Origin of the sequence: Tsukamurella sp. 8F, assembly GCF_029167375.1 — a bacterium.
Taxonomy (GTDB): domain Bacteria; phylum Actinomycetota; class Actinomycetes; order Mycobacteriales; family Mycobacteriaceae; genus Tsukamurella.
The window spans coordinates 1-57,168 of sequence record NZ_JARFTP010000009.1; the positions used below are offsets into that span (position 1 = coordinate 1).

Consider the following 57,168-nt stretch of genomic DNA (forward strand, 5'->3'; position numbering starts at 1 on the left):
CCCCCCCCCTCCCGCGATGCCTGTCTAGGCGTGCGGTCAGTCCCGGGACTGCGCGCCGCCGTCGGCCTGGCCGCTCTGGCCGCGTTCACCGGGCCGGAACACGTTGGTCGCGGGGTCGTCGGCAACGGCATCCTCGGGCGCCGCGCCGCTGGGCGTGGCACCCGACGGTGCGGGTCCCTGTGCCGAACCCGAGGGGCCCGGACCCGACGGGGCCGAACCGTAGGAGGCCGCCGACGGGGACGCGCCGTAGCCCGGCGTCGATCCGTACGAACTCGACGGCGCCTGCGCGCCCTGGCTGTACGACGGGGTGTAGCCGCCGTAGCCCTGCCCGGACTGGCCCGGCTGCCCCGCTTGCCCGGAGCCCGGCTGCCCGGAGCCGGACTGGCCGGCCGAGCCCTGCGAACCGAAGGCCTGCGTCGACGCGCTGCCCTGCGCACCGGGAGCGGAGGACGCGGCCGAGCCGCCCGCGGAACCCGCGCCGTACCCGTAGCCGCCCTGAGTGCTCGGGGCCGAGGGAGCCTGCGCCGTCGGGTTCGGGGCCGGGTTCGATTGTCCGGAAGGGCCCGCACTCGCCGTGGAGCCGGACGCCGCACCGCCGGCGCCGCCCAGCAGGCCAGCGTCGGCGAGCACCAATGCGACCGCCGCGGCAGCGGTGAGCAGCGCGAAGACGACGCCTACCCAGGCGCCCCACTCGACGTCCTGGGTGAACGAGATGACCAGTAGCGACAGGAACGCCGCCACCGCGAGCGCGGCCGCAGGCACCCTGCCCACGCCGCCGCGGGCGATGATGCTCAGGCCCGCGGACACGGCGGCTGCGAGGCTCAGCGCGAGTGGGAAGCACAGGTAGGTCTTGAACGCAGACACGTCGACCGACACGACACCGAGGGCCGTCTGGGCGCTCGCGCTCGCATAGGTGAGGAAGCCGGTCAGGAAGGTGATGACACCCAGAGCCGCCGTCGCGATCGCGAGGATACGGCCCAGGTCGAGCGGCTGCTTCGGCGCGGCCGGGATCTGCTGCGGGTATCCGCCGAACTGTTGCCCCTGCTGGCCGTAGCCCTGCGAACCGTAACCCTGCTGGCCGTAACCGCCTTGGCCGGGCTGTCCGTAGCCGGCCTGCCCGGGCTGTCCATAGCCACCCTGCCCGGACTGGCCCGGCTGGCCGGGCTGCTGCCCGTACCCTTGGCCCTGTTGGCCGTAGCCGGGGTACTGCTGCCCGCCCTGCTGGCCGTACCCCCCGCCGCCTGAATACGTCATGAGATGCTTCTCCGCACGTCGTTGCCGTCGGCCCCTATCGAGCCCTCTCCTCCTCAACCTTATACACGCCGGTACTGACAACCTCCTCCACAGAAACGCCACAGGCCCCGCCACCTTCGTTGAGGTGGCGGGGCCTGCTCGTGGCGTGCGGGCGGGGAGGGCCTAGAGCGACTGCAGGATCTCCCGGGCGAGCGCGGCGGTCTCGGACGGCGTCTTACCGACCTTGACACCGGCCGCCTCCAGCGCGTCCTTCTTGGCCTGAGCGGTACCGGACGAGCCGGACACGATAGCGCCGGCGTGGCCCATGGTCTTGCCCTCGGGCGCGGTGAAGCCGGCGACGTAGCCGACGACCGGCTTGGTCACATTGGCCTTGATGTACTCGGCCGCGCGCTCCTCGGCGTCGCCGCCGATCTCACCGATCATCACGATGACCTTGGTGTCGGGGTCCTTCTCGAACGCCTCGATGGCGTCGATGTGGGTGGTTCCGATGACGGGGTCACCGCCGATGCCGATGGCGGTCGAGAAGCCGAAGTCTCGCAGCTCGAACATCATCTGGTAGGTCAGCGTGCCGGACTTGGAGACCAGACCGACCGGGCCGCTACCCGTGATGTTGGCCGGTGTGATACCGACCAGCGACTCGCCGGGCGTGATGATGCCGGGGCAGTTGGGGCCGATGATCCGGGTCTTCTCGCCCTTCTCGACGTTGTAGGCCCACGCGTACGCGGAGTCCTGGACTGGGATGCCCTCGGTGATGACCACGAGCAGCGGGATCTCGGCGTCGATGGCCTCTACGATCGCGTCCTTCGAGAACTTCGGGGGAACGAACGCGATGGAGACGTCCGCGCCGGTCTTCTCGATGGCCTCGGCGACGGAGCCGAACACGGGCAGCTCGACGGGCTTCCCGTCCGAATCGGTGTGCGACACCGTCGTACCGGCCTTGCGCGCGTTGACGCCGCCGACGACCTGCGTCCCGGCCTTGAGCATGAGCGCGGTGTGCTTGGTGCCCTCGCCGCCCGTGATGCCCTGGACGATCACCTTGGAGTCCTTGGTGAGGAAGATTGCCATTTCTCTCGTTCTCCCTTTACTTGTTCGCCAACTCGGCGGCCTTGTCGGCGCCCTCGTCCATGGTCTTGGCGAGGGTGACGAGCGGATGGCCGAACTCACTGAGGATCCGGCGGCCCTCGTCGACATTGTTGCCGTCCAGGCGCACGACCAGCGGCTTGTTGGCCTCGTCGCCGAGGGTCTCGAGGGCGCCCACGATGCCGTTGGCGACCGCGTCACACGCGGTGATACCGCCGAAGACGTTCACGAACACGCTCTTGACCTGCGAATCGTTCAGGATGACGTCGAGCCCCGCGGCCATGACCTCGGCCGACGCGCCGCCTCCGATGTCGAGGAAGTTGGCGGGCTTCACCGCGCCGTGCTTCTCACCCGCGTACGCGACGACGTCGAGGGTCGACATGACCAGACCCGCGCCGTTGCCGATGATGCCGACAGCACCGTCGAGCTTGACGTAGTTGAGGTCGTTCTCCTTGGCCTTGAGCTCGAGCGGATCGGTCGCGTCCTTGTCCTCGAACTCGGCGTGGCCGGGCTGACGGAAGTCGGCGTTGCCGTCGAGGGTGACTTTGCCGTCGAGGGCGAGGATCTGATCGTCCGGAGTGCGGACGAGGGGGTTCACCTCGACCAGGGTCGCGTCCTCGGCGACGAAGGTCTCCCAGAGCTTCTGGATGGTCACCGCCGCGGCGTCGAGCACCTCGGCGGGCAGGTGGCCCTGCTCGGCGATGGAGCGGGCGGTCGCGAGGTCCACGCCCTTGACGGCGTCGACCGGCACCTTGGCGAGGCGGTCGGGCTTGGTCGCGGCGACCTCCTCGATCTCCATGCCGCCCTCGACGGAGCACATGGCGAGGTAGGTGCGGTTGGCGCGGTCGAGCAGGAAGGAGATGTAGTACTCCTCCGCGATGTCGCTGGCCTCGGCGACGAGGAGCTTCTTGACGATGTGGCCCTTGATATCCAAGCCCAGGATGTTCTCGGCGTGCGTCTGTGCGTCGTCGGGCGTCGCGGCGAACTTGACGCCGCCCGCCTTACCACGTCCACCGACCTTGACCTGCGCCTTGATCATGACCGGCTTGCCGATTTCCTCGGCGATAGCCCGTGCGTCTGCGGCGGTGTCCGTCACCCGACCCGGCGTGGTTGGCACGCCGTGCTTGGCAAACAGTTCCTTCGCCTGGTATTCGAAGAGATCCATCAGCTCACCATCTTTGTGATTACATGTGCGCCCGTTATCGCCACGGGACCGTTCCCGACTCTATGCCTCCACAGAAAGGCGATCGTCTCGACCCGAGACAAGTGTGCTAGCTCACGCGTGATCTCGACGTGCGATCGCGACAATCAGACCAGCGACCAGCAGGAACGCGACCGCGGACGCTACCGCGCAGTAACTTCCGGGCCCGGGCGCGGAGCCGACGGGACCGTGCGCGAGCAGGGCGTACACGATCGCCGTCGCCGCGCCGCCGGCGGCGAGCGCGACCGCCCGGGCCGGGCGCGAGCGCGGCAGCAGCCACGCCACCCCGCCGAGCACGATCGCCGCGAGCAACTGTCCCCACGTCTCGACGGACGGGAGCGCCGAGCGCCCGATCCAGGGGCCGACCGGGTGGATGTATACGGGTGCGAGCAGAGAGGCGACGGCGAGCACCCCCGCCACCGCCGCCGCCGCGCGGACCGCCCCGGACGGTGCCCGATCGTCCCCCGGCATCAGTGAGCGGTCGGCGTCGCGATCGGTGTTCCCGGCGACGAGGCACATCAGCGCCGCGACGGCGGAGCATGCCACCCCCGCGCACAGCAACCAGAAGCCGACGGCGAGACGATAGGGCGGCAGGGCCGTACCGACGAGAAGCATCGACTCGAGGTCCGACGGTGCCGCGGTCGCCGCCAGCGCCGGCGCGAGGACGAACGATGCCGTGAGCGGCACCGTCGCCCACGCCACGGACAGTGTGGGGCGCACGCGCACACCCGCAACCATGACAACGAGACCCAATGCGGCACAGACGGTTCCGGCAACGAGAGCGGCGAGGCGCGCCGGGAGCGCGGGCAGCTGCGGGTCGACCGCCAACATCGATGCCCGCATGGTCAGCGCCGGGGCCGCCGCACCCGCGGCCGTCAGCAACCCCGCGGCCACTCCCGCCGCACCCGCCGCCAGATGCACAGTCCGGTTCCGATTCACGCGGCCACGGTAGCAATCCGGGGCTGTTCCAGCCGGGACGCTGCTACGGTCGGAACGATATCCGTGAAAACGGACGACTCGGCGAAAGGCGATCGGCCACATGCGACACCACACCCTGCAGCGGGCGGCCGCGGCCGCGATCGCGATCGCCCTCCTTCCCCTCGGACTCGTCGGCTGTGCGAAAGCTGGCGCAGACACGACATGCAAGGACTTCCTCGGAATGTCCGCCGACGACCAGAAGGCTCAGGTCTCCAAGCTCTACAAGGACAAGCACGACAGGGACCCGTCGGGCCTCGAACTCAGCGGCCTACAGACCGAGGCCTCCGTCTGGTGCAACACCGCGGGGCACGCCGACAGCAAGATCAAGGAGATCCCGATCTCCTGACGCTTCAGCACTCCGCACGAGGCCGGTAAGCGGCCTCGGAGAGTCTCTCCCGACACACGGCGGCGGCGGAAAGCGCTGTCGCGCAGCGTAGGGAGGGGGAACCGAACCAACGCACGCGCGCCGCGACCGTGGCCGCATCATCCGAGGCGGACGCGAGATTCGTCTTCTCTGGCGGCTACAACCTGGTGTGCGGTTGCAACCGATGCGTCGGACGTTCAGCGCTCGCCAACCGAGCGCCAAACAGACTCTGCGAGGGTCCTTCCAACACAACAAGAGTGAAAGGCCCCAACGATGATCAGCATCCGTACCCGCCGCGCGGCCGCCGGCGCACTCGCCGTCGCGACGATTGCCGCGGGCGTCTCCACCGTCACCGCGCCTGCCGCCGGCGCGGCGCCCGTCGACTACGGCGCGATCGCCGTCTCCCGCAGCGGTTCCGTCGGCAAGTCGTGGGACTACGCGAGCGCCGGTGCCGCGCGCCAGGCCGCCCTTGCGCGGTGCGGCTACGGGACGTGCAAGGTCCTTGCGAGCTTCTCCAACGGCTGCGGCGCGGTCGCCGCGACCCCACGCATGTTCGGCGGCGGCGCAGCCCGCGACCTCCGCACCGCCGAGCGCCGGGCCATCGCCAAGTCGGGCGGCGGCATCGTCCGCACCTGGGTCTGCACCTCGAGGCACCTCTGACCGGTTGTGTCCACATATCCACACGTCGGGTGCACATCTCCACCGCATCGCCCGGATAGCCGCGTGGAGGTGTGCACCCGATGTGTGGATATGCGCATCCGGAGCCGCGGACTACTCGGCCTACCGCCGGCACGCTGACCCGGATTCGACGCCGATGGACGGCACGGGCGATGGAGGCATCGACGTGTGGATCCGGTGACGAGGGCTAGGGCGCGATAGCAGCCGAGTATCTGATCAACAAGGCGGCGGGCGAGAACTGATCCGCAAGCGGGGTTCTCGACCTCGCCAGCGCCGACTCGGCCGCCGACAGCGCAGTCGTGGGCTCGGACGACGAGGTGCGCACCGGGTGCGGCTACCGCGCCGAAGGGCGCCGCCTCACCACGCGTGCGTGGCACCGAGCTCCCGATACCAGTCCAGGGCGGCCGGATCGTCGACCGCCCTGGGGTCGACGTCGACCTCATGGCCGCCGAGCATCCGGGTCACCGGGATCTCGAGTTTCTTCCCGGTGCGGGTGTGCGGAATCGCCGGGGCGAGCAGCACCTCGTCGGGAACGTGGCGCGGCGACAGCCTGCTCCGAACGTCGGCGCGGATGCGTCCGATCAACTCATCGTCGAGCTCGGCGCCGGGTACCAGCGTGACGAACAGTGGCATCCAGTACTTCGCGTCCGGGCCGTCGACGCCGACCAACATCGCCTCGGCGACCTCGTCGATCGCCTCTACCACCTCGTAGACATCCGCCGAGCCCATGCGGATCCCGTTGCGGTTCAACGTCGCATCGCTACGACCGCGGATGATGAGCGACCCGCGCTCGGTCAGTTCGACCCAGTCACCGTGCCGCCAGATATGCGGCGCGGGTCCGGCAGACTCGGGCGAATCTGCACTGCCGAGCCACTCGTGCTCGAAATAGGCGGCACGGTACTTGGCACCGTCGGGGTCGTCCCAGAAGCGCACGGGCATCGACGGCATCGGCGCGATGATCACCATCTCACCTACCTCACCGACCAGTGGAGTGCGGTCCGGCGCCCACGCCTCGAGTGCGCATCCCAGGTAGCGCACTGACAGTTCACCGGGCACCACCGGCACACCTGGCGAGCCGCCCGCGAACGCGGTTACGACATCGGTCCCGCCGCTCACCGACGAAACCGGGATCCCCTGCTGCACATGCTCATCGATCCATACGAAGAGGTCGGATGCGAGCGTCGAGCCCGTGGACCCGACGGTGCGGACCGCGAGTTCGTGCTCCCGTCCCGGATCCAGCCCGGCCTTGCGCGAAGCCTGCAGCTGACCCGGGCTCGTACCGAAATACGTGACGCCTTCGTCCTCGAGCACCTGCCACAGCCGGTCGGCGTCGGGGTACAGCGGATGTCCGCTGAAGCAGACGATGGTGGAACCCACGAGGAGACCGGCCAGCTGGTAGTTCCACATCATCCAGCTCAGCGCGGTCTGCCAGAAGAACACGTCGCCCGGACCGAGGTCACTGTGCAGAGAGGCCACCTTGAGGTGCTCGAGCAGGACGCCGCCGTGGCCGTGCACGATCCCCTTGGGCCGACCCGTGGTACCGGAGCTGAAGAGCACCCACAGCGGATGATCGAAGGTGACTCGAACCGGCTGCGGCACATCGCTCCCCGGCCCCGGAAGCTCCGTCACGACGCGCGCCGCCGGGACCGAGAGTAGTTCGGCGAGCGCTGCGGTGTCGCCGGTCTTGTCGATCCACCTACCGCCGTAACGGTAGCCGTCGCACGCCACCAACACCGTCGGTTCCAACTGAGCCATCCGCCCGGCCGCGCCCTCGGGCGCGTAATCCTGGCCGCAGCCCGACCAGATCGCACCGAGCGATGCGGTCGCGAGGAACGCGATGACCGTATCGGGAACGTCGGGCATGTAGCCGACCACCCGGTCACCCTGCCGCACACCGAGTTCCGAGAACAACTGCGCTGCGGCGGCCACTCGGCCAGGCAGCTCGGACCAAGAGATCTCAGTGCGCTCGCCCTCCTCCCCGACACCCACGATCGCCGCTCCCGGCAACCCGACATGGCCGAGCACCTGATCGACGTAGTTGAGCTCGACCTCCGGGAACCACCGCGCGCCCGGCATCTCAGATGATGCGATCACCGGCCCTCTGCGCGGGCCGAGCTCGAGGTGGTCCCAGAGCGCGCCCCAGAAGGCGGCCGGCTCCGTGACCGACCACTCGTAGAGTGCCGCGTAGTCGCCGGCAGCGAAACCCTGTGCGGTGGCGAAACGGTCGATCTTCGGCATGGTCATAGGTCCAGTCCCAGCAACTTCACCGACTCCTCGCGCATCTGCACCTTGCGAACCTTGCCGGACACCGTCATAGGGAACTCGGCGACGACGTGCACGTACCGCGGGACCTTGTGCCGGGCGATCCGCCCCTCGGCGAACGCGCGGAGGTCGTCCGCCGTGAATCCGGATACCCCGTCGCGCAGCCGGATCCACGCCATGAGCTCCTCGCCGTACCGCTCGTCCGGTACGCCGATCACCTGAGCGTCGAGGATGTCGGGATGGGTGTACAGGAATTCCTCGATCTCGCGCGGGTAGATGTTCTCGCCGCCCCGGATGACCATGTCCTTGATGCGTCCGGTGATCCGTACATAGCCGGCCGCATCCATCGTGGCCAGGTCGCCCGTATGCATCCAGCCGTCGGGGTCGATCGCCTCCGCCGTCTTGCCGGGCTCGTCCCAGTAGCCCAACATCACCGAGTAACCGCGCGTACAGAATTCGCCCACCGCCCCCTTCTGCACCGTGTCACCCGAGAAGGGGTCCACGATCTTGATCTCGAGGTGCGGTCCCACGCGCCCGACGGTGCCCACCCTTCGCTCGAACGAGTCGTCGACGCGGGTCTGCGTGGACACAGGCGACGTCTCGGTCATTCCATAGCAGATGGATACCTCGCGCATCCCCAGGCGGTCTATCACCTTGCGCATCACCTCCTCCGGGCACGGCGAACCGGCCATGATCCCAGTGCGGAGGGTCGACACGTCGTAGTCGACGAATCCGGGCAGGGCCAGCTCGGCGATGAACATCGTCGGCACGCCGTAGAGGCTCGTGCACCCCTCCTGCGCGACGGCGGCGAGAGTCGCGACGGGATCGAACGACGGTGCCGGGATCACCATCGTGGCGCCGCTGCACACGGCGGCGAGGTTCGCCATCACCATGCCGAAGCAGTGGTAGAACGGCACCGGGATGCAGACGACGTCCCGCTCTGTGTAACCGACGAGCTCGCCGACCATGTAGCCGTTGTTCAGAATGTTCCTGTGCGACAGGGTCGCCCCCTTGGGGAAGCCTGTCGTCCCGGAGGTGTACTGGATATTGATGGGGTCGTCCGGCGACAACGCCTCGCCGACGCCCGCCAGCTCGGCGAGCTCGTTCGCCGTCGGTTCCACGTGGATCCGTGCCCACTGATCCGGTACATCGAACAGGATCACCTCGTGCAGCGTCGGCGCCTCAGATCGCGCATCGGCCAGCATCTGCGCGTACTCGCTCGACCTGAACCGGGTCATGGAGACGACCACGGAGATCCCCGACCGGCTCAGCGCGAACTGGAGCTCCCGCTGGCGGTACGACGGGTTGAGGTTCACAAGCGTCACCCCGGCCAGCGCCGTACCGAACTGGACCAGCACCCACTCCGGCGTGTTCGGCGCCCAGATACCCACGCGGTCACCGGGCTCCACCCCGAGGCGACGCAACCCCACTGCGACACGACGGGCGTCGTCGAGCAACTCCGACCAGGTCCAGCGGCGGCCGCTCGGAACATCGACGAGGGCCTCCACGTCACCGTGTGACCGGGCGGTCGCGGTAAGCCGGTCACCGATGGTGATCTCGAGGAGCGCCGGCTCCGCGATCCCTCTGTCGTACGACGCGTCGGTAGTCATAGCCCTCTCCCTATGCGCTTTCTGCGGGTATACGTCGCAGGACCGCGCGCGCCTGGGCGAGGAGCGGCGCGTCGATCATCCGGCCCCGCACGGAGAACACGCCGTGACTGCCGCGCTCCGCGTCCAACACCTCATGCGCCCAATCGACCTCGTCGTCGGTCGGCGCGTAGGCCGCGCGGACGACGGCCACCTGTGAGGGATGGATGCACGCCGTCCCGTCGTAGCCGAGGGCCATCGCGTCGAGCGCCTCCTCGCGGAGGCCATCGAGGTCTGCTATGTCGATATGCACCGCGTCGAATGCGAGCCGCCCGTGCGCCGCGGCCGCGAGGCGCACCGTGGAACGCACGTGCAGGGCCACGTCGCGGTACGTCCCGTCCGGGGACCGGCTCGACCGGCCGCCCATCGCAGCGACGAGATCCTCGGCGCCCCACATCAGACCCACGCAGCGTGCATGCGCCGCGACATCGGCGGCACGCAGGGCACCCATCGGCGTCTCGATGAGGGCGATCACCTCGTGGTCGAGCTCATCGAGCTGGTCCGGATGCTCGGTTTTGGCGAGCATGATCGCACGGTAGTCCGTATCCGCCAACGCGCGTACGTCCTCGGCGAAATCTGCACTGCCAGTGGCATTCACACGTACGATGGTGCGAGAGGGATCTAGCGGATGCTCCACCATCGCACGGCGCGCCGCGGCCTTGTCGGGAGGCGCGACCGCGTCCTCGAGATCCACGATGACGGCGTCTGCCCGGTCGGCCGCCTTCGGATAGCGCTCAGGCCGGTCGGCGGGGCAGAACAGGATTGCGGGGCCCGGTGGTATCCAGCTCATCGCGGCGCCTTCCGCACCAGGGTTGCACGCTCAGCGACGGCGACGACGGTTCCGTCCTGGTTCCGCGCGACGTGACGCAGGGTGACCACACCCTCCCCGGGCCGCGTCCTCGACTCCCGCTTGCCCGTGCACAGCGTCTCGGCGTACAGCGTGTCGCCGGCGTAGACGGGATGTGGGAAGGCGATCTCGGAGAAGCCGAGGTTCGCGACCAACGTGCCCTGCGTCAGTTGCGCGACCGAGAGTCCGACCAACGTCGACAGCGTGAACATCGAGTTGACGAGCCGCTGGCCGCCGAAGCCCGGCTGACTTGCAGCCCACGCGGCGTCCAGATGCAGGGCCTGCGTATTCATGGTCAGGGTCGTGAAGAGGACGTTGTCGGCCTCGGTCACCGTGCGCCCCGGGCGATGCTCGTACAGAACGCCGTCCTCGAACTCCTCGAACCACAGGCCCCGCTGCGTCACCGTCTTGGTCGGCTCCGTCATGACAGCCCCAGGGACCGCGCGATGAGCATCAGCTGCACCTCCGTTGTGCCCTCGCCGATCTCCAGGATCTTGGAGTCGCGGTAGTGCCGTGCAACGAGGTACTCGTTCATGAAGCCGTACCCGCCGTGGATCTGGGTCGCCATGCGCGCGTTGTCCATCGCCGCCTCGGAGGCGATCATCTTCGCGATCGCTGCCTCCTTCTTGAATGGCTTGCCCGCCAGCATGAGCCGCGCTGCCTCGTAGTACGCCAGGCGCGAGGTGTGTGCCCGCGCCTCCATACGTGCGATGGCGAAAGATATCGACTGGTACTCGCCGATGGCCTTTCCGAACGCCTTGCGCTCACGGGCGTAGCGGACCGACTCGTCGACGCAACCCTGCGCGACACCGGTCGCCACAGCGGCGATCGCGATGCGCCCCTCGTCGAGGATCGACAGGAAGTTGGCATAGCCACGCCCCTCCTCGCCGAGCAGGTTGCCGAGCGGGACGCGGCAGTCGTCGAAGCTCAGCGGATGTGTGTCCGATGCGTTCCAGCCCACCTTGTCGTACGGCGGTTCGACCGTGAACCCCGTTGTGCCGCTGGGCACGATGATCGTCGATATCTGCTTCCGGCCGTCTGCACCGGTGCCCGTGACCGCCGTGACCGTGACCAGGCTCGTGATGTCGGTGCCGGAGTTGGTGATGAACTGCTTGGAGCCGTTGATCACCCAGCTGTCGCCGTCCCGCTTGGCGGTGGTCGCCGTGCCACCGGCATCAGAGCCGCAACCCGGCTCGGTCAGGCCGAATCCGGCGATCGACCTGCCCTCCGCCAACGCCGGAAGATGCTGCTGCTTCTGTTCTTCCGTGCCGAAGCGATAGATCGGCATCGCGCCGAGACCGACACCGGCCTCGAGTGTCATCGCGACGGACTGGTCGACTCTCCCCAGTTCCTCGAGCGCCAGCGACAGGGCGAAATAGTCGCCACCCATGCCGCCGTACTCCTCGGGGAACGGGAGCCCGAACAGTCCGATCCCGCCCATCTGCCGGATCACCTCGTACGGGAACGTATGGTCTCGGTCGTGCTGCGCCGATACCGGCGCCACGACCTGGTCGGCGAAGTCCCGCACGGTCTTCCGCAGGTCCTCGTATTCGGTCGTCAGCTCGGTCATGCCTTCTCCTCGTCCTCGGCGTCGTGCGGGGTCACCGTCGCGAGCACCTGATCGGCTGTCACCTTGTCCCCCTCCGCGGCGGCGAGCGTTACCACGCCCGAATGCGGGGCGGTCAACGGGTGTTCCATCTTCATCGCCTCGACGATCATCACGGTGTCGCCGACGGAGACGGCCGCTCCGTCTTCAACGGCCACCGCGACCACCGAACCCGGCATGGGACTGGCGATCTCGTCGTCGTGCTGGAGATCTCCCGATCTGCTCTCCGGGCGCGCATATCGCAGCAGATGGGCGCCGTCCGGGCCGGCGTACCAGACCTGACCGCCGTCGAGTGCGACGACGACCGGCTCGGCCACACCGTCGACGACAAGCCGCTCACCGTCGATCACGGCCTTCAGCGCGGTCTCGCCCACGGTCACGTCGTCGCCGAGCACGGCTACATCGGCCGCCTCGAAGCGCACCACGGTGGCCTCGGGACCGCCTATGCGCCAGCCCGTCTCACTGCGCCACGGCCCGTAGCCACGTGCGGCCGCGATAGTAGTCAGTGCCGCCGCCGCGTAGGCGCGCGGCGTCGGCACCGGGCGCTCGTACTCCGGCGCGAGACGGTCCAGCAGCGCTGTGTCGAGGCGCCCCGCGGCCACGGCGGGATCAGCCAGCACCGCGCGGCAGAAGTCGACGTTGGTCCGCAGCCCCGCGATCGAGGTCGCGGCCAGTGCGCGATCCAACCTCGCGAGGGCTTCAGCGCGATCACCACCGTGCGCTATCACCTTGGCCAGCATGGGATCGTAATCGCTGCCCACGACGTCGCCCTCCGCGATGCCGGCGTCCACCCGGGCACCCGCAGGCCAACGCAGCGCGAGTACCGTTCCGCCCGTCGGGAGGAATCCGGCGGCCGGGTCCTCCGCGTAGACGCGCGCCTCGATCGCGTGGCCGCGCATCGTGACGTCGTCCTGTGCCATGGGCAGCCGCTCGCCCTCGGCGACCCGGATCTGCTGCTCCACCAGGTCGACTCCCGTCACCAGTTCGGTGACAGGGTGCTCGACCTGCAGGCGCGTGTTCATCTCCATGAAGAAGAACTCGTCCGGCTGCTTCGCCGAGACTATGAACTCGACCGTGCCGACACCGGTGTACCCGACCGACCGCGCCGCATCGCAGGCGGCCTCGCCGATACGTGCCCGCGTGGCGCTGTCCAACAGGGGCGACGGAGCCTCCTCGATCACCTTCTGGTGACGGCGCTGCAGCGAACACTCGCGCTCGCCGAGATGCAGCACACCGCCGTGCGTATCCGCGAGCACCTGCACCTCGATATGCCGCGGTGTGTCGACGAAACGCTCCAGGAACAGCGTGTCGCCGCCGAACGCGGCACCCGCCTCGCGCCGAGCCGCGGCCAGTGCGGCAGGCAGATCCTGCCGATGGTCGACGCGGTGCATGCCCTTGCCGCCGCCGCCCGCGCTCGGCTTGATGAGCACCGGAAACCCGATCTCGGTCGCGGCCGCGATCAGCTCCTGATCCGTGAGCCCGGGGCGCGATACGCCCGGTACCACGGGGACGTGGCGCTCGGAAACCGCGGCGCGAGCGGTGATCTTGTCGCCCATCGTCTCGATGGCCGATGCCGGCGGCCCCAGGAACAGGATCCCCGCCTCGGCGAGAGCCCGGGCGAATGCTGCGTTCTCCGAGAGGAACCCGTATCCCGGGTGCACGGCGTCGGAGCCGGTGCGGCGCGCCGCGTCGACCACGGCGTCGATACGCAGGTAGCTCTCGGTGGCCGCGGCCGGGCCCAGGCGTACGGCCTCGTCGGCCTGCCGCACGTGCGGCGCGTGGGCGTCCGCATCGGAATACACAGCGACGCTGGCGATCCCGAGTCTCCGCAGGGTCGAGATCACGCGGCATGCGATCTCGCCCCGGTTCGCGATCAACACCTTCTGAATGGTCGGCATGTCTCTCACATCCGGAAGACGCCGTAGCCGACGTCGGTTAGCGGGGCGTACTGAGCGGCGTCCAGCGCAAGGCCGAGGACGGTACGGGTGTCGGCAGGGTCGATGACGCCGTCGTCCCACAGTCGCGCCGTCGAATAGTACGCCTGTGACTGGCGGTCGAACTGCTCACGCACCGACTGCTTGAACTCCTCGACGCCCTCCGGGTCGCGACGCACGGATGCGAGCGTGTCGGCGGCCTGAGGTCCGCCCATGACCGAGATGCGCGCGTGCGGCCACATCCACAGGAAGCGCGGCGAGTAGGCGCGTCCACACATGGAGTAGTTGCCGGCTCCGAACGAACCACCCACGATGACGGTGAATTTCGGCACTCGAGCACATGCGACGGCCGTGACCATCTTGGCGCCGTTCTTCGCGATGCCGCCCTGCTCATACTGCTTGCCGACCATGAAGCCGGTGATGTTCTGCAGGAAGACCAACGGAATGCGACGGCGATCGCACAGCTCGATGAAGTGCGCGCCTTTGAGCGCGGCCTCGGAGAACAGGACGCCGTTGTTGCCGACGATCCCGACCGGATGACCGTGGATGTGGGCGAACGCGGTCACCAGCGTCGTCCCGTAGCCGGCCTTGAACTCGTCGTATTCGCCCCCGTCGCAGACGATTTCCAGCACCTTACGTACGTCGTACCCGACTCTGGAGTCGGTGGAGACGACGTCGTAGAGGTCGGTCTGCGGGCGGGGCGCGTCCCTGGCCGGAGCCACGTCCCACTGCGGCGTACCCAGCGGCCCCAGTCGCGCGATGATCTTCCGGACACGCGCGAGAGCCTCGTCATCGGAGTCGACCAGGTGGTCTGTCACCCCGGATACCGTCGAGTGCATGAGACCGCCACCCAGGTCCTCGGCCGTGACGTCCTCCCCTGTCGCCGCCTTCACGAGCGGCGGGCCGGCCAGGAAGATGGTGCCCTGCTCGCGGACTATGACGGTCTCGTCACACATCGCCGGGACGTAGGCGCCACCCGCCGTGGAGCTGCCGAGCACGGCTGCGATCTGCGGAATCCCGGCGGCGCTCATGTTGGCCTGGTTGTAGAAGATGCGGCCGAAGTGCTCTCGGTCCGGGAAGACCTCGTCCTGGTTGAGTAGCATCGCTCCACCCGAGTCGACCAGGTACACGCAGGGGAGCCGATTCTGCTGCGCGATCTCCTGCGCCCGCAGGTGCTTCTTGACGCTGACCGGGTAGTACGTTCCGCCGGAGACCGTGGCGTCGTTGGCGACGATCATCACCTGCCGGCCACTCACCGTCCCGATGCCTGCGACGACACCGGCCGACGGCGCCCGTCCGCCATACATGTCCTCGGCGGCCAGGGGCGCCACCTCCAAGAAGGGACTGCCCAGGTCCAGCAGGCGGCGGATGCGCTCGCGGGCCATGAGCTTGCCCCGAGCGAGGTGCTTCTCCCGAGCGCGCTCCCCCCCGCCCTGCGATACCCGCCGCAGCCGATCGCGCAGTTCCGCGACGCCCGCCTCGTGCTGCTCCCGGAACGACACCGGCACTCCCTCGATTCGAGTTAATGACTGATAACTGAAAGCGTAGGGTGGCGCGCGCCACTTGGCAAGCCCGGACCCGGTCCGGATCAGCCGAACCCGAGTGCCGCGACGGCCATGGACCGGAGCAGTCCGCGCAACTCGTCCTCCGGCATCACAGGCAGGGACGGGGCTGCGTTGAGCAGGCCGAACACGGCGTGCACGCGGGCGCGGTTCGCAGGTAGCTCACCGCCCAGCCGGGTCAGCTCGGCGGCCCAGGTCTCCACGTAGCGCCGTTGGAGGCGACGCACGGTTCTCGCGTCCTCCTCGGTCAGTGACCACAGATCGCGGTACTGCACGCGGATCAGATCCGGCTCCGTCACCGCGAAGTCGACGTGGAAGTCGACGAGCTCCGACAGTGCGGCCGCCGGATCGGAATGCCGCTCGACGACCTCGCGCCCGCCGCCGTAGAGGTGCTCGGAGATCTCGACCAGCAGTGCCGCGAGCACGTCCTGCTTACCCGAGAAGTGGCGGTACATCGCGGGACCCGACACCCCGACGGCGGCGCCGATGTCCTCGAGGCGGACCCCGGCGTATCCGCGCTCCGCCATGAGGCGCGCGGCCGCAGCAAGCAGCTCACGTCGCCGGGCCGCCTTCGCGCGCTCCCGCGGCGTCACGCTGTCCTCGATGCCGGATTCCATGCGGCATCACATTACTCGGGCTTGCGCGTCTCCCGGGAATCGTGCAACTCTTATCCGGCAAGGTGCCGATCGTTCGCTGAGGCTCCTTCGCGGATACAGGCCAGCGACCCCGAACGTCGAGAGACGCCCCGGGTCAGGACAGGGTCATCCGGATTAAGGGTGGCCCCCGATTGGCTCCCGCCACAGGCGGGTTCACGCCGCGAAGTGCCGAAGGTCTGACTTGGAGGAGCACCTGTCCCCTGGAGGGGACTTCCTCCTGCGCACCTGCGCCGAATTCGAAGCCGAGGGATCGGCGACGACGCGAGGAGGTGACGGATGCCCGACGGAAGTCACAGACGCGGTGTCCGCACCGCTCGCCCCGTGACGCGCTAGTCGAGCGCGCCGACGGGACTGCCAGCGCGGAAACCGCCACCGCACATACTCACAGCCGCTGACGCGGCATCGTTCCACTCGCCCTCGCACCGCGCGCCGCAGCGCCGGCGAAGGCGGGCCCAGTCGCGCACGGAGGGCGAGAAGCCATGCACATCAACACTATCGAGATGATTCTCCGGATCGGGGCGGGCGTCGGTGCCGGCACGCTGATCGGACTCGAACGCCAATACCGCGCGCGGATGGCGGGGTTGCGCACCAACGCCCTCGTGGCGCTCGGCGCGACGCTGTTCGTCGTGCTGTCCGCCTACGGCTTCGCCGGCGGCGATCCCACTCGCGTCGCGGCCCAGATCGTCTCGGGCATCGGCTTCCTCGGTGGCGGCGTCATCCTGCGCGATGGCCTCACGGTGCGCGGGCTGAACACCGCTGCGACGCTGTGGTGTTCAGCTGCCGTAGGGGCGCTCGCCGGTTCCGGTCTGTATCTGGCGGTACTGATCGGCACGGCCGCCGTGGTCTCCGTGAACACCGCGCTCCGGAGCGTTGGCCACGCCGTCGACCGCGCACCCGACACCGCGGGGCGCGAGGAGCCGAGCACCTACGAGTTCGTGGCCGTCACCACCGACGATGCCGAGGCCCACGTGCGGATCTCAGTGGTGCAGACGATCACCCGAACCGCGTTCCACCTGCAGTCGATCGCGAGCGAGAACACCGAGGACGGCCGCGTGGAGGTCCGTGCCACTCTCGCATCCGACGATCGCGACGACCGCGCGATGGAGTCGGCCGTCAGCCGCCTCAGCCTCGAGCCGTCGATAACACGCGTCAGCTGGAACGTCCTCGCCCCCGCCGAGAAGGACATGTAGCCATGGCCGTCACACGCTTCGGCCGACGCCGCGCGACAGCCGGTCCGGCCCGCACCGTCCGCGTGCCCGCGGGCGCCCCCGCGCCGCTCCGTGGGCGCTCCGTGGCCGCCGACCTGCTCGTCCTCGTCGGCACCATCACACTGATCTGGGCAGTAGTGCGCGTCGGACAGGGAATGAGCGCGTCCGTGAACATCGCGGATGCCCCCGGCACGATCGACACCGATCCTGTGCATCTCCCCTATTACGCGGCGCGCTCGCTGCTGCGGATGTTCATCGGACTGGCCGCGTCGCTGCTCTTCACGTTCGTCTACGCCACGGCCGCGGCGCGGTGCCGACGCGCCCGGGCGGTGCTGCTCCCGATCCTGGACATACTGCAGTCGGTACCGATCCTCGGCTTCCTCTCGATCACCGTGACGCTGTTCCTGGCGCTGTTCCCCGGCTCGACGCTGGGCCTGGAGTGCGCCGCGATCTTCGCGATCTTCACATCGCAGGCATGGAACATGACCTTCTCCTTCTATCACAGCCTGGTGAGCCAACCTCGCGATCTCAGCGAGGCCGCCGTCGGCCTGAGACTGACTCGCTGGCAGAGGTTCTGGCGACTCGACGTGCCGAGTTCGCTGATACCGCTGGTGTGGAACGCGATGATGAGCTTCGGCGGCGGTTGGTTCTTCCTCACCGCTTCCGAGGCGGTCTCGGTGTCCGGGAAGAACTACGCACTGCCCGGCATCGGGGCCTACGTCGCCTCCGCATCGGACGGCGGGCGGTTGGGCGATGTCTGGTGGGCGATCCTCACGATGGTGGTGGTCGTGATCGCGGTCGACGTCTTCTTCTGGAGCCCGCTCACCGCGTGGGCCGAGCGGTTCCGGATCGAGGACACGGAGTCCGGCCGCGAGCCCCGCTCCGCCGCCCTGGCGATCCTCCGCCGCTCCCATCTGCCCGCGGTCATAGGCCGCCTGGCCGGACCGGTGATCGAACTGTGCGACAGGGTCTTCGGTGCGATAGGAGGGCGAACCACGCCACCCGCGGGCACCATCGGCCGCCGCGCGGGCGACTTGGTGTTCGCCACCGCGGTCACAACGGTCCTGGCGTATACGGTGTTCCGCGTCGCTGACGTCGTGTACCGCGAGGCGGGCTTGCACGAGGTGGGTCACACGCTCCTGCTCGGACTCGCGACCATGTCGCGCGTCATCGTGCTGATGGCGGTATGCACGGTGATCTGGGTACCGATCGGCGTGATGATCGGGCTTCGCCCGCGGCTCTCGCGCCCGCTGCAGCCGATCATCCAGATCTGCGCGAGCTTCCCCGCCAACTTCCTGTTCCCGATGGTCACCGCAGCCTTCCTCGCGGCGCATATCCCCCTGGATCTCGGCGGCATAGTGCTCATGGCACTGGGCACCCAGTGGTACATCCTCTTCAACGTGATCGCTGGCGCGTCGGCGATTCCGGGCGATCTCCTCGAAGCCGCCGACGACATGCGCCTAACCCGAGCGCTCCGATGGCGGAAGGTGTTGCTGCCCGGCGTGTTCGCTTCGTTCGTCACGGGTGGTATCACCGCGGCGGGCGGCGCATGGAACGCCTCGATCGTCGCGGAGATAATGACCTACAACGGCACCACCTACCATGCGCACGGACTCGGGGACTACATCGCGCGGTGGACCGCGTCCACGGCACCGGGCCACGCTGCGCATCTACTGCTGGGCATCGCCGTCATGTGCGCGTTCGTCGTCATCACCAACGCGACCTTCTGGCGTCGCCTCTACTCCCTGGCAGAGCGTCGATACTCCCTCTGACACAGACGATATCCGTTTCGACACGAAGGATCACCATGACCACCCCACTGATCGAACTGCGCGATCTGACGAAGAGCTTCGAGAGCGCGAAAGGAGATACCCTCACCGTCCTCGACGGCATCCAGCTGACGATCGACGCGGGAGAGATAGTCGCCCTGCTCGGTCGTTCCGGATCGGGCAAGTCCACGCTCCTGCGCATAATCGCCGGGTTGATCCCCGCGACTTCCGGCACCGTCGATGCAAACGGCAAACCCCTCCGCGGGGCCAACCCGGGCACCGCGATGGTGTTCCAGTCCTTCGCCCTCATGCCGTGGCTCACCGTGCAGGACAACGTCGAGCTCGGTCTCGCAGCCCGCGGGATACCGCGGTACGAACGCCGCCGGCGCGCCCTCGAAGCCATCGACACCATCGGTCTCGACGGCTTCGAATCCGCGTATCCCCGTGAGCTTTCCGGCGGCATGCGACAGCGCGTCGGGTTCGCTCGTGCGTTGGTTCTGCAGCCCGATCTGCTGCTCATGGACGAGCCCTTCTCGGCGCTGGACGTCCTCACCGCAGAGAACCTGCGCAACGAGATCACGGAGCTGTGGACGCACCGGGACTTCCCCACCAAGAGCGTCTGCATAGTCACGCACAACATCGAGGAGGCGGTGCTCCTCGCCGATCGGGTGGTGGTCCTCGGCAGCAAGCCCGGGCACATCGTGCACGAGACCCACGTCCGGATATCGCGCCCTCGCAACAGGAATGCGCCCCAGTTCGCGGCTCTCGTCGGCGAGCTCTACGGCACACTCACGGGCCGCGACACCACACCCGAGGTCAGCGCGCCCGCTTCCAACGCGACTCCCGTCGGCCGCCCGTTGCCCGACGCCACCGTCGGCGGTCTGGCCGGCCTCGTCGAGATCGTCTCGGCGCGCGGCGGAGACGCGGACCTACCGGAACTCGCGGGCGAGCTCCATCTCGAGATCGACGACCTGCTGCCGCTCGTCGACGCCGCAGCTCTCCTGGGCTTCGTCTCTATGGGCAGCAATGAGATCGAGATCACCGATACCGGAAGGGAATTCGTGGCCGCAAGCATCACCGGAGCCAAGGAGGTGTTCGCGGAGCACGTCCGCAGGCGGGCACCCCTGGTGCGCACGATCGTCCGCGCGCTCGAGTCCAGCTCCGATGGCAGCCTGCGACTCGGCTTCTTCGTCGACCTCCTCCGACGGAGCTTCGCACAGGAGGACGCCGAGCGCCAGATACGCATCGCGATCGACTGGGGACGGTACGCGGAGCTGTACGACTACGACACGGCCGACGACAAGGTGCGCCTCGATCCCGCGCTCACCCGCCCGTAGCCCGGCCCTCCTCCGCCTGCGGCCGGGTGCGCCGCAGTAGCGCCGGGTCCACGCCGAACCGCCGTCGCCCCACCGAGGCGACGGCGTCCACGTATGCCGCGCGCAGCGCGTCCTCGTCCACGAGCGTCGAACATCCGTCGCGCAGCACGACCCGGCCTCCGACCACGACGGTGCGCACGTCCGCCGACGAGCCCAGCGTCACCAACCCTTCGAGCGGCCGGGCGCGCAGCAGGTACCGCCAGTCGTCGGCACGCACGATGACCGCGTCGGCGGCGCGGCCTGCCCCGAGGGTCCCGAGGCGGTCCCCTGCTCCGAGCGCGACGGCACCGGCCGACGTCGCCATCTCCAGGGCGCGCGAGGGCACGACCGCCGTGTTGTCGGACGCAGACTCGTTGTGCATGAGCATCCCCGCTCGCATCGCCTCGATCATCCCGCCCGTCGGCATACCCTCCCCGTCGGTGGACAGGGACACCGACAGCCCGCGCGCGGCCAACTCGCGGATCCGTCCGGTGCCCGACACCGCGGACTCGCCCGAGAGGCCGTACTTCGCGGGCGAATGCGTGACGTGCACGCCGGCGTCGACGAGGAGATCCACCTCGCCGTCGTCGATCCACGCCGTGTGCGCGACCACGGTGCGCGACCCCAACCAGCCGAGCCGGGCCAGCCGCCGCACTGGACTGACGCCGAACGCCTCGGTCGTGCGCGCCACCTCGTCGGGCAGGGCACCCACGTGCGTGGCGAGCGGCACTCCCCATGCCTCGGACCGCTCCACCATGCCGCGTGCGAGCTCGTCGCTGAGATTGGACGGGTAGATCGCGGACAGCATCGTGGTCACGCGCTCGCAGCCGACGGTGCGCTCGCGCAGCGTGTCGAAGTCGGCGAGCACCGCGTCGGCGGGGCGCGTGCGCTCGAAGCCCGGGTTGCAGGCACCGTCGGTCGCCCACACCGAGAGCGCGGCACGAAGACCGATCCGCTCGACGGCGCCGACGAGGGCGTCGGCGGTGTTCATGGAACCGAAGTCGCCGAGCATCGTCGTGCCGCAGCGCAGCTGCACCCACACGGAGTAATCGGCGATCGCTCGCGCCTCGGCGGGTTCCAGGGACGCTCCGAACAGATAGCCCCGATCGAAGTCGGTGGACAGGCGGCACAGGTCACCGCCGTGAGCGAACGGGCCCGGCACGTCGAAGCGGTCGTCGAAGGGCTCGGGCCGCGCACCCCTTCCCGTGAGCGCGGCGGCCCCGCGGCCGAGGACCTCGTGCCAGTGCGGATTCACGAACCCGGGGAGGACGAGGTGCCCGCGGGCATCGATGCGCTCGACGCCGGACCCGAGTCGGGCGGCGGCCTCCTCGACGTCAACGGACGCGCCGACCGCCGCGACGCGGCCGCCTGCGAGGAGGAGGGCACCGTCCTCGTGCGATAGGTGAGGGTTTTCGAAGACCGTTCCGCCGGTAACCAGGAGAGGGATGTCTTGCACGAGCCGACGCTATCCGCGCGGATCGGGCGACCCGGCATGATTCGGGTCACAAATCCTGTGAAAGGATTCACAGACACCCCGACATGCCGGGAACGGGTTGTAGGGCCGCAACCTTTTCGTTATCGTCGGCTGGCGTGCATCACAGATCGGTCACGAATGTGATCATTCAGTGATCCCAAGCATGACTTTACTAGAGTGGATTGGTTGATCGTATGGCATATGGTGACGAGCGCCGCGCCAGCCTCGCTGCCCAGGTGATGGACACCCCGACCGCGATCATCCCGCTCGACGAGCTGGAGCGTCGCCTCGAGGACGCCTACAGCGAGTCCTGGCCGGAGGCCGAAGAGGCGAGCAACGCACTCGTCTATCACCCCGGCACCGCCGAGATCACCCAGGACCTGGTCATCCCGGAGTCGGTCGTCCAGGAGTACCGCACCGCCGCGCCCGAAGCCGAGCCCACCGACCTCGTCGAGGCCACTGAACCGGAGGCCCCCGCCGAGCCCCGCACGCAGCCCGCTCCCGTCCGTACGAGCGGCCGCCACCGCGTACCCCAGGCTCCGCACGTTCTCAAGGGCCGCCTCGCCCTCCTCTCGATCGCGGCGGGTGCCACCGTCGCGGGTCTGGCCGTGGGCGCCCCGTCCAGCAAGGCGCCCGCGGGGGCGCCGGCCGACGCCCCCGTCGTGCAGGATCCGTCGAACGCACGGGCCGCTCAGCTGCCCGCCCCGAACGACATGCAGCAGTTCTCGAATGTGCTGCCCGAGGGCAAGGCCCGAAAAGACGCTTCCGACGCGGCCATCGCGGCGACGCAGCGGCCGCTGTACGTACTCCCCGCGAAGGGCACCTTCACGTCGGTCTTCGGCGGCCGCTGGGGCGCGATGCACGCCGGCGTCGACATCGCGGCGCCCATCGGCACCCCGATCGTCGCGGTCGAGGACGGCACCATCATCGACGCCGGCCCGGCGAGCGGCTTCGGACTCTGGGTCCGCCTGCAGGCCGCCGACGGCACGATCACCGTGTACGGCCACGTCAACACGATGACGGTGAGCAAGGGCCAGAAGGTCATGGCGGGCGACGAGATCGCCACCGTCGGCAACCGTGGCAACTCCACCGGCCCCCACCTCCATTTCGAGGTCTGGAAGGACGGCAAGACCAAGATCGATCCGTTGCCCTGGCTCGCCCAGCGCGGCATCTCGCTCGGCAACTACGCCGGATAGCTCAGACCACCCGTGGCACGGCCTTGCGCCCCGTCACGATCATCAGCAGCTCTGCGGCAGACATGGTCACCGCCCGCCCGGATCCCACCGCCACGTCCGCATCGGATGCCTCCAGCCTGACCCCCGTCAGATCGACGCCGAAATATTTCAGCTGCTTGGGGCGGACCTCGCTCAGCACCGTCCCGGTCACCGCCGGATCCGGCTCCGGCAGGCCGAGGGGCATTGTTATGTCCAGCCCGTGGATCACGTCGTGCGACAGCGCACCGACCTGCCCGCCACCCGGCGGCGTCCACCGACTCTCGGCGTTGTCCGCGTAGTTCTCGAGCAGTTCCGGATCGGACAGGAGCTCTGTATCGCGCAGCGCGGCACGGTTCGAGAAGCGATTGAAATCGCCTCGTGCACGGTCGATTCCGAGCAGAATCGCCGGAATCCGGTAGCGATACGGCATGGTCAGGTGCGCGATGACCTCGCGCACGCGCCAACCCGCGCACAGGGAGTCCGCACCCCAGGCCTCGGGATGCTCCGCCAGTAGCCCGGCAAGCCGCTTCCGCTCGGCCACCGTCGTCACGTACAGGTCCATGACCGCTCCTTTGTCCGTCGGCAGGACGTCCTGCCATAGGTACTACGGAGAAGCGCCGCGAAAACTATCGCTCGAGAACAGCGGGCAGCCCGAATTCGCCGAAGCGTTCCGCCGTGCCGAGGAACGTGGTCATGCGGGACACGTGCGGTCCCCGGATCTCCAGCGCGACCAGCGCGAAGGGCCGCAGGACACCGTCCTGGTCGGGGCGATACTGACCGAAGCCCGGCCCGCCGCTCACCACCGCCGGCGCGAGCTTTGCGCCGTCGCACCCGCCCAGCGCCAGCAGCCGGGCGATCGTGAACCGCCCACGGACCCACCACCGGAACGGAGGCATATCGCTGATCGCGTCGCGCTGCAGCAACGCAGCGAACGCTTCGACATCGTGCCGCTCGAACGCGTCGACGTAGCGCGCCAGCAGATCCGCCTGCACCGGGTCGAGCGGGGCGTATGCATCCGACGGTGCGCCTCGCCGCGCCACGAGCGTGGTGCGCGCCCGCTGCAGCAGGCTCACGACGGCGGCGGTGCTGGTCTCCAGGATCGCCGCCGTCTCGTCGGCCGTGAATGCGAGGACGTCGCGCAGAATCAGCACCGCACGCTGGCGTGGGGGCAGCCACTGCAGCGCGGCGACGAAAGCCAGCCGCACGCCCTCGCGCTCCACGGCGATATCGCCCGGATCGGGCACGGGCTCCACGAACATCGCATCGGGCAGCGGGTCGCCCAGCGGCGCACCGGGTTCCGATTCGAGCCCGAATGACGTGGAGAGCAGCCGACGATGGCGCCCACGCAGCTCGTCGAGGCAGACATTGGTGGCGATGCGGTACAGCCACGGGGCGAGCGGCCGGCCGGGCGTGAAACGGTCCGCCCGCGCCAGGGCGCGCGTGAGCGCCTCGGCGGCCGCGTCCTCCGCATCCGCCACGCCCCCGAGCATGCGGTAACAGTGTCGGACCAGCGCTGGGCGGAACTCCTCGAGGTCGCCGACCGGCAGCGCCGCCGAGTCGGTCACGACTACAGCTTCTCCATGGGCAGCCCGCCCCACGTCATCAACGTGACCGCGTTGCCGGTGCCGAAGTCGAAGGTCGCGCGCTCCATCGGCCCCGTGCCGCTGATCGCGGTGACCACGCCGAGTCCGAAAGAATCGTGCGAGACCCGGTCCCCCACGGCGAGTTTCAGCCTGCTCTGACGTGGTTTGGTGCGGCCCATGGACGGCGCGTCTCCCCGCGAGCGACGGCTCTGCCAGCCCGGGCCGCTCTCGGAGCCGCCGAAAACACCACGCCTACTACCGAACTCGCGCCCGAAGCCACGCTCGATTCCCGAGTCGCGGCGCGGCTCGGTGCGCCGCCAGTCCACGAGGTGCTGCGGGATCTCGGTGAGAAACCGGGATTCCGGGTTCGCCATAGGGTCGCCCCACGTCGATCGCACCATCGCGCGAGATACGTAGAGGCGCTGACGCGCCCGCGTGATCCCGACGTAGGCCAGCCGCCGCTCCTCTGCGAGCTCGCTCTCGTCGCCCAGGGCGCGCATGTGAGGGAACTGTCCGTCCTCCCAGCCGGTCACGAACACGACGGGGAACTCCAGTCCTTTCGCGGTGTGCAGCGTCATGAGCGTGACGAGGCCTTGGCCCTCGTCGGGCACCTGATCGGCATCCGCAACCAGCGAGACCCGCTCGAGGAACGCGGCGAGGGAATCGGGCTCGGGGGCGCCCTCCTCGACCTCGACGTCGGTGAAGTCCTGCGCAGCGAATTCGCGCGCGACGCCGACGAGCTCGTCGATGTTCTCCAGGCGGGCGCCGTCCTGTGGATCGCTCGAGCCCTCGAGCTCCGCGCGGTACCCCGTCTTCTCGCACACCGCTTCGAGCAGGTCGCCGATGTCGGCATCCGGATCCGCGGCGGTCTTCCGCAGGTCCGCGAGCAGCCCGGCGAACGTGGCGATCGCGTTACGTGAGCGCGGGTTCAGCATCGCGACGCCGCCGTCGACAGCATCCAGAATCGCCTGGTAGAAGCTCACCTCCCGATTCTCGGCATGCACCGTCAGGCAGGCCTGCGCGCGGTCCCCGATGCCACGGCGCGGCGTGTTGAGGATGCGCTGCAGACTCACCGTGTCGTTCGGGTTGTCGATCGCGCGCAGGTAGGCGATGAGGTCGCGCACCTCCTTGCGCTCGTAGAATCGGACGCCGCCGACCACCTTGTACGGGATGCCGTGCCGGACCAGCTGATCCTCGAGCGCGCGGGAGGCGGTGTTGGTGCGGTAGAAGACCGCCACGTCGCTGAACGCGTAACCGTGCTGTGCTGTCAGGGTGTCGATCTCCGACACGACGAACCGCGCCTCGTCATGCTCGTTGTCGGCGACGTAGCCCACGATGAGCTCGCCGTCTCCGTGGTCGGTCCACAGCTTCTTCTCGCGACGGCCGGCATTACGGGATATGACAGCGTTGGCCGCCGACAGGATGGTCTGGGTGGACCGGTAGTTCTGCTCGAGCAGGATCGTCTCGGCATCCGGGAAGTCTCGCTCGAACTCCTCGATGTTGCGGATCGTGGCGCCGCGGAAGGCGTAGATCGACTGGTCCGCGTCGCCGACCACACACAGCTCACCGGGCGGCACCTCGTCCGGGGCGCGGTCGGCATCGGCGTAGTCGCTGTGCCCCACCAACTCCCGCACCAGCATGTACTGGGCGTGGTTGGTGTCCTGGTACTCGTCGACCAGCACGTGCCGGAACCGCCGCCGGTAGTACTGCGCCACGTTCGGGTGCGCCTGCAGCAGCGCGACGACCTCACCGATCAGATCGTCGAAATCGAAGGCGTTCGCACCGCGCAGCCGCGCCTGATACGTCGTATAGACGTCGGCGACGATCTTCGCGAACGGTTCCCCCGTCTCGGCGGCGTCGGAACGCGCCTGCTCGGGGTCGATCAGCTCGTTCTTCAGGTTGGAGATGTGCGTGGCGAGGGCTCGGGGCGCGAACTTCTTCGCGTCCAGGCCCGTCTCCTTCACGATCATCGTGAGCAGGCGCCGCGAATCGTCGGCGTCGTAGATCGAGAAGTTCGAGTTCATGCCCGGCAGCAACCCGGCCTGCGCTCGCAGGATCCGCACGCATGTCGAGTGGAAGGTCGACACCCACATCGACGATGCCCGTGGCCCGATCAGCCCGGACACACGCTCGCGCATCTCGGCTGCTGCCTTGTTGGTGAAAGTGATGGCAAGGATCTGGCCGGACCCGACGCCGCGCGCCGCGAGCAGATACGCGATACGCCGCGTGAGCACCGCCGTCTTGCCCGACCCCGCACCCGCGACGATCAGCAGTGGCGACCCGCTGTGCAGCACCGCCGCCCGCTGTTGCGGATTCAGGCCCTCGAGCAGCTCGTCCCCGGGCTCGGTCGGGGATGATCCTCCCGATGCACCGGCACGCTCACCGCCGCCGGGCGCGGACGAACGCGCCGCGCGAGCGGCGAGGATGCGCTGGGCTGCCCGCCCCGCCGGGGCGGGACGACTGGACTCTCCGGTAGCACTACTCATCTCCAGTCCAGGGTAGCCAGCCCCACCGACAAGTTCGACGACGCCGCCGCGTGTCTCCGCGCGGTCATTCACCAGGAGTCGACTGGGGCACCAGCAGCCCCACCGGCCCACCAGACACGCATACGATCAATCCCTGCGTGAGGGCCTGGGCCAGCAGCCCGTGGCCGGCTCCCGGCACGCGCACGTACAGGGTGTGCGGGCCGCGCGTTACGGGCACGGTCGTCAGGGCGCCGTAGCCGTCCTGCCGGATGGTGATCTCGCCCGGCCCCGACGCCAGGTAGTTCAGCTGCACTACCCAGTCCCAGAAGTTGAGCGGCCCCTCGTAGGCGAGCTTGACCGGCTCGTACTCGTCGACCCGGAATCCGCAACCGGGGATCGGCCCGGGCTGCACCGAGCGCACGCGCGTCACGCGCCCGTCGACGAAGCGGCCGGACCGGTCGACCAGCGTGGGCTCGGGCGCGTAGTCCTTGAAGTCCGGTCGCGGGCTGTACCGATCCAGGATGCGCGACAGCTTGTTGTTGGGGAACGACAGCTTGCTGAGGACCCGGGAGTCGACCTGCTCGTCGAGCACAGTGCTGCCCGCGCGCTCCCGGGCGCCCGCGGTCAGGTTCCGCAGGTACGAAGCGGTCGGATTGTCGTGCCACACGGTCGCGAACCGTGCCGTCGACACCGTCGCACTCAGCACGAATGCGACAGCCACCGCCACGGCACCGAACCGACGGCGGGCGCGCAGAGCGGCCGGTGTCCGGAACCGAGTCCGACGATGTTCGGGTGGCACAACGCGAGCCGTGGCCACGAGCCCGCCCGCGAGGGTGAGCACCGCCGCGAAGTCCGGGAAGTAACGCAGCGACATCGGCAGCAGCAACGACGTGACCGCGGAACTGCGCAGCCAATAGACCGGGGCGAGGGCGGCGAAGAAGTACAGCCCGGCACCCGCCCAGGCCAGGACGCCGCGCGGCGAACGCCACGCGGTGACCGCGAGGATGCCGACGATCACGAGGGCACCGACGGCGGTGACCACCATGTTCGGCACCAGGATGGGCGGCCCCGGGTTGGCCCGATACCAGCTCCACGGCCCACCGATTGCGGCCGGCGCGAGCACCGAGTGCAGCGATCGCGAGAGCGCACGGCCCGTGTACTGCAGCGTGTGGTCGCCGGGCCGGGGCGCCGCGATGAGCAGGTACAGCCCCAGCCACACCGCTGTGACCGCGGCGTATGCGATCCACAGCGGCAGCGCGCGCCGTAGAGCCGCGCGGACGTCCCGCCCGCGCATCGCGGCTGCCAGCCCCACCACGAACACCGCAACGAACGGGATGACGAGCGACTTCTCGAAGAAGAACGCTGCGATCACGTAGGCACCCAGAGCGAGGGCCGCGGACTGCCACCGCCGGGTCCGGGCGTACCGGATCGTCTCGGCGACGGCGATCGCCAGGCCGATCTGCATGGGAAGCGTGTTCAGCCCCGCCGCCCACCACGCGAAACCGCTCAGCGTGAGCGGGGAGAAGAGGTAGAAGGCGAAGGGGAGCAGGGCTATCGGCCGCCGTCCGACGATGATCACCAGCGCGCGCAGCATCGCCAAGGACGCCCCCGCCTGCAGTACCAGCAGTGAAGCCGCCGCCGCGGGCCAGGACAGGGGCGCGAGCGTGGTGATCAGCCCGGAGGCGAGCAGCGTGCCCGGCATCAGGTGGCCGTCGTAGTCGGTCCACCACATCCCGGGGCCGAGCCCGTCCGCGGCACGCCCCATGAACGCTATGTCGTCCCAGTAGAAGCCGCCACGGGCGAGGACGTAGGTGCGAAGCAGCAGCTGTGCGATGACGAGAACCGCGGCGCCGATCCACAGCATCCGGGCGGCAGGTGTGCGGGGGGCGGACATCGCGCCCATCGTAGAGGCCCGACCCATGGGGACGCCGCGCGCGGCGCGGGTGGGATGATGGAGCGATGAGTTCGCAGGACGACACCGGCGCGAATACTCCGCTGGCCGAGGAGGAGATCCAGGCACTGCGTGAGGAGATCGACCGCCTCGACGCGGAGATCCTGGCGGCGGTGAAGCGTCGCACCGAGGTGTCACGCCTGATCGGTCAGACCCGCATGGCGTCCGGCGGACCGCGCTTGGTGCACTCCCGCGAGGTCAAGGTGCTCGACCGCTTCTCCGAGCTCGGTCGCGAGGGCCACACCCTCGCGATGCTCCTTCTCCGCCTCGGCCGGGGGCCCCTGGGCCGCTAGGTGTCACCCGGTCGCCTGGGATCCGCGCGGACACCCGACGGCGCCGGTTCCGGCTCCGGACGGCGGGGCGCGGGGATCCAGCGCCACAGCGCAGCTGCCGCGGCGAACCCGATCGCCCCCGAGACGATGACTCCTCCACCGAGCGTCCAGGCCGCGGTGACCGTGGACAGGACCACCGGGCCGATCCCCGTACCCGCATCCGCGAACTCACGCCAGAGGCCGAGGAACGTCGGACGCCCTACCGAAGGCGACACATCCGCCCCGAGCGTCATGACGATGCCGGACCCGATGCCGTTCGCTGTGCCCATCAGCAGGGCCACCAGCATCAGTGTCGTGAAGCCGTGCGTGAGCGGCATCAGCAGGAAGCTCAGCCCCATGAGCGCCGTGCACGGTACCGCCACCGCTCTCCGGCCGTAGCGGTCCATCACCTTGCCCGCCGGGTAGAACGTCGCCGCGTCGATCGCGCCCGCGATGCCGTAGATCATCGACGCCGCCGAGCTGGAGAGTCCGATGTGGTGCGCCCAGAGCGGTATCACCACCTGGCGTGTCTGCCGGATGGCCGACAGCAGCACGATCGCAGTCCCGAGCGTCAGGAAGAGCCGCCAGTACCGGCGCAACATCCCGCGCGTGGTCACGGACGCGGCGGCGGCCCTGTCATGCGCACTGTTGTCCAGATCCGGCACGCCGTACGCGATCGCGCCCGCGCCGATCACGGCGACCAGGGCCACGACGTACGCGCTGGCGATCCCGTAGTAGTGCATGACCGCCGCGCCGATGAACGGCCCCGCGAAGACTCCCACGCGCATCGAACCGCCGAGTGTCGACAGGGCTCGTGCGCGCATCGCCACGGGCACCCGCTCCGTCAGGTAGGACTGGCGGGCCAGCGAGAACACCGACGACGCCGAGCCGATCAGGAACACACCCAGGCCGTACACCCACAGCCCGAACGGGAGGATGCACAGCAGCAATCCGATGGCCGACACCGCAGCCGCGACGACCATGCTGCGCCGCTCCCCGATCCGCGTCGCGAGCACACCCGACGGGATGTTGGTCAGGATCGACCCGATGCCGATGAGCGCCGCGATGAACGCCGCCGTCGACACGGAGGCGCCCCGCTCGAGCGCGGACAGCGTGATCACCGGCAGCATCGCGCCCTCGGCGAGCCCGAACAGCACCGAGGGTCCATACGCGGCGACTGCGATATCGCGCAGCCGGAACTCGTCGGCGTCGGGGCGCGTCACTGCAGCGCTATGTAGCGGGTCTCCAGGTATTCCTCGATACCCTCGCTGCCGCCCTCGCGCCCGAAGCCGGACGCCTTGATGCCACCGAACGGGCCCGCGGGGTCGGAGATGACGCCCCGGTTCACGCCCACCATGCCCGACTGCAGTCGGTCCGCCACGCGCAACGCGCGGTCCAGGTCTTTGGTGAAAAGATATGCGGCCAGACCGTATTCGGTGTCATTGGCGCGTTCGACCGCTTCGTCCTCGTTCGCGAACCCGACTATCGGGGCGACAGGCCCGAACACCTCCTCGCGCAGGATGCGCGCGTCGTCGGGGACGTCGGCGAGCACGGTCGCGGGATAGAAGTGGCCGGGACCGTCGGGGGCCACGCCACCCAGGCGCAGCGACGCGCCCTTACCGACCGCGTCCTGCACGAGATCCGAGACGATGCTCCGCTGGTCCTCGCTGACGAGCGGGCCGAGCGTCACACCGTCGTCGACGCCGGGGCCGAGCACGTACTCCCCCATCCGCGCGACGAACTTGTCGGTGAACTCCGCGCGAACGGACTCGGCGACGTAGAAGCGGTTGGCCGCGGTACACGCCTCGCCGCCGTTGCGGAGCTTGGCGAGCAGGGCGCCCTCGACGGCGGCGTCGACGTCCGCGTCCTCGAAGACCAGGAAGGGCGCGTTACCGCCGAGCTCCATCGACATCCGCAGCAGCCCGTGGGCCGAGCCCTCGACGAGGGTGCGACCCACCTCGGTCGAGCCCGTGAACGTGATCTTGCGCAGCCGCTCGTCCTGCATGAGCGGCACGGTCAGGGCGGACGAATGCGAGGTGGGCAGGACCGAGACCACGCCATCGGGCACTCCCGCATCCTTGACCACCTCGGCGAGCAGCAGCATCGTCAGCGGCGTGGCCGAAGCGGGCTTGACGATCATCGTCGCGCCCGCCGCCAGCGCAGGTGCGAGCTTGCGGGTTCCCATCGCGAGCGGGAAGTTCCAGGGCGTGATGGCCAGGCAGGGCCCGACGGGCGCCTTGGAGACCAGGATGCGGCCGGTGCCGGCGGGCGCGGGCGTGTATCGACCGGCGATGCGTACGGCCTCCTCGGAGAACCAGCGGAAGAACTCGGCACCGTACTTGACCTCGGACTGCGACTCGGGCAGCGCCTTACCCATCTCGAGGGTCATCAACAGCGCGAAGTCGTCCGCGCGGTCGATGATGCCGTCGAAGATGCGCCGCAGTGCCTCACCGCGCTCCCGCGCGGGAGTCGCTGCCCACCCCGACCCCGCATCGTGCGCTGCCGCCAGGGCCGCCGCACCGTCCTCGGCAGTGGCGTCGGACACAGCGACCAGGACCTCGCCGGTCGCCGGATCAGCCACCGGAAACGTTGCGCCCGAGGAGGAGTCGCGGAACTCTCCCGCCAGGAACAGGCCGGTCGGAATGGAGTCGAGCAGGGTCTGGATCCGGTCGGTGCTCACCATGTGTTCACCCTAACGCCGCGCCGCGGACCCGACCAGGACATAGGCTGGCATGCGGGCCTGACCAGTGGCCCGTGACCCGTGAACACATCGCAGGGAAGGCGCCATGAGCAACCCGACCACATCCGACGGCGACATCACCGCGACCCCCGCATGGCAGGCGCTCCTCGCGCACCACACACACCTCGAGGGCACCCGGCTGCGCGACCTGTTCGCATCGGACCCGGCCCGTGGAACCGAGCTGGTGGTGCGGGTCGGTGACCTCTACATCGACTACTCGAAGCATCGTGTGACCCGCGAGACCATCGACCTGTTGGCCGACCTGGCCCGCGGCGCCGGCGTGACCGAACGCCGCGACGCGATGTTCGCGGGCCGGCACATCAACTCCACCGAGGACCGAGCCGTGCAGCACACCGCACTGCGGGCGCCTGCCTCCCCGGACGTCACCGTCGACGGGCAGGACGTGACCGCCGACGTGCACGAGGTACTCGGCCGCATGGGCGATTTCACCGACCAGGTGCGCTCCGGCGAGTGGAAGGGGTTCACAGGCAAGGCGATCACCGACGTCGTGAACATCGGCATCGGCGGCTCGGACCTGGGGCCCGCGATGGTGTACCGGGCGCTGCGTCACTACACGCAGCCCGGCCTGCGCTGCCACTTCGTGTCCAATGTGGATCCCGCCGACCTGGTCTCCGTGACTGCTGGGCTCGACCCCGAGACCACGCTGTTCATCGTGGCCTCCAAGACGTTCGGCACGCTCGAGACACTCACCAACGCGACGGCCGCCAAACGCTGGCTGCTGGACGGCCTGGGTGCCGGCGACGAGGCTGTGGCCCGGCACTTCGTCGCCGTGTCCACCAACGCTGAGCGCGTCGCTGCGTTCGGCATCGACACCGCCAACATGTTCGGCTTCTGGGACTGGGTCGGCGGCCGCTACTCGGTGGATTCGGCGATCGGTCTGTCCGTGATGGCGGCTATCGGACGCGGGCAGTTCACCGAGTTCCTGGGCGGCTTCCATGAGGTGGACGAGCATTTCCGCACCGCGCCGATCGAGCAGAACGCGCCGATCCTCTTGGGGCTCATCGGACTCTGGTACTCGGACTTCTTCGGCGCACAGTCGCGCGCGGTGCTGCCGTACTCCAACGACCTGGCGCGCTTCCCTGCGTACCTGCAGCAGCTGACGATGGAGTCCAACGGCAAGTCCGTCCGGATCGACGGCACCACCGTCACCGCCGACACCGGCGAGATCTTCTGGGGCGAGCCGGGGACCAACGGCCAGCACGCCTTCTACCAGCTGCTGCATCAGGGCACGCGGCTGGTGCCGGCGGACTTCATCGGATTCGCGGAGTCCACCGACGACCTACCCACGGCGGACGGCGCCGGCTCGATGCAGGACCTGCTCATGAGCAACCTCTTCGCACAGACCAAGGTGCTGGCGTTCGGCAAGACGGCCGACGAGATCGCCGCGGAGGGCACCGACGAGGCCGTGGTGCCACACAAGGTGATGCCGGGCAACCGGCCCACCACCACCATCCTGGCGCCGAAGCTCACGCCCTCCGTAGTCGGACAGCTGATCGCGCTGTACGAACATCAGGTGTTCACAGAGGCTGCCGTCTGGGGCATCAACGCCTTCGACCAGTGGGGCGTCGAGCTGGGCAAGGCCCAGGCGAACCAACTGCTCCCGGTGATCGCCGACGCGAAAGCTCCTACAGTGCAGGAGGACTCGTCGACGGAAGCCGAGATTCGCTGGTACCGCACCCAGCGCGGACGCGCTGTATAGAGCGGCCCGGAAACCGTCGTTCAACCGGGTCGGTCGTCGAGCTCTCGCCCTCAGACCATTCGGCGGGTGATCTCGTCGGGCGCATGGTGGAGGAGTGCGGAGATGGGAGCCCAGGGCCAGGCAGGCACCACCGCCTCGCCTGGCTCGCGTTCGATGGCCTTGACCATCGCTGCGACGCCCGCGTCACGGGAGACCATCATTCCGGTGCGCATGCCGCGGCTCAGGTCGGTCTCGATGAAGCCGGGTTTGACTATGGTGACCTTGATGTCGGAGCCGGCGAACTCCGCCTGCAGGCCCTCGCCGAGCGCCGTGAGCCCTGCCTTGCTGGCGGCGTATGCGGCCTGCGCGCGGGGCATACCGCGCTGCCCCGCAACGGACGATACGAGCACCAGATGCCCGTATCCCTGCGCCCGGAACACCTCCAGCACGGCCTCGGTCTGAGCGAGCGCACCGGCGAGATTGGTCTGCACGGTCTCGAGGTTGGCGTGCGCCTTGCCGGTGCCGATCGGTGCGCCCTTGCCGAGACCGGCGTTGACGATGGCACGGTCCAGCCCGCCGAGCCGCTCGACGATGCCGGCGATCGCCGGCTGCACAGCGTCGAAGTCCGTGACGTCGAGCTGCGCGATCTCCACTGTTCCGGCGCCGGGCGCGGCGACGAACTCCGCACGCAGCGCCTCGAGCAGGTCTTTCCGCCGCGCGACCAGTGCGAGGTCCCGGCCCTGCGCCGCATACGAGCGCGCCATCCCCTCGCCGAGGCCCGAGCTCGCCCCGGTTATGAGTACTTTGTTCCTCCGTCGCGCCATGGTGCCAGCTTAGACGCACCCCGCGATTCCGAATTGTCACGAAACGTCCGTCGAAAGGCGGCGTCCCGACCGCCGATCTCAATGACCTCTCAGCCGAACAGCAGTAGGTTCGGCGCCTGTCCACCAACCGGCGGCGGCAGCCTGTTCCGCCTCGCCGGCCGACGAAAGGCTACCCACGTGGGATTGAAGAGCACATTGATGAAGGTGGTAGTGGTCCTCGCGATCGTGCCACTGCTGCTGGTCGGCGGCTGCGGCTCGAAGAAGAGCTCGAACTCCGCGTCCACGGGAACTGCGACTGCCGCCGCGAGCGCGACCGCCGCAGCGAACGACAACGGCGACGTGAACATGACCTGCCCGGAGAAGAACACCATCTCGTTCGCGAAGACGAAGTTCGTCACGCACGCCGCGCTGGGCACGGGTGCGTTCCGGCACTGGGTCTACAAGCCCTTCAAGGCGGGTAGCTTCGCCAAGGGCTCGAAGGGCCGCGTGATGACCTTCGTCAAGGCTGGCGCCGCGGCGCTGTTCGTCAAGCGCGAGTTGCGTCTGACGTCCGAGGACGCCAAGGCCTCGCCCGCGCTGTGCAAGGCCATCGCCAAGCCCCTGTCAGACCTCGCCAACAAGATCACCGGCGCAGTGAGCAAGGCCAAGAGCGGTGACACGTCGGCCATCGAGGGCCTGAACACCGACGCGAACTCGCTGCTCGCGGGCGCGAAGGCCAACGGCGACGAGGTCAAGCCCGACGAGAACGCCAACATCTACTCGAAGGGCAACTGACCCGCCCTCTCGCGTAATCCCCGAGCCCCCTGTCGTCGCGCGGCAGGGGGCTCGGTCGTGACCGAGCCGACGAGCCCTGTGCGGTGCACGAACTGGATGAGCGGCCCGACCCCCAAGGCGAACAGCAGCGTCCCGATGCCGAACGTCCCGCCGAGCAGGATCCCCGCGACGACCACGGTGACCTCGAGGGCCGTGCGCACCACTCGGATCGACCATCCTGTGCGCGCGACGAGACCCGTCATCAAGCCGTCGCGCGGCCCCGCACCGAATCCCGCGCCGATGTACAGCACCGTCGCGACCGCGTTCAGCACTATGCCGCCGAGCATCATGGGGATCGCCAGAACCACCCCTGGGTGCTTTGGCAGCCAACCGAGCACGAGGTCCAGGAACAGCCCCAGCAGCACGACGTTGGCCACGGTGCCGAACCCGGGGCGGATCCTCAGCGGGATCCACGCGAGCAGCACCAAGACCCCACCGCCGATGACGACGGCACCGATCGATACGTGCAACTTCTCTGCGACACCCTGGTTCAGCACGTCCCACGGGATGTTGCCGAGCCCAGCGGCGATGAGCAGCGCCTCTGAAGCGCCGAACAGGAAGAGCCCCACGAGGAGCCGGGCGAGTCTCGTGAACATACCCACTAGTCTGCGACCCCAGTGGTATCGACACCCATAGCCAGTTGACACATACTGGCCTGGTGATGCCAGTCCAGACAGGAGCCATCTCGGCCGCGATGCTTGCGCGTCAACTCGGCGCTTGGCGCCCCGCCGACTCCCGCCGCCCGTCGTACGTCGCCCTCGCCGAAGCCGTACGCCTGCTCATGCTCGACGGCCGGGTCCCCGTCGGCACCTCGTTGCCGTCCGAGCGGACGCTCGCGGGCGCCCTCGACGTCAGCCGAACCACCGTCACGACGGCGTACGCGGACCTCCGCGAATCGGGCCATCTGCAGTCGCGGCAGGGCGCGCGCAGCGTGTTGACACTGCCGGTCTCGGTGGCGTCCGAGCCAACCGACGAGGCCGGGGACGCGATCGGGCTGAACATCGCGGCACCGTCGTCACCCGACGGTGTGGTGCACGACGCGTACCGCTACGCCGTGTCCGCGCTACCGCCCTACCTCACGGGAGTCGGCCTGTACCCCAGCGGAATACACCCACTCAAGGCGGCGATCGCTCGTCGCTACACCGCGCGCGGACTCCCGACCAGCCCCGACCAGATACTCGTCACCGCGGGTGCGCAGCACGCGCTCCGGATCCTGCTCGATGCGCTCGTGCCGCCCGGCGGGGTCGTCGTAGTCGAGCAGCCCACGCACCACGGGACCGTGAGCGCTCTGCAGCGGCACGCCGCGAGGGCGGTGCCGCTGGGCCTGCACCCCGAGACCGGTTGGGACATGGATAATCTGGAGTCACTCGTACGCCGTCGAAATCCGCGGATGATCTTCACGATCGCCGACTTCCACAACCCGACGGGATTGCTGCTGGACGCACAGGGACGCGCCGAGATGACACGGATCGCTGCGCGCCGACAGGTGCCTCTCGTGGTCGACGAGACGATGGTCGAACTCGGCTTGGACACCGAGGCACCACCGCCGGTGGCCTCGTACGGTACGAACGTCTACACCATCGGCTCGGCGTCGAAGACCGTGTGGGCGGGCCTGCGGGTGGGCTGGATCCGCGCGGATACCACGAGCGTGGCGCGGTTCGCGCTGGCGCGCAAGGACATCGATCTAGGCAGCCCGGTGCTGGAACAGCTGGCTGCGGCCTATGCGCTCGATCACCTCGACGAATTCCTGCCGGCGCGGCGGGACGCCCTGCGGGCGCAGCGAGCGGCCGCGCTCGAAGAGCTGTCCCGACGACTTCCCGAAGCGACGACCGTGCCGGGTCCGGGCGGCCTGTGCCTGTGGGTAGCGCTCCCTGCGCCGCTCGCCGTCCCGACTGCGACCACCGCGGCCCGCCTCGGGGTACGCATCACCCCCGGTTCGGCCTTCACCGTCGACGGTGCCGGACAACGCCATATCCGGATCCCGTACACGCTCCCGGAACCTATACTCCGACAAGCGGTCTCGATCGTCGGCGAGGCGTACCGCCAGGCCGCGGGCGGCGGCGTCGTGGGTGACGAACGGTCGCTGGGCCTGGTCGTCTAGCCCGCTAGGCCTGGGCGCGGCGGCTGACCAGGTATCCCGAGGTCGCCGCGGCGCCGGCCAGCGCGAGCCCCGCCTGCCAGCCACGGTTGAGGCGGTTACCGAGCAGCGCGTCCACCGAGTACCTGCCCGGGCCGGTCAGCGCGAGCGCCGCCGCAGTCGCACCGAGCACCGCGGGATACTCGTAGCCGCCCGCCTGCGTGGAGAATCCGTTGGGCTTGTGCACGCTGACGGCGCCCACCATCGCGCCCACCACGCCCGCGCTGGCGAGCGGCGTCGCCGCACCCGCGACGAGGAGGCCGCCGGCCAGCTCGCCCGCACCGGCGAGCGCCGCGCTCTCCTTGCCCGGGGTGAAGCCCATCGCCTCGAAGCCCTGCGCCGTGGCTTCCAGACCGGGGCCGCCGAACCAACCGAACAGCTTCTGTGCGCCGTGATACGCAAGGGTGCCGCCGATGGCGGTACGCAGGGCGAGGAGGCCGAGATCTAGAGTCTTGCGCGAGCTTGCCATTGGAATCTTCCCTTCGATTGGATGCAGCTTACCCACTCAACCGGACCCCGGTCCGGGAACTTCCCCGATCCCTCGACCCCGTGACCGGAGTCACATGCGGCACGCGTAGCCGCGGACATGTCGAGACCGACGGTTCACTTGAGCAGCTTGGACATTCGACGATCGGCCAGCACCTTGCCGCCCGTCTGACACGTCGCACAGTACTGGAAAGAGCGGTCGGCGAGGGATATCTCGCGCACCACGTCGCCGCAGACCGGGCACCGGAGCCCAGTGCGCGCGTGCACCTTCATCCCGGATCGCTTCTCGGCCTTGAGCGTCGCGACGTGCTGGCCGACCGAGCGGGACACCGCATCGTCGAGCTCGGACCTCATGGCGTCGTACAGCCGCATGACCGCATCCGCATCCAGCGCCTTCGCAGACGCGAACGGTGACAGCCTGGCAGCGTGCAGGATCTCGTCCGAATAGGCGTTGCCGATCCCGGCGATCGAGCGCTGGTCTCGCAGCAGCGTCTTCAGCTGTGCGCGCGAACCGGCGAGGATCTGCGCGAACTCGTCGTGCGTCACGGCGAGCGCGTCGGGGCCGAGCGTCGCGACCATCTCTATCTCCCGGGGGTCCGAGACGATCCATACCGCGAGCCGCTTCTGCGTGCCCTGCTCGGTCAGGTCGAATCCCTCGCCCGGAGGCCCCACGTGAACGCGCAGCGCGATCGGCGACTTGCCACCCGGGCGCAGCGGCGTCGGCGGCAGCTTCTCCGACCAGCGCAGCCAGCCCGCGCGGGACAGATGTACGACGAGGGCCAGTTCGGCACCGTCGGCCCCGGACGCGCGCAGCACGAAATACTTGCCGATGCGCTCTGTAGCGGTGACCGTCGCGCCGACGAGGTCCGCCGGCCCGGGCCTGTAGGTCTTGAGCACCGACAACGCGGCGACGTCGACGCGCCGGATCGGGGTGCCGACGGCCTTGCGGCCCACGTAGTCGGCGATGGCGGTGACCTCGGGTAGCTCGGGCACGTGTCCACTCTAGGCGTATCCGGGCAACGGCTTAGGGTGAAGGCATGATCCTGGCGCCCGACCTGACCGACATCGAGCTCGCAGCAGAGATCGCCGATGGCGCCGGGCGCATCCTCGAGGCGATCCGGCACGGTGGCCTGCTGGGCGGCGGTCAGCTCGGCGACACCGGGGACGCGCTCGCGCAGGCCTGGATCGCGCGTGTGTTACGCGCACACCGGCCGCACGACGCCGTCCTGTCCGAGGAGGCCCCCGACGGGGTCGCGCGGCTGTCCGCCGACCGCGTCTGGATCATCGACCCCCTCGACGGCACAAGGGACTATGCGGCACATCGCCCCGATTATGCGGTGCACGTAGCGCTCACACTGGGCGGGCAGCCCGCCAGTTCCGCAGTGTCCCTGCCCGCCACGGGGGAGCTTTTCCGTTCCGACACCGTCGCCGCCCCGACCGGGCCCCGCACGGGCAATCTGGCGGTCTCGCGCAGCCGGGCGACGCCGGGCATGTTCCGAGTCGCCGAGCGACTGGGGCTCACGCCCGTATCACTGGGCTCGGCGGGCGTGAAGACGATGGCTGTGGTGCGCGGGGACGTCGACGTCTACCTGCACGCGGGCGGCCAGTACGAGTGGGATTCGTGTGCGCCCGTGGGGGTCGCGCGAGCCGCCGGCCTGCACTGCTCACGCCTGGACGGGTCAGAGCTCGAGTACAACACCGCGGACCCGTACCTGCCCGATCTGGTGGTGTGCCGCCCCGAGATCGCCGGCGAGGTGCTGGACGCTCTTCAACGCGGCTAGGTCCGGATCCGTGGCGTCCCGCCCCGACTAGGGCCGTCGGAGCAGGTACACGTCCATGATCCAGCCGTGTTCGGCGCGGGCTGCGGCGCGGACGCGGACGATCTCCTCTCCCACGTCGCCGACCGTGCCGGACACCAGGATCTCCTGCGGGGTTCCGAGGTATGCGCCCCAGTAGATCTCGTCGTCAGGGTGGGCCGTCTCGAGGAACGTGCAGTCGGCGTCCAGCAGGACGACGGTGTTGCGCCCGTCGTCCTCCGCGAGGCGGCGCCCGGTGGTGATGTGGATCGGCTCGCCGACCCGGTTCAGGAGGATCGCATGCGCGGCGGTCAGCGCCTGCATGCTGGTGATGCCAGGAATCACAGTGGGTTCCAACGCTATCGGGGCACGGCGGATGACCCGTAACGTCGAGTCGTAGAGGGCTGGGTCGCCCCACACCAGGAACCCGGCGGCGCCGCCGTCGGGGACCTCGCGCGTGATGGCGACGGACAGTGCGACGGCACGACGGTGATGCCAATCATCCACTGCCGCTTCGTAGTCCTTGGAACTGCGGTCGCGCGGCGGGTCCGGGATCCGGATCAGTTCGGCACCGGGCGCGTAAGCGTCGAGTATCTCCTGCCTGATGCCGGTCAGCGTGCCCGTGGTGGCCCCCTTGTCGAGTACGAAGAAGGCGTCGACCTCCTGCATCGCGTCGACCGCCTGCAGGGTCACCTGACGGGGATCGCCTGTTCCGATGCCGATGAGCAGTGCCCGACGCATCTACCGTCCCGCGCCGTCGATGGGCTCGCTGTACATGTTCAGGGTGGCGGTGAGCAGTCGGATCCGGTTGGCGGCCAAGATCTCCGAGTCCGGATCGATGACGATCTGCGCGGCCGTCCCCTCGTGGACCGACAGCAGTGCGTACCCCAGGGCCTGCGGTTCGGTCACCCTGCGACCGGCCAGCTCGAGGACGTGCATCACGGTGGGGAGCATGTTCGCCAACAGCATCTGCTGCGCGTCCCGCACCGTCTGCTGGAGTTCGGGCGTACGGGTACACAGCGCGACGAAATCCGAGTTCACCCGGTGCCAGCGCTCGTTCACCGGGATCGCGCGAACGGCCTGCTCGATGAGCTTCGCGTAGTCGGCCCCCTGCACCGCGTACGTGTCGACCACCTTGGCCATGGCGCGCATGATCCACTGGACGTGGTAGCGCCATACCTCGATGAACAGCTCCTCGAGGCTGGAGAAGTTGGAGTAGAAGGCACCCCTGGTGAATCCGGCGGCGTCGCACACCATCTTGACCGTCGTCGAGCCGTAACCGTGCTGAGCGAAGACGAAATAGGCCGCGCGGATCAGCCTGCGTCGTGTGCGGGCCCGGCCGCGCTGATCCTCCCCCACCACACTGAGCGCCGCGCTCACCGCGCGCCCTCCCGCCCCACAATGGGACACATCAGCGGACTCTGTGTCATCCGCACAGTGTAGCGGCGCGATGCACGTTCGCGGGTTCAGTGCGCGTTAAGCCCCGCTCGAGGGCGGGGCCATAGCGTCACCGCAGTTCACGGGAGACATGATGAGGACGGTCGGATGCTGCAGCCGAGAAGACTTGTACCAGCTCTACTCGCGGCGGCCGGCGCCGTAGCCGTCGTCGCCGGCACGTTCCTCCCGTGGGTGATCGCCACGGCGTCGCTGCCTCCGCTGCCCGGCCTACCCGGATCGGTTTCGGCCCGGGTGAACGGAATCGCGCACGTCAGAATGGACCCGATCGCCGGGCACGACGTGTCCGGGCTGGTCGAACGGCCCGCGGGCTGGTTCGGCTGGGCCGACGTGGCCCTCGCAGCGGCCGGGCTCCTGCTCGCCGCACTCGCCGTGTACACCCGCGCCGCGGGGGTCGCGGTCGCCGCGGTGGGGGCGGCGGCCGCCGTCATCACCGGGTACGCCATCGCCGCCGTTCCGTCCGGCGACCAGGTATCCGTGTTCGGCCAGACCCTCGACGTCGGGTACCGGGTCACCTGGGCGGCATGGCTCGTCCTCGGGGGCGCCGTCGCACTCTGCTGCGGGGGCGCCGTCCTCGCCGGTCTCGGCGCGACCGTGCGGAATGGAAGCGGCGCGGGCGCCGACCGTCCGGGGAGCGGCGCGGGCGCCGATCGTCCGGGGAGCGGCGCGGGCGCCGCCGTGCCGGCGCTGTCGGGAATCGCGCCCACCCGGTCGACAGCTCCCAGACCCGCGTCTACCCGCCCGCCGTCGCCACGACCCCTCGGCCCGTCGATCCCGCCCGCCGACCCGTACGGCGCCACCGTGTTCACTGCGGTCGGCACCGGCTCCGGACATGAGCCGACGTCCGCATTCGCGCCTACCGACCCGGACGAGGTGCCGCCGGGTGCCACGCCGTCCGGGGCGGAGCGCACGACGCGGATCCGGACGAGCCGGCGACCGGACCGGCGTCCGCCCGCACCGATCCCGGTGTCTCTGCGGGAGGAGACGCAGGTGCTGCCGCACCCGGCGGACGAGCGCACGCGGCCCATCCGGAGCCACCCCCTAAACTGGCGCGGTGAGTGAAGCGATCGAGATCTACACCGACGGCGCCTGCCTGGGGAATCCGGGTCCGGGGGGCTGGGGGGCCGTGCTGCGCTTCGGCTCGCACCAGAAGGAGCTGTACGGCAGCGAGAGCGACACCACCAACAACCGCATGGAACTGATGGGCGCGATCTCGGCCCTCGAAGCGATCAACCGGCCACACCCCGTGGTGCTGCACACCGACAGCTCGTACGTGAAGAACGGCATAACCAAGTGGGTGGCCGGGTGGAAACGTAACGGCTGGAAGACCGCGGACAAGAAGCCCGTGAAGAACTCCGAGCTGTGGCAGCGCCTGGACTCGGTGGCATCGCAGTACGAGATCGAGTGGCGCTGGGTCAAAGGGCACGCCGGCAACGAGGGCAACGAGCTCGCCGACCAACTCGCCTCCAAAGGCGCCCGCGAGGCCCGCGGCGGGTAGACGCCGACGGACTGTCCGATTCGAATCAGGCGTCTACGACAATATGCTCGCGCCCTATATTCGCGCTTCGAACCTTAAGGCTGTTCCTACGTTGATTCCCAGGTTCTGTTCAGGTTTCTGACCAGGATGGTGGCGTTGGCGAACTGATGCGGCGGCCTGCCGCGCGAAGTCGAGGGAGAACATGTGAAACGTCTTATGACCGCACTAGGCACCGCAGCCGTTATCGCGGCAGCCGCCGCCTCCCCCGCATACGCTGCACCACACCCCGTGCCCGCACCGCACCGTGGTTCCGCACACCCACACAAGGCAGCACCGAAGCCGGCGCCCAAGGCCGCGGTCCACGCAGGACCGAGTTCTGCCGTCGTCGAGGCCGCCATCAAGCGCGGCAAGTCGATGCTGGGCACCGACAGCTTCGGCGACTACGGCTGCGAGGACTTCGTCGACGCCGCCTACGGCCGCACGACCGCCAACGGCATCCCCCACGACGGAGCGATCTCGTACTACCAGAATCTGGCAGCGCAGGGCCACGGCCACCCCAGCCTGCCGGCCCCCCGCGGCGCGCTCGTGTTCTCGCAGGGTGAGGACGGCGGCCACGTCGACATCTCGCTCGGCAACGGGAAGTACCTCAGTGGCGGCGTGCAGGGCTTCGGTCCCGGGTGGGGCGACGGCAGCAACATCCAGATCCTCCCATCGGCGAACCTGGGCACGTTCACCGTCGTCGGCTGGGCATACGCTCCCTGGACCTGATCGGCACCCTTGTGGTCGGTGGCATGATGGGAGACAGCCGACTGTAGGAGGTGCGGCATGTTCGAGTCCCTCCTGGAGCCGGACGGCGTGCCGCTGCTCCCGCCGGCGCCGCCACCGTTCTTCGCGGACCTGGGCCTCGACCGGCTCTTCGCCGCCGTGTGCGAATCGGACCCGGAGACTGCATCGTGCTTCTGGGCCCCTGCGCGGACTGCGGTGGCCGTGGCCTATCGCCAGGGCGTCTACCGCGACCTCGACGAGGACCCCGACCTCGTCGCGCGCCTGCGCACGTTCTGCGCCACGATGGCGGATATGCGGGCCTCCGACCGGCACGCAGCAACGCTTCCGCTGCGACCCGAGCGGGAATCGTGGGCGCTGCATGCCGTACGTCGCTACCTCGAGGCGATAACGGATCTGCGGTCGGCGATCGCCGAGCACCGCCCCTCGGCGAAGGGGCTTCGCGCCCTGGGCGATCACCTCGACGCGCTGACCGCCTCGGCCGCCTTCGGCGCACTGGCCCACGACGCCACGGACATCGCGACACAGCTCGACGAGATCGAATACTGCTTGCACGTCAAGGGATCGGACGTGCGGGTGAGCCGATACCGCGACGAACCGGACTTCGGCGCCGAGGTGGCCGCGGTATTCGACCGGTTCCGCGTCGAAGCGCCCGCGCGCCCCACACCGGAGCCGCCGCCTCGCCCTGGCCTCGACGGCGTCGAGGCCGCCGTCCTCGACCGCGTCACCGCCCTGTTCCCCGATACCTTCCGCGCGCTGGCGCGGTTCCGCGAGCGTCACGACCGGTACGCGGATCCCGTGATCGTCCGGGTCGACGTCGAGATCCGTTGCTACTTGGCCTCTCTCGATTTCGTCGGGCGAATGCGCACGACAGGGCTGCCGTGGTCCATGCCCTCCGTCGACGACGGCGCCTGCACTCGCGCGTCGGGCCTCTACGACGCAGCGATGGCCATGGGGCTCACCGCCAGCGGTGGAACAGTGGTCGGGAACGACGTGGGCCTGGGCGAGGACGAACGCGTGCTGGTGGTGACCGGACCGAACCACGCAGGGAAGACGTGCCTGGCGAGGGCTTTCGGCCAACTGCACTACCTCGCTTCGCTGGGACTCCCGGTCCCTGCGACCGCCGCAGAGGTCGGCGTCGCCGACGCGTTCTTCACCCGGTTCGAGCGCCGCGAGTCGGCGGACGACCACCGCAGCCGCCTCGAGGAGGACATCTCGGAGATGCGCGGGATCCTCTCCGCCGCGACCGGCTCCAGCGTGGTGGTGATGAACGAGACCTTCACATCGACGTCGCTGAGCGACGGGATCCGGCTGGGGACCGCCGTCGTGCAGCGACTCGTCGAGATCGGGGCGAGGTGCGTGTACGTGACGTTCGTCGACGAGATCGCAGGCACCGGCGCAGGCGTCGTCAGTCTCGCAGCCGAGCCGGGTGCGGATCCGACCGACCGCACCTACCGCCTCCGGCGCCGAGCACCCTCGGGTCTGGCCCACGCCGACAGCCTCGCACGCAGGCACAGGCTGGACTACGCGGCACTGCGCGAGAGGGTCGGGTCATGAAGACACGCTTACTGTTCCGCGACCACGATCTGAGTCTGCCGGCGCTGCAGCCGCGCAGCGAGGAGCTCCGGCGCGACCTGGGCGTCGATCGGCTGCTGGCGGTGATGTCCGGCGGCGGGAACGGCCGCGCCGGCGACGACTCGGTGTACCGGGTCGCAGAGGCGATGCTGCTCGGCGGCGCGGCGACCGCCGAGGACATCCGGTACCGGCATGCCGTCCTGCGGGACTGTCTCGCGCATCCCGGCGAGGTGGCCGAGCTGCGCCGCATCGCCGCCGAGGCGGTCGAACGCGAGCGGCACAACTACTTCGGACTGTTCACACGCGCTACGCCGGACAAGGTGCTGTACCGATCGCTCGACGTGCTCGACATGTTTCTCGACGCGTTCGGTGAACTGCGGCGCGCCGCCGATCGCTTCGCCGCGCGGTTCGTCTCCGAGGGATTCGCTGCGTTCTTCGGCTGCATCGCCGAGGATCTCGGCGACTCTTATCTGACGCAGGTTCGAACTCAGTTGAAGGACTTGCGGTTCGATCGCGGGGAGATCGTGAGCGCGCGCCTCGGGCCGGGTGCCCACGGCATCGGCTACGCCCTTCGCCGCCCGCAAGGCGGATGGCGCAGGCACGGCCGCAGCGGGCTGGACGTCGACGTGGAGTCACCGTCGGGACCGGATGCGCTCGCGGCGCTCACGGGGCGTGGGATCCGAACCGCCGCAGATGCTCTCGCTCAGGCAGCAGAGCATGTGGCGGTGTACTTCCAGACGATCGCGGACGAACTGGGTTTCTACGCGGCAGCCGTGAACCTCATCGGCGAGCTGGACGCGCACAGGGTGCCGTGGTGCCTTCCCGAGCCCGCGACGGCAGGCGTGACGTGCCGAGGTCTATACGACCCCGCGCTCGCCCTGCGCCAGCCACTGGTGGGCAACGATATCGATGCGCACGGCCGCCCCGTCATCGTCATCACCGGGGCGAATCACGGTGGCAAGACCACGCTGTTACGCGCTCTCGGACTCGCGGCTCTGATGGCTCGGTGCGGAATGCCGGTGGCGGCGGTCGATTTCCGCGGTCCGCTGCATCCGCAGGTGTTCACCCACTTCAGCGGGGATGTCGGCGACGAGGCCGGGAGACTCGACGAGGAGCTCGCCCGGATGAGCCGCATCGCAGATCTCGTACGGCCCGGAGACCTGCTGCTGTGCAACGAGTCTCTGGCGTCGACCAACGAGCGAGAGGGCGCCGCACTCGCCCGCGGCGTCGTCGACGCGATGCGCGATGCAGGGGTCTCCGTCGTCTACGTCACGCATATGTACGAGCTCGCGCACGGCCTGCACGAGTCGGGCGATGCTCGGCATGCGTTCCTGCGGGCCGAGCGCCTACCGGGCGGCGACCGCACCTTTCGGCTCCTGCCGGGCGAGCCTCTGGCCACCAGTTACGGCGACGACCTCTATCGCCGAATCTTCGGCGTCACCGCGGGGGTCTGATCTCGGAGGGCGATCAGATACAGCGCGAGGCACCCGGCCAGCAGCGCGGTGACGAAGCCGACCGCGCCGGGCCAACCCTCGGCGTCGAACGCCAGGCCACCGCCGAAACCGCCCAGGCCACCACCGGTGTAGTACGCGACCTGGTACAGCGCGGACGTGAGCGCGACGTGCCCGCCCGCCACGTGATCTGCGATCCATCCGCTCGCTGCGGAGTGCGCCGCGAAGAACCCGACCGTCACGAGCACCAGCCCTAACAGGACCGTCCACAACTGCTGTACCAGCGTGATCCAGATGCCGGCCATGGCGATCACCAGCCCGACCGCGACGATCCAGCGCCGTCCGATGCGGTCGCCCGACCTTCCCGCTACCACCGACGCGCCCGCCCCGGCGATGTAGGCGAGGAAGATCAGACCCGCCTGGCCGGGGCTGAGCGTGAACGGCGCGCCCAATAGCCGGAATCCGAGGTAGTTGTACACGGTCTCGAACGAGCCGAGTAACAGAAGCGCCAGGCCGCACAGGCAGAACACCACGCGGTCGCGTGCGAGGACACGTATGCCTATATACAGATCTGCCAGCGACCGGCTGGGTCCCGCGGCGGTCGCCGACGGCGGCACGAGCAACCGAAAGGCGAGCGTACACAGCATGGATACGACGGCGACCGACGCCAGCGCCAGCCGCCAGTCCGCATGATCGGCGACCGCCCCTGCCAGCAGGCGGCCCGTGAGACCTCCGAGAGTGTTTCCCGCGATCAGTCGTCCCATCGCGCCACCCCGTGCGTCGGGTGCCACCTCGTGGCCGATGTGCGACATCAGTAACGCCGGGACGGCGGCGAGCACGATCCCCTGCGCTCCGCGCACCGCGACCAGGGCCTGGAGATTCGGGGCGACGGCAGCAACGAATCCGAGTGCTCCGCCGACGGTCAGCGCGAGTGTGATCATGCGGACCCTCCCCCGCTGTTCCGCGAGCCACGCTAGGGGGATCATCGCCACAGCCACGCCGATCACCGTCGCCGACAGGGCGAGGCTGGCCTGCGCAGATGAGGTGTGGAAGTGGGCCGCGAGCGCGGGCAGCAGGGCCTGAGTCGAGTGCACCGCCATGAAGGTGGCGAAACCGCCGAACGCCGTCGCCCATCCCAGACGTCGGTACGCGTGCCTGTCGCGTTCAAACATGCGGAGGCGCACCGAGATCCACGTGCCGGCCCACGGCGGCGTCGAGGACGTCCATGCAGAGCGCGAGGTTCTCTTCATCGCTGAGGCGGCCGTCGAGGTATGTCGCGAGCGAACTCTCGCGAACGAATGCGATCCAGCCCTCGAAGCCCACCTCGGCGACGGCGCGCGGCCTACCCGTCGCGCCTGCGGCATCGAGGACGGACGCGCACAGTGCTGCGAACGTCCGGTCGACCGGACCGCGCACCGCAGGGTCGTCGGACACCGAGCTGCGGTTGGCGATCACCACGAGCGGAAGGTTGGCCATGTAGAACTCGAGATAACTACGCAAGAGATTCTCGACCCAGCCGCGGATCGTCGGCGCTGGAGCGGTGTCCGCTGCCAGCAGTCGCTCGTGCACCCGCTCCCAAATGGCCCCGAAGAACTCGCCCTTCGAGCCGAAGTAGTGGTAGAGGAGCGCGCGGGTCACTCCCGCGTGGTCGGCGATGTCCTGCATCGACACGTCGTCGAAAGCGCGCGCCCGGAACAGTTCCTCGCCCGCGTCGAGGAGCGCACTGCGGCGCCGGCCGGGGGCGAGGCGACGGTTGGGCACGAGGCCACTCTAGGCGGCGACCGTTGACGCCGGGCCATGGCGGGCGTAGCTTCGAACCTAGTTTTACTCGTGTCAAATAGGAGGCTCACATGCTGAGGATCTTCCGGGCATGGCTGATTCTGTTCGGCGTCGTGGTCATCGGAATCGCCGTGGCGCACTTCTTCTTCGGTCAGGTGTCGTACATCGGTGGCGGCGACGTGAACGCGACGATGGATTCCGATCTGCGGGTGTTCAATGTGCTGTTCGCCGCCTACGGCGCGGCGTTCATCTGGGCGGCGCAGGACGTGGTTCGGCGTGCGAACGAGATCAATCTGCTCGGCGTGCTGTTCTTCGTCGGCGCGCTCGGCCGGGTACTCGCATGGATCGCATCGGGCGCGCCGACGCCGTTCTACGTCGCGATGCTCGTAATCGAATTCGTCGTGCCGGTCGTGAACTACGCGGTCCTGCGCACCCTGGCCGCGGAGCCGAGCGCGAGGAGCGCTGCTACAGGCTCGGCCGATGGTGCTCCAGTCCGGTGATGATGAAGTCGACCTTGGTGTCTATGACGCCACGGCCGATCCAGCTGTCCGTCGGTCGCAGGATCGCATCGTCGGCCGCGGCATCGCGCACGCGATCCAGCGCGCGGGCACCGTCGGCGTCGGTCGAACGCATCTCCTGGATGCCCAGATGAGACGCGAACACTGTGTCCCCGATGAAGTCGAGGGCGAACGCCGCCTGGCCCGCAGTCCAACCCTGATCGATCAGTACTGCCGTATAGCCGGCCACCACGTTCTCGATGACGGTCACCGCCAGCGGATATGCGTAGACGGCGCGCGGCAGTCCGGGGTACTCCTCGCACAGTCGCCAGCTCTCGTCGGCCCACAGCCGTAGGACGGCCCGCCAGTCGGCAGTCGGCTCGGGGAGCCGGAATGTGCCGGCGAGGGTCGTCAGACACGCGCGCACCACATCGTCGCGGGAGCGGAACACGCGGTAGATCGCGGGCGTCACCACGCCTATCCGCGCCGCCACCGCGGCGAGAGTGAATCGGTCGACGCCCTCAGCCAGCGCGGCGTCGATCACGTCCTCCTCGGTGAAGGCAGGCTTGCGCCCGACCTTCCTGCCCACCGCGCGCGTCGAACCGTCCACGGCTGCCAGGCTAGTTCGTGAGCTGCCAGCCTTGCGCATCCCGGAGCCGATGCCAGAACCTGGCGTATGTGCCCCCGGAGGCCACCAACTCGTCGTGGCTTCCCTGCGCCTCGATCGCGCCGGTGGAGTCCAGCAGGACGATCCGGTCTGCATGGGCGATGGTGTCGAGACGGTGCGCGATGATCACGACGGTGGCCCGTTCGCGCAGCTTCGCGATAGCGGCGACGATGTGCGATTCGTTCTCGACGTCGAGCGCCGACGTGGCCTCGTCCAAGAGCACGATCGGCGCGTCCTTGAGCAGGGCTCGGGCCACCGCTACGCGCTGGCGCTCCCCGCCGGACAGCGCACGACCACCCTCGCCGACACGCGAGTCCCACCCGTCCGGCAGACGCTCCGCGATCTCGGTGACGCCGGCGAGGTCCGCCGCGGCGCGAACCTCCGCCGGATCGGCGTCGGCGCGGCCCACCTGGACGTTCTTCAGCAGAGAATCGTCGAACAGGTACGTGTCCTGGAAGACCATCGACAACTGACCCATGAGTTGCTCGGTGGTCTGCTCGGCGACATCACGCCCGCCGACCAGGACCCGCCCGGAATCGACGTCGTAGAAGCGACTGATCAGCTTGGCCACCGTGGTCTTTCCGCTGCCCGACGGACCCACGAGCGCGACCATCGACCCCGCGGGTACGTCCAGGCTCACTCCCCGCAACGCCGGATCCGCCCCGTCCGAATAGCGGAAGGTCACATCCTCGAGCGTGACCGTGGCCGGCGCCGGGAGGCCGGCCGGGGCCTTCGGCTCGTCGAGCGGCCGAGCGGTGAGCACCTCGTCCAGGCTGTCGAGCAGGGGGCGACGTGATTCCAGCGACATGGCGCTCTCGCTGATCGCGGAGACAGTGGACGTGAAACGCAACGCGAGCCCGATGAAGGCCAGCGCCGCAACCGGTTTCAAGGTTCCATCCACGGCCAGGAAACCGCTCACCGTTATCAGCACGACGACCACGGCCTGCCCCAGCATCCCGCTGAGAACCATCCCGGCGGTCTCCAGCCACAGGGCGCGGGTCTTCGTTGCTCGGGTCGATTCCAATGCCGTTGTCAGCGGCGGGAAATCGTCACTGCGGCCACACGCGCGCAATGCGCCCTGACACTGCGCGTACTCGACGATCCGGTTGGCGAGCCGCACCTCTTCGGGCTCGTGCAGCGACCGCCCGCGACGCAGCAGCGCCGTCGACGCGAGCGTGCAGACCACGAACATCGGCACGGCGACCGTGAGTACCAGACCGAGGAGTGGGTCCCAGAACCACGCGGCGATGATGATCACGCCCGCGGCGACGCTACGCGATACGAGCGGACTGATCATGTGCGCCAATATCTCACCCGCAGACATCAGTTCCGTCGAGACCGTCCGCGAGAGGGAGCCGGCAAGAGGTCGTGAGAACCATCCGAGAGGCTGCCGCGCGACGCGGTCACCGATCAGCCGGTGGATGCTCCGCAGGAAGTCGAGTGCCGCGTCGTAGTGCCTGCGGTTCGCCACGTAGATGACCACGAAGCTGGCGGCCGACAGCACCGCCAGCACCCAGAGCCATCCGCCCAGCCCCAGGCCCCAGACCGCGCGGTCCTGGGCGAGGGCCGTGACGGTCGGCAGCAGCGCAGCGAGCGCGGCGCCCTCGACGAGGCCCGCGAGGACGGAGATCGCGATCGCCGTGTTGAGGAGGGCAGGACGGGAGAGCATCCGGCGAGCGCGCGGGACGACATCGATCAGGGGGAGACGCATCACCGGGCTCCTTCGATCTGTTCCGGGGCAGACGACCAGAGCCTTGCGTAGCCCGGTTGGGCGAGCATCTGTTCATGCGTACCCGTCGCTACTACTCGACCGCGGTCGACGAGCACGATCTGGTCCACGCCCCTGATCACCTCGGGCCGGTGGGCGATCAGGAGGACCGTGCGGCCACGCACGAGGACCGAGAGCGCCTGCTGGATCTCGTACTGGGATTCAGGATCCGCGAGCGCGGTGGCCTCGTCGAGGATCAGCACGGGGGCGTCGACGAGAAGCGCACGAGCTATCGCGATCCGCTGCGCCTGCCCCCCGGACAGCCCCGTATCGGAACCGTAGATGGTGTCGAAACCGTCTGGCAGACTCTCGATCTCGTCGAGGATCTGAGCAGCGCGAGCGGCGTCACGCACGGCCTCGTCGGTGGCCCCAGGGCGACCGAGGGAGATGTTGTCGCGAATGCTGATCCCCAGCAGCTGGGGATCCTGTAGCACGAAGCCGACATGCGCGTACAGGTCAGGGATCCGCGCGACGTCCACCCCACCGATGCGGATGCTTCCGGACCTCGGGTCGTCGAACCGCGCGAGCAGAGTCGCGATGGTGGACTTGCCCGAGCCCGAAGGCCCCACAAGCGCCGTGACCGTACCCTGCCGCAGCGTGAAGCCGACGTCGTCGACGGCGAGAACGGCGTCCTCGCCTGTGCCGTATGCGTAAGTGACGTGGTCGAATTCGACGTCGTGACCGTTCGGCGCCTCAGCCTGCCCTGCGCCAGTGTGGACTTCCGGCGCCGGCAACGCGGGTGTGTGCAGCAGATCTGCCAGCCGGAGCGCAGCTGCGCCCGCCATCTGCTGCGCCCACATGGAGTTCATGAGCGTCTCCAAGGCATACGGGATGAGCAGCGCGATAAGCGATGTCGTCAGGACGTCGGCGACCGTGACGTGTCCGCCGTGCACCAACGCGGCACCCCCACCGAGGTTGATCAGCAGGACGAGCGGCACCGAGAGGAACGCACTGCCGAGCGACGACACTCGCAGTAGCGGCGTCACCCAGGCTATGTAGAACTCCTGGAACTCGTCGGCGGCGCGCTGATATGCGTGGTGCGCGCGGCCGACCCGACCGAACGCCTTCACGACGGTGATCCCGGTGACGAACTCCACCGTCCGCGCCGACACCGTCGCCAGCTTGGCATCCATCTGGACGGTCTTCTCGCCCATGCCTCGCATACCCAACCCCATCGCGGCCGCGTAGAGCGGGAACGTCGCGATCGACAACAGGCCCAACCGCCAGTCGACGACGAAGGCGTAGACCATCAGTGCGATCGGCATGACTATGGCGTTCGTACCGTCCACCGGTTGGTGGGCGACGAGATGGTGGATCGTGGTTATGTCGTCCTGCAGCGCCTTCCGCACCCGGCCCGAGTTGTTCGCGGTGAACCATGCGAGCGGCACGCGCGCGAAGCGCGCGACCAGCCCCTGCTGGATGTGATGCCCGAGGGCGATGTCCGCGAAGTGAGTGATCGCAAGCGCGAGGAAGTAGATCGCCAGCCGAGCGACGAACGCTCCCAACAGGATCGTCAGCCAGCGCATGACGCCGTCCCCGTCTACGTCCCGCCCCGCGGCAGCGGCGTCCAGCAGCAGAGCGCCGATGCGAACGAGCGCGATGTACGGGACCACCGCGAGCACGCCGGACAGGACGGCAAGCAGCCGCCCGGCGGTGAGCTGCGCCCGGACCGGCGCCATCAATTCCCTCAGCGCCGCCGCGCCCGCCCGCTGCTTCTGCTTGTGATCGTCGACTCCGGGATCCGGAGATTCCGTGTCCACCTCGGTCGCAGTGCTCATCGCTGCTCCATAACGTAGGTGTGCCTAAGTTAATCCTGAACGCGATTCAGAATAGGTTGGCCCGCAGGCGCTCGCAAGACCCGCGACCGGCCCCGGCGCCGCTACACCTCGCCCGTGTGCCGACCGAGCTCGCGCATCACCGCGCAGAACGCCTTCTCCGCTGCGGGACCGACCCTGCCGAACGTCGCATCGAGCAATTCCATCTGAGCCTCGCTGAGGCTCCCTTCCAGCGCCTCGCCCGCGTGGGTGGCCGTCAAGCGCCTCGCCCGACGGTCGTCCGGGTCGGGCGTGACGACCACCAGCTCCTGCTCCACCAACTCCTTGAGAGGTCGGTGTGCGGCCTGCTTCGACACCTGCAGAATCGCGAGCAGATCCCCCATCGCGATACCCGGTTCCCGGCGCACGAAGTAGAGGATCCGGTGGTGGGTCCGGCCGAGCCCACGCTCCGCCAACATGCGATCAGGTAGCGCCGTGAATGCGCGATAGCCGAAGAACAGCCCTTCGATCGCCTCGCGAAGTTCGATCTCACGATGTGGGTCAACCACCTTGACTTATCCCTTCGGTAGCGCGAGCCTATTCGGCAACCATCTTGACCTATACGAGGGGCAGCCGACTTGTTCTCCACACGGATCGACTCGTTGAGACCATCGCCGATCCGCGAGATCCTCGCGGTGATCGACCGGCCGGACATGGTGTCGTTCGCCGGCGGACTACCGGCCACCGAGGCACTCCCGGACTGGACCGGCCGGATCTCCCGGCGGACACTGCAGTACGGCCCCAGCGAAGGAGAGCCCGACCTGCGCGCGACGGTTTCCGAACGCCTCGTCCGCTTGGGGATCGACGCCCCGCCCGAGCGGGTGATGATCCTCTCCGGGAGCCAGCAGGGCATCGATCTGGTGGCGAAACTCTTCATCGATCCCAAAACGCCGGTGGCAGTCCAGTCACCTACCTACCTGGCGGCCTTACAGGTGTTCCGGATGTACGGGGCGCGGCTCGTCGACTTCGACCTGCTGCCCGCGCCGGATGCGCGCCTGGCGTACATCGTCCCGACGTTTGCGAACCCCACCGGCGCATGCCTGCCGTCGACCGAACGCGATGCGGTCGCGCGCGCGTGCCTGGATGCGAAAACGACGCTCTTCGAGGACGACCCATACCGCGAACTCGCCTACGACGCTTGCGATCGCAACCCGATCGCGGCCCGGATGGCGGGTGGCTCCTGGGTCTACCAGGGCTCGTTCTCCAAGACATTCGCCCCGGGGTTACGACTCGGCTTCCTCGCTGCGTCGGATGACCTGTTCGGCCGTCTGGTGATGCTGAAACAGGCTGTGGACCTCCACAGTTCGCGACTGTCACAGCGGATCGTGTTCGATGCCATCACGGATCCGGGGTGGGACGCACGACTGTCCGATCTCGTGGCCTTCTATCGCGCTCGGCGCGACGGTTTCGACGAAGCACTGTCCCGCCACCTCGCTTCCGTCGCCGATTGGCAGGCGCCCCGCGGCGGGCTCTTCTTCTGGCTGCAGCTGCGCGACCGGATCGACACCCGGGAGTTGTTGACCGAGGCGATCGAGAGGAACGTCGCCTTCATGCCGGGCGAGGAGTTCTATCCCGGGAGACCCACACTCGGCACGATACGCCTCAACTTCAGCCATGCCGGGCCGGACGCCGCGGAACGAGGGCTACGCACGCTGGCCGAACTGATCCGCGCGGTGGACTGTCGCCGCTAGCGGCGAGCTTCATCGCTCCGGGGCGCTCCGGCGACGCACCGACGCCGAGGACGACGTTGCAACGCATCTTATTGTGCACTCAGCGTATTGATGCAACAATCATTGCATACTGCCCAACGAACCCGAGTTAGGGGCGCGTGATGTCGACGGTGTTGTTCCGCAACGCATCCGTACTGGATGTCGTCCGGGGTGAACTCGAACCGGACCAGGCCGTCCTGGTCGAAGACGGCCGGATCCGCGAGGTCGGCGCGACCTCGGAGGTGAGATCCGCCGATCCGGATCGAGTCGTCGATGTGGCAGGTCGCACCCTGATGCCCGGGCTCATCGACGGTCATGTCCACGTCTACTTCCAGAGCTTCGACACCGAGGCGCTGCTCGGGTGGCGGCCCTCATATCTGGTGTCGAAGGCGGTCCGCTCGCTGAGCGACATGCTGCAACGCGGGTTCACCACCGTGCGCGATACCGGCGGCGCCGATTTCGCACTGGCCCAGGCGGTGGACGAGGACGTCATCGAGGGGCCCCGGGTGATCTTCGGAGGCCTCGCGCTGACGCAGACGGGCGGCCACGGAGACGGCCGCAGCCCCAACGACGTCAGCACCACCCAGTGCACCCGCTGCCCGACCATCGGTTTGATCGCCGACGGTCCCGATGAGGTCCGCAAGGGCGCCCGCGAGATCCTGCGTACGGGCGCGCACCATATCAAGTTGATGCTGTCAGGCGGCGTCACATCGCCGTCGGACAGCATCTCCTCCACGCAGTACAGCGACGAGGAGATCGCGGCCGCGGTCGAGGTCGCGGATTCCCAGGGGCGATACGTCACCGGGCACACCTATCTGGCGAGTGCGATCACGAACGCTCTGCGTATCGGTCTCAAGTGCATCGAGCATGGAAACCTGATCGATGAGAGCACGGTGAAGGTGTTCGTCGAGAAGGATGCGTTCCTGGTACCGACACTGGTCACGTACAACACGATGGACAGGCTCGGCCTGCAGATGGGCCTGTCGAAAGCCAGCCACGCCAAGAACTCCGAGGTGCTGGAGTCCGGCCTGTCCGCGCTGGAGATGGCACACCGGGGCGGTGTGAATCTGGTCTACGGCTCCGACCTGATCGGCCAGCAGCAGGTCTATCAGCTGGAGGAGTTCACGATCCGCGCCCAGGTGCAGCCCACCGCAGACGTCATCCGTGCCGCCACGACCAACGCCGCTCGGCTGGTGGGGCTGGAAGGGCGAGTCGGCGTCGTCGCACCCGATGCATACGCCGACCTGATAATCGTCGACGGAGACCCGCTCGACGACATCTCCGTCCTCGTCGATCCGGATCGATATCTGTCGCTTGTGATGAAGAACGGCGTGGTCTACCGCGATCGACTGTGAACGGGCGCGCACTCACCGCCCGTCACGAGGGCGTCGCCGCTTACGCTCCGGAAGGTCCTCCATGAGATCGAGCCGACTCCAGATCTCCTCGCCTTCGGACAGCGCGACCCGGACGCCGTCCGGGTCGGCGGCGGTGATCTCGTTGAGAACCGCGTTGATGACCGCCATCGCAGGCGTCAGCGAGGGGAAGTGCGCCGGCCCCTCACTCGGAACGACCACGACGTGGTCACCGACCTCTGCCAACGGCGACGAGTGCCGATCGGTGATAACCCCCGTGACGAGGCCACGCTCCTTCGCCAGGCGCGCCGCACGAAGCACATCTCGTGGCAGCAACCAGACATTGAACACGACCAGGCAGTCACCCGGCCGCATCCGCGTGATGAGCCCCGCGCGGCGGGTGCCGCCCACTCCGTCATAGTCGATGTCGAGCCCGGAAAGGCCCCCGACGTGAGCAAGCATGACCGCCGGCGCCAGATAGCTGCCCGAGGCGATAACGAGAGTCCGGCGCGACCGGCGAATCGCTCGAGCGAGTGAGCGCACCGCGTCGACATCCAAGGTGCGCGCCATGAGCGCCAGGTTCGCCGAATCGTTGCGCAGCGCAACGGCGATCGGATCGACGCTGTCCCCGGCGTGGTCGGCCAGGATCTCCTCGGCCGTCAGTTCGCCGAGATAGCGATCCCGGATCTCCAACTGGAGTCCTGGCCAGCCCCGGTACCCCAGACTCTGCGCAGTACGAGTTACCGTGGAGATGTCGACATCAGCTTCATCGGCCACCTGTCGTGCCGTCGCGTACGACGCGAACCGTGGCTGCGCCGTCAACACGTCCAGAACCCGCGATGCGCCGGGACCGACAGACGACTTGCCGGCGCGGCGTGACTCGATCCAGGCCTCGATCGACATCTCAGGCACCTCCCGGTAGTACGTTCGACGCATCGCAACGCCGAG

At 68.8% G+C, this 57,168-nt stretch carries 51 protein-coding genes and 1 riboswitch; of the genes, 19 read left to right on the forward strand and 32 right to left on the reverse strand.

The window, feature by feature from the left end; all coding sequences use genetic code 11:
• Positions 1-36: 36 nt before the first annotated feature.
• The 4 genes from P0W64_RS09015 to P0W64_RS09030 form a co-directional block, all read right to left on the reverse strand.
• Complete coding sequence (locus P0W64_RS09015; RefSeq protein ID WP_275479757.1) at positions 37-1,254, reverse strand: DUF5336 domain-containing protein; 1,218 nt, start codon at positions 1,252-1,254, stop codon at positions 37-39.
• A gap of 162 nt (positions 1,255-1,416) precedes the next feature.
• Entirely contained in the window at positions 1,417-2,319 is a 903-nt protein-coding gene (gene sucD / locus P0W64_RS09020; RefSeq protein ID WP_275479758.1) for a succinate--CoA ligase subunit alpha, read from the reverse strand.
• Between the two features lie 16 nt (positions 2,320-2,335).
• On the reverse strand, positions 2,336-3,499 hold the full coding sequence (gene sucC / locus P0W64_RS09025; protein ID WP_275479759.1) for an ADP-forming succinate--CoA ligase subunit beta: 1,164 nt from the start codon (positions 3,497-3,499) through the stop codon (positions 2,336-2,338).
• 111 nt (positions 3,500-3,610) lie between these two features.
• Positions 3,611-4,474 carry a hypothetical protein gene (locus P0W64_RS09030; protein ID WP_275479760.1) on the reverse strand — a complete coding sequence of 288 codons (864 nt, stop codon included), beginning with the start codon at positions 4,472-4,474 and terminating at the stop codon, positions 3,611-3,613.
• Between the two features lie 100 nt (positions 4,475-4,574).
• Between P0W64_RS09030 and P0W64_RS09035 the strand changes: the two genes are divergently transcribed.
• Positions 4,575-4,859 carry a hypothetical protein gene (locus P0W64_RS09035; protein ID WP_275479761.1) on the forward strand — a complete coding sequence of 95 codons (285 nt, stop codon included), beginning with the start codon at positions 4,575-4,577 and terminating at the stop codon, positions 4,857-4,859.
• 291 nt (positions 4,860-5,150) lie between these two features.
• Positions 5,151-5,537, forward strand: a complete 387-nt coding sequence (locus P0W64_RS09040) for a DUF4189 domain-containing protein (RefSeq protein WP_275479762.1) — start codon at positions 5,151-5,153, stop codon at positions 5,535-5,537.
• 375 nt (positions 5,538-5,912) lie between these two features.
• On the opposite strand, the gene P0W64_RS09045 is transcribed toward P0W64_RS09040, so the two are convergent.
• The 8 genes from P0W64_RS09045 to P0W64_RS09080 form a co-directional block, all read right to left on the reverse strand.
• On the reverse strand, positions 5,913-7,793 hold the full coding sequence (locus tag P0W64_RS09045) for an acetoacetate--CoA ligase (RefSeq protein WP_275479900.1): 1,881 nt from the start codon (positions 7,791-7,793) through the stop codon (positions 5,913-5,915).
• 2 nt (positions 7,794-7,795) lie between these two features.
• Complete coding sequence (locus tag P0W64_RS09050) at positions 7,796-9,427, reverse strand: AMP-binding protein (RefSeq protein WP_275479763.1); 1,632 nt, start codon at positions 9,425-9,427, stop codon at positions 7,796-7,798.
• A gap of 10 nt (positions 9,428-9,437) precedes the next feature.
• Positions 9,438-10,253, reverse strand: a complete 816-nt coding sequence (locus P0W64_RS09055) for a CoA ester lyase (protein ID WP_275479764.1) — start codon at positions 10,251-10,253, stop codon at positions 9,438-9,440.
• Positions 10,250-10,735, reverse strand: a complete 486-nt coding sequence (locus tag P0W64_RS09060) for a MaoC family dehydratase (protein ID WP_275479765.1) — start codon at positions 10,733-10,735, stop codon at positions 10,250-10,252. The genes P0W64_RS09055 and P0W64_RS09060 overlap by 4 nt, the downstream gene beginning before the upstream one ends.
• Entirely contained in the window at positions 10,732-11,880 is a 1,149-nt protein-coding gene (locus P0W64_RS09065) for an acyl-CoA dehydrogenase family protein (protein WP_275479766.1), read from the reverse strand. The genes P0W64_RS09060 and P0W64_RS09065 overlap by 4 nt, the downstream gene beginning before the upstream one ends.
• Positions 11,877-13,814 (reverse strand): biotin carboxylase N-terminal domain-containing protein, encoded by a 1,938-nt coding sequence (locus P0W64_RS09070; protein ID WP_275479767.1) that lies wholly within the window; start codon positions 13,812-13,814, stop codon positions 11,877-11,879. Before P0W64_RS09070 ends, P0W64_RS09065 begins: the two co-directional genes overlap by 4 nt.
• A 5-nt stretch (positions 13,815-13,819) precedes the next feature.
• Positions 13,820-15,352 (reverse strand): carboxyl transferase domain-containing protein, encoded by a 1,533-nt coding sequence (locus P0W64_RS09075; RefSeq protein WP_275479768.1) that lies wholly within the window; start codon positions 15,350-15,352, stop codon positions 13,820-13,822.
• Between the two features lie 86 nt (positions 15,353-15,438).
• A complete protein-coding gene (locus P0W64_RS09080; RefSeq protein ID WP_275479769.1) occupies positions 15,439-16,029 on the reverse strand; it encodes a TetR family transcriptional regulator in 591 nt (196 codons plus the stop codon).
• Between the two features lie 61 nt (positions 16,030-16,090).
• Positions 16,091-16,262: riboswitch (M-box (ykoK) riboswitch) on the forward strand.
• Positions 16,263-16,553: 291 nt separating this feature from the next.
• Here P0W64_RS09080 and P0W64_RS09085 point away from each other — a divergent pair.
• From P0W64_RS09085 to P0W64_RS09095, 3 genes are read left to right on the forward strand one after another with little or no spacing between them, the layout of a single operon-like run.
• Positions 16,554-17,258 (forward strand): MgtC/SapB family protein, encoded by a 705-nt coding sequence (locus tag P0W64_RS09085; protein WP_275479901.1) that lies wholly within the window; start codon positions 16,554-16,556, stop codon positions 17,256-17,258.
• Positions 17,259-17,260: 2 nt separating this feature from the next.
• A complete protein-coding gene (locus P0W64_RS09090; RefSeq protein WP_275479770.1) occupies positions 17,261-19,048 on the forward strand; it encodes an ABC transporter permease subunit in 1,788 nt (595 codons plus the stop codon).
• A gap of 35 nt (positions 19,049-19,083) precedes the next feature.
• Positions 19,084-20,382, forward strand: a complete 1,299-nt coding sequence (locus tag P0W64_RS09095; RefSeq protein ID WP_275479771.1) for a nitrate/sulfonate/bicarbonate ABC transporter ATP-binding protein — start codon at positions 19,084-19,086, stop codon at positions 20,380-20,382.
• On the opposite strand, the gene P0W64_RS09100 is transcribed toward P0W64_RS09095, so the two are convergent.
• Entirely contained in the window at positions 20,369-21,856 is a 1,488-nt protein-coding gene (locus P0W64_RS09100) for an amidohydrolase family protein (protein WP_275479772.1), read from the reverse strand. The two genes, P0W64_RS09095 and P0W64_RS09100, sit on opposite strands and share 14 nt — an antisense overlap.
• Positions 21,857-22,068: 212 nt before the next feature.
• Here P0W64_RS09100 and P0W64_RS09105 point away from each other — a divergent pair, with 212 nt between their 5' ends.
• Positions 22,069-23,070, forward strand: a complete 1,002-nt coding sequence (locus P0W64_RS09105; protein ID WP_275479773.1) for a peptidoglycan DD-metalloendopeptidase family protein — start codon at positions 22,069-22,071, stop codon at positions 23,068-23,070.
• Between the two features lies 1 nt (position 23,071).
• Here the strand turns inward: P0W64_RS09105 and P0W64_RS09110 are convergent, their stop codons facing one another.
• From P0W64_RS09110 to P0W64_RS09125, 4 genes are all read right to left on the reverse strand, one after another.
• Positions 23,072-23,650 (reverse strand): maleylpyruvate isomerase family mycothiol-dependent enzyme, encoded by a 579-nt coding sequence (locus P0W64_RS09110; RefSeq protein WP_275479774.1) that lies wholly within the window; start codon positions 23,648-23,650, stop codon positions 23,072-23,074.
• Between the two features lie 64 nt (positions 23,651-23,714).
• Positions 23,715-24,653, reverse strand: a complete 939-nt coding sequence (locus tag P0W64_RS09115) for an RNA polymerase subunit sigma-70 (protein ID WP_275479775.1) — start codon at positions 24,651-24,653, stop codon at positions 23,715-23,717.
• 2 nt (positions 24,654-24,655) lie between these two features.
• Positions 24,656-27,157, reverse strand: a complete 2,502-nt coding sequence (pcrA, locus tag P0W64_RS09120) for a DNA helicase PcrA (protein ID WP_275479776.1) — start codon at positions 27,155-27,157, stop codon at positions 24,656-24,658.
• Between the two features lie 64 nt (positions 27,158-27,221).
• Positions 27,222-29,030: a hypothetical protein gene (locus P0W64_RS09125; RefSeq protein WP_275479777.1), complete on the reverse strand. Its 1,809-nt coding sequence runs from the start codon at positions 29,028-29,030 to the stop codon at positions 27,222-27,224.
• Between the two features lie 65 nt (positions 29,031-29,095).
• Here P0W64_RS09125 and P0W64_RS09130 point away from each other — a divergent pair, with 65 nt between their 5' ends.
• Positions 29,096-29,380, forward strand: a complete 285-nt coding sequence (locus P0W64_RS09130) for a chorismate mutase (protein ID WP_275479778.1) — start codon at positions 29,096-29,098, stop codon at positions 29,378-29,380.
• Here the strand turns inward: P0W64_RS09130 and P0W64_RS09135 are convergent.
• Positions 29,377-30,621: an MFS transporter gene (locus P0W64_RS09135; protein ID WP_275479779.1), complete on the reverse strand. Its 1,245-nt coding sequence runs from the start codon at positions 30,619-30,621 to the stop codon at positions 29,377-29,379. The genes P0W64_RS09130 and P0W64_RS09135 overlap by 4 nt on opposite strands.
• On the reverse strand, positions 30,618-32,081 hold the full coding sequence (locus P0W64_RS09140) for an NAD-dependent succinate-semialdehyde dehydrogenase (RefSeq protein ID WP_275479780.1): 1,464 nt from the start codon (positions 32,079-32,081) through the stop codon (positions 30,618-30,620). Before P0W64_RS09140 ends, P0W64_RS09135 begins: the two co-directional genes overlap by 4 nt.
• Before the next feature lie 103 nt (positions 32,082-32,184).
• Here P0W64_RS09140 and pgi point away from each other — a divergent pair, with 103 nt between their 5' ends.
• Entirely contained in the window at positions 32,185-33,858 is a 1,674-nt protein-coding gene (gene pgi, locus P0W64_RS09145) for a glucose-6-phosphate isomerase (RefSeq protein WP_275479781.1), read from the forward strand.
• A gap of 50 nt (positions 33,859-33,908) precedes the next feature.
• Here the strand turns inward: pgi and P0W64_RS09150 are convergent, their stop codons facing one another.
• Positions 33,909-34,661 carry an SDR family oxidoreductase gene (locus P0W64_RS09150; RefSeq protein WP_275479782.1) on the reverse strand — a complete coding sequence of 251 codons (753 nt, stop codon included), beginning with the start codon at positions 34,659-34,661 and terminating at the stop codon, positions 33,909-33,911.
• A gap of 177 nt (positions 34,662-34,838) precedes the next feature.
• Between P0W64_RS09150 and P0W64_RS09155 the strand changes: the two genes are divergently transcribed.
• On the forward strand, positions 34,839-35,435 hold the full coding sequence (locus P0W64_RS09155) for a hypothetical protein (RefSeq protein WP_275479783.1): 597 nt from the start codon (positions 34,839-34,841) through the stop codon (positions 35,433-35,435).
• On the opposite strand, the gene P0W64_RS09160 is transcribed toward P0W64_RS09155, so the two are convergent.
• Positions 35,417-36,070 carry a hypothetical protein gene (locus P0W64_RS09160; protein ID WP_275479784.1) on the reverse strand — a complete coding sequence of 218 codons (654 nt, stop codon included), beginning with the start codon at positions 36,068-36,070 and terminating at the stop codon, positions 35,417-35,419. The genes P0W64_RS09155 and P0W64_RS09160 overlap by 19 nt on opposite strands.
• Before the next feature lie 65 nt (positions 36,071-36,135).
• Here P0W64_RS09160 and P0W64_RS09165 point away from each other — a divergent pair, with 65 nt between their 5' ends.
• Entirely contained in the window at positions 36,136-37,575 is a 1,440-nt protein-coding gene (locus P0W64_RS09165) for a PLP-dependent aminotransferase family protein (protein WP_275479902.1), read from the forward strand.
• 4 nt (positions 37,576-37,579) lie between these two features.
• Here P0W64_RS09165 and P0W64_RS09170 read toward each other — a convergent pair whose 3' ends face one another.
• Entirely contained in the window at positions 37,580-38,080 is a 501-nt protein-coding gene (locus P0W64_RS09170) for a DoxX family protein (RefSeq protein WP_275479785.1), read from the reverse strand.
• A gap of 134 nt (positions 38,081-38,214) precedes the next feature.
• The gene (locus tag P0W64_RS09175) at positions 38,215-39,090 is read right to left on the reverse strand and encodes a DNA-formamidopyrimidine glycosylase family protein (RefSeq protein WP_275479786.1); all 876 of its coding nucleotides are present in this window, start codon (positions 39,088-39,090) and stop codon (positions 38,215-38,217) included.
• Between the two features lie 44 nt (positions 39,091-39,134).
• Here P0W64_RS09175 and P0W64_RS09180 point away from each other — a divergent pair, with 44 nt between their 5' ends.
• Positions 39,135-39,878: a 3'(2'),5'-bisphosphate nucleotidase CysQ gene (locus P0W64_RS09180; protein ID WP_275479787.1), complete on the forward strand. Its 744-nt coding sequence runs from the start codon at positions 39,135-39,137 to the stop codon at positions 39,876-39,878.
• Positions 39,879-39,905: 27 nt separating this feature from the next.
• Here P0W64_RS09180 and cobF read toward each other — a convergent pair whose 3' ends face one another.
• Both cobF and P0W64_RS09190 read right to left on the reverse strand, forming a co-directional pair.
• The gene (gene cobF / locus P0W64_RS09185) at positions 39,906-40,634 is read right to left on the reverse strand and encodes a precorrin-6A synthase (deacetylating) (RefSeq protein ID WP_275479788.1); all 729 of its coding nucleotides are present in this window, start codon (positions 40,632-40,634) and stop codon (positions 39,906-39,908) included.
• Entirely contained in the window at positions 40,635-41,273 is a 639-nt protein-coding gene (locus P0W64_RS09190) for a TetR/AcrR family transcriptional regulator (RefSeq protein WP_275479789.1), read from the reverse strand. It abuts the gene before it with no gap.
• 165 nt (positions 41,274-41,438) lie between these two features.
• Between P0W64_RS09190 and P0W64_RS09195 the strand changes: the two genes are divergently transcribed.
• The 5 genes from P0W64_RS09195 to P0W64_RS09215 all read left to right on the forward strand — a co-directional run bounded on the left by P0W64_RS09195 (position 41,439) and on the right by P0W64_RS09215 (position 46,637).
• Positions 41,439-42,410 carry a hypothetical protein gene (locus tag P0W64_RS09195; protein WP_275479790.1) on the forward strand — a complete coding sequence of 324 codons (972 nt, stop codon included), beginning with the start codon at positions 41,439-41,441 and terminating at the stop codon, positions 42,408-42,410.
• Positions 42,403-42,846, forward strand: a complete 444-nt coding sequence (rnhA, locus tag P0W64_RS09200) for a ribonuclease HI (protein ID WP_275479791.1) — start codon at positions 42,403-42,405, stop codon at positions 42,844-42,846. The genes P0W64_RS09195 and rnhA overlap by 8 nt, the downstream gene beginning before the upstream one ends.
• 195 nt (positions 42,847-43,041) lie before the next feature.
• The gene (locus P0W64_RS09205; RefSeq protein ID WP_275479792.1) at positions 43,042-43,593 is read left to right on the forward strand and encodes a hypothetical protein; all 552 of its coding nucleotides are present in this window, start codon (positions 43,042-43,044) and stop codon (positions 43,591-43,593) included.
• A 57-nt stretch (positions 43,594-43,650) separates the two neighbouring features.
• Positions 43,651-45,165: a hypothetical protein gene (locus P0W64_RS09210; protein ID WP_275479793.1), complete on the forward strand. Its 1,515-nt coding sequence runs from the start codon at positions 43,651-43,653 to the stop codon at positions 45,163-45,165.
• Positions 45,162-46,637 (forward strand): DNA mismatch repair protein, encoded by a 1,476-nt coding sequence (locus P0W64_RS09215; protein WP_275479794.1) that lies wholly within the window; start codon positions 45,162-45,164, stop codon positions 46,635-46,637. The genes P0W64_RS09210 and P0W64_RS09215 overlap by 4 nt, the downstream gene beginning before the upstream one ends.
• Here the strand turns inward: P0W64_RS09215 and P0W64_RS09220 are convergent.
• Together P0W64_RS09220 and P0W64_RS09225 are read right to left on the reverse strand one after the other, a co-directional pair.
• Entirely contained in the window at positions 46,601-47,806 is a 1,206-nt protein-coding gene (locus P0W64_RS09220; RefSeq protein WP_275479795.1) for an MFS transporter, read from the reverse strand. The genes P0W64_RS09215 and P0W64_RS09220 overlap by 37 nt on opposite strands.
• Positions 47,799-48,395, reverse strand: coding sequence for a TetR/AcrR family transcriptional regulator (locus P0W64_RS09225; protein ID WP_275479796.1), 597 nt, complete (start codon positions 48,393-48,395; stop codon positions 47,799-47,801). Before P0W64_RS09225 ends, P0W64_RS09220 begins: the two co-directional genes overlap by 8 nt.
• Positions 48,396-48,484: 89 nt before the next feature.
• On the opposite strand from P0W64_RS09225, the gene P0W64_RS09230 reads away from it, so the two are divergent.
• Positions 48,485-48,913, forward strand: a complete 429-nt coding sequence (locus P0W64_RS09230) for a DUF4345 domain-containing protein (RefSeq protein ID WP_275479797.1) — start codon at positions 48,485-48,487, stop codon at positions 48,911-48,913.
• On the opposite strand, the gene P0W64_RS09235 is transcribed toward P0W64_RS09230, so the two are convergent.
• The 4 genes from P0W64_RS09235 to P0W64_RS09250 form a co-directional block, all read right to left on the reverse strand.
• Positions 48,879-49,520, reverse strand: coding sequence for a TetR/AcrR family transcriptional regulator (locus P0W64_RS09235; RefSeq protein WP_275479798.1), 642 nt, complete (start codon positions 49,518-49,520; stop codon positions 48,879-48,881). The genes P0W64_RS09230 and P0W64_RS09235 overlap by 35 nt on opposite strands.
• Before the next feature lie 10 nt (positions 49,521-49,530).
• Complete coding sequence (locus tag P0W64_RS09240; protein WP_275479799.1) at positions 49,531-51,288, reverse strand: ABC transporter ATP-binding protein; 1,758 nt, start codon at positions 51,286-51,288, stop codon at positions 49,531-49,533.
• Positions 51,288-53,123 (reverse strand): ABC transporter ATP-binding protein, encoded by a 1,836-nt coding sequence (locus P0W64_RS09245; protein ID WP_275479800.1) that lies wholly within the window; start codon positions 53,121-53,123, stop codon positions 51,288-51,290. Before P0W64_RS09245 ends, P0W64_RS09240 begins: the two co-directional genes overlap by 1 nt.
• A 101-nt stretch (positions 53,124-53,224) precedes the next feature.
• Positions 53,225-53,668 (reverse strand): MarR family transcriptional regulator, encoded by a 444-nt coding sequence (locus P0W64_RS09250; protein WP_275479801.1) that lies wholly within the window; start codon positions 53,666-53,668, stop codon positions 53,225-53,227.
• Positions 53,669-53,761: 93 nt separating this feature from the next.
• On the opposite strand from P0W64_RS09250, the gene P0W64_RS09255 reads away from it, so the two are divergent.
• Both P0W64_RS09255 and P0W64_RS09260 read left to right on the forward strand, forming a co-directional pair.
• Entirely contained in the window at positions 53,762-54,850 is a 1,089-nt protein-coding gene (locus tag P0W64_RS09255; protein ID WP_275479802.1) for a PLP-dependent aminotransferase family protein, read from the forward strand.
• A 140-nt stretch (positions 54,851-54,990) separates the two neighbouring features.
• Complete coding sequence (locus tag P0W64_RS09260) at positions 54,991-56,223, forward strand: amidohydrolase family protein (protein WP_275479803.1); 1,233 nt, start codon at positions 54,991-54,993, stop codon at positions 56,221-56,223.
• Positions 56,224-56,235: 12 nt separating this feature from the next.
• Here P0W64_RS09260 and P0W64_RS09265 read toward each other — a convergent pair whose 3' ends face one another.
• Positions 56,236-57,123 carry a MurR/RpiR family transcriptional regulator gene (locus P0W64_RS09265; RefSeq protein WP_275479804.1) on the reverse strand — a complete coding sequence of 296 codons (888 nt, stop codon included), beginning with the start codon at positions 57,121-57,123 and terminating at the stop codon, positions 56,236-56,238.
• Between the last annotated feature and the right edge of the window lie 45 nt (positions 57,124-57,168).

What these genes read in the sequence shown, in the direction of transcription:
- P0W64_RS09015 (WP_275479757.1), bottom strand. Translation starts at nt 1,254, where the DNA reads ATGACGTATTCAGGCGGCGGGGGGTACGGCCAGCAGGGCGGGCAGCAG.
- sucD (WP_275479758.1), bottom strand. Translation starts at nt 2,319, where the DNA reads ATGGCAATCTTCCTCACCAAGGACTCCAAGGTGATCGTCCAGGGCATC.
- sucC (WP_275479759.1), bottom strand. Translation starts at nt 3,499, where the DNA reads ATGGATCTCTTCGAATACCAGGCGAAGGAACTGTTTGCCAAGCACGGC.
- P0W64_RS09035 (WP_275479761.1), top strand. Translation starts at nt 4,575, where the DNA reads ATGCGACACCACACCCTGCAGCGGGCGGCCGCGGCCGCGATCGCGATC.
- P0W64_RS09040 (WP_275479762.1), top strand. Translation starts at nt 5,151, where the DNA reads ATGATCAGCATCCGTACCCGCCGCGCGGCCGCCGGCGCACTCGCCGTC.
- P0W64_RS09045 (WP_275479900.1), bottom strand. Translation starts at nt 7,793, where the DNA reads ATGCCGAAGATCGACCGTTTCGCCACCGCACAGGGTTTCGCTGCCGGC.
- P0W64_RS09050 (WP_275479763.1), bottom strand. Translation starts at nt 9,427, where the DNA reads ATGACTACCGACGCGTCGTACGACAGAGGGATCGCGGAGCCGGCGCTC.
- P0W64_RS09055 (WP_275479764.1), bottom strand. Translation starts at nt 10,253, where the DNA reads ATGAGCTGGATACCACCGGGCCCCGCAATCCTGTTCTGCCCCGCCGAC.
- P0W64_RS09060 (WP_275479765.1), bottom strand. Translation starts at nt 10,735, where the DNA reads ATGACGGAGCCGACCAAGACGGTGACGCAGCGGGGCCTGTGGTTCGAG.
- P0W64_RS09065 (WP_275479766.1), bottom strand. Translation starts at nt 11,880, where the DNA reads ATGACCGAGCTGACGACCGAATACGAGGACCTGCGGAAGACCGTGCGG.
- P0W64_RS09070 (WP_275479767.1), bottom strand. Translation starts at nt 13,814, where the DNA reads ATGCCGACCATTCAGAAGGTGTTGATCGCGAACCGGGGCGAGATCGCA.
- P0W64_RS09080 (WP_275479769.1), bottom strand. Translation starts at nt 16,029, where the DNA reads ATGGAATCCGGCATCGAGGACAGCGTGACGCCGCGGGAGCGCGCGAAG.
- P0W64_RS09090 (WP_275479770.1), top strand. Translation starts at nt 17,261, where the DNA reads ATGGCCGTCACACGCTTCGGCCGACGCCGCGCGACAGCCGGTCCGGCC.
- P0W64_RS09095 (WP_275479771.1), top strand. Translation starts at nt 19,084, where the DNA reads ATGACCACCCCACTGATCGAACTGCGCGATCTGACGAAGAGCTTCGAG.
- P0W64_RS09105 (WP_275479773.1), top strand. Translation starts at nt 22,069, where the DNA reads ATGGCATATGGTGACGAGCGCCGCGCCAGCCTCGCTGCCCAGGTGATG.
- P0W64_RS09110 (WP_275479774.1), bottom strand. Translation starts at nt 23,650, where the DNA reads ATGGACCTGTACGTGACGACGGTGGCCGAGCGGAAGCGGCTTGCCGGG.
- pcrA (WP_275479776.1), bottom strand. Translation starts at nt 27,157, where the DNA reads ATGAGTAGTGCTACCGGAGAGTCCAGTCGTCCCGCCCCGGCGGGGCGG.
- P0W64_RS09125 (WP_275479777.1), bottom strand. Translation starts at nt 29,030, where the DNA reads ATGTCCGCCCCCCGCACACCTGCCGCCCGGATGCTGTGGATCGGCGCC.
- P0W64_RS09130 (WP_275479778.1), top strand. Translation starts at nt 29,096, where the DNA reads ATGAGTTCGCAGGACGACACCGGCGCGAATACTCCGCTGGCCGAGGAG.
- P0W64_RS09140 (WP_275479780.1), bottom strand. Translation starts at nt 32,081, where the DNA reads ATGGTGAGCACCGACCGGATCCAGACCCTGCTCGACTCCATTCCGACC.
- pgi (WP_275479781.1), top strand. Translation starts at nt 32,185, where the DNA reads ATGAGCAACCCGACCACATCCGACGGCGACATCACCGCGACCCCCGCA.
- P0W64_RS09150 (WP_275479782.1), bottom strand. Translation starts at nt 34,661, where the DNA reads ATGGCGCGACGGAGGAACAAAGTACTCATAACCGGGGCGAGCTCGGGC.
- P0W64_RS09160 (WP_275479784.1), bottom strand. Translation starts at nt 36,070, where the DNA reads ATGTTCACGAGACTCGCCCGGCTCCTCGTGGGGCTCTTCCTGTTCGGC.
- P0W64_RS09165 (WP_275479902.1), top strand. Translation starts at nt 36,136, where the DNA reads ATGCCAGTCCAGACAGGAGCCATCTCGGCCGCGATGCTTGCGCGTCAA.
- P0W64_RS09170 (WP_275479785.1), bottom strand. Translation starts at nt 38,080, where the DNA reads ATGGCAAGCTCGCGCAAGACTCTAGATCTCGGCCTCCTCGCCCTGCGT.
- P0W64_RS09180 (WP_275479787.1), top strand. Translation starts at nt 39,135, where the DNA reads ATGATCCTGGCGCCCGACCTGACCGACATCGAGCTCGCAGCAGAGATC.
- cobF (WP_275479788.1), bottom strand. Translation starts at nt 40,634, where the DNA reads ATGCGTCGGGCACTGCTCATCGGCATCGGAACAGGCGATCCCCGTCAG.
- P0W64_RS09195 (WP_275479790.1), top strand. Translation starts at nt 41,439, where the DNA reads ATGCTGCAGCCGAGAAGACTTGTACCAGCTCTACTCGCGGCGGCCGGC.
- P0W64_RS09205 (WP_275479792.1), top strand. Translation starts at nt 43,042, where the DNA reads ATGACCGCACTAGGCACCGCAGCCGTTATCGCGGCAGCCGCCGCCTCC.
- P0W64_RS09210 (WP_275479793.1), top strand. Translation starts at nt 43,651, where the DNA reads ATGTTCGAGTCCCTCCTGGAGCCGGACGGCGTGCCGCTGCTCCCGCCG.
- P0W64_RS09215 (WP_275479794.1), top strand. Translation starts at nt 45,162, where the DNA reads ATGAAGACACGCTTACTGTTCCGCGACCACGATCTGAGTCTGCCGGCG.
- P0W64_RS09220 (WP_275479795.1), bottom strand. Translation starts at nt 47,806, where the DNA reads ATGTTTGAACGCGACAGGCACGCGTACCGACGTCTGGGATGGGCGACG.
- P0W64_RS09230 (WP_275479797.1), top strand. Translation starts at nt 48,485, where the DNA reads ATGCTGAGGATCTTCCGGGCATGGCTGATTCTGTTCGGCGTCGTGGTC.
- P0W64_RS09240 (WP_275479799.1), bottom strand. Translation starts at nt 51,288, where the DNA reads ATGCGTCTCCCCCTGATCGATGTCGTCCCGCGCGCTCGCCGGATGCTC.
- P0W64_RS09245 (WP_275479800.1), bottom strand. Translation starts at nt 53,123, where the DNA reads ATGAGCACTGCGACCGAGGTGGACACGGAATCTCCGGATCCCGGAGTC.
- P0W64_RS09260 (WP_275479803.1), top strand. Translation starts at nt 54,991, where the DNA reads ATGTCGACGGTGTTGTTCCGCAACGCATCCGTACTGGATGTCGTCCGG.
- P0W64_RS09265 (WP_275479804.1), bottom strand. Translation starts at nt 57,123, where the DNA reads ATGTCGATCGAGGCCTGGATCGAGTCACGCCGCGCCGGCAAGTCGTCT.